Genomic DNA, 57232 nt, shown 5'->3' with positions numbered 1-57232 from the left:
CGGGGAGCGGGCGCCTGCCGCGTGGGCGTGGCGCGACCGGTTCGGCGCCCGCGTGGACGAGGGGATCGTGTCCGGTTCGGTGCACGCCTCGTACCTGCATGTGCACCCGGCAGGGCACCCGGAGGCCGTCGCGAGGTTCGCCGACGCGGCGAGGGCGTGGCGGGCATCACAGGGTACACGGGTGAAATCGGGTGACGGCGAGGTCGCCGGATAGGATCGGCGCCATGATGCGGCCCGTGAACCCCTACCCCGTCGGCCTCGACCTCGAGGGCCGGCGCGTCGTGGTGATCGGCGGCGGCTCCGTGGCGCAGCGGCGCATCCCCGTCCTGCTCGACTCCGGCGCGGTGGTGCACCTCATCAGCCCCGGGATCACCCCGACGCTGCAGGGGCTCGTCGACACCGGGCGCATCCGGTGGGACGCCCGCGAGTACCGGACCGGGGACCTCGAGGGGGCCTGGTACGTCGTGGCCGCCACCAAGGACTCCCTGGTCAACGCGCGCGTCGCCGCGGAGGCCGAGCAGCACCGAACCTTCTGCGTGCGCTCCGACGCCGTGACCTCCGGGTCCGCGGTGACCCCTGCCGTGGTGCGCCGGGACGAGATGCTGGTGGCGGTGCTCACCGGCGACCGCGCCCGCACCGTCGAGGCCCGGGACGTGGTTGCCCGTGCCCTGGCCGACGCCGGCGCCGAGGTGCCCGGGTACGACGAGACCCTCCGCGGGTCCGTGGCGCTCGTCGGGGGTGGGCCGGGCGCCGACGACCTGCTCACCATCCGCGGCCGCCGGCTGCTCTCCAAAGCCGACGTGGTGGTGGCCGACCGGCTCGCCCCGCAGCGGCCGCTGTCCGAACTCAGGCCGGACGTCGAGATCGTCGACGCCGCCAAGATCCCGTACGGGCGCGCGATGGCGCAGGAGGCGATCAACGAGGTCCTGGTGGACCGGGCGCGGCAGGGCAAGTTCGTCGTCCGCCTCAAGGGCGGCGACTCGTTCCTCTACGGGCGTGGATACGAGGAGGCGATCGCGTGCGCGGAGGCCGGTATCCCGTGCACCGTCGTCCCCGGCGTGACGAGCGCGTTCTCCGTCCCCGCTCTGGCCGGGATCCCCGTCACCCACCGAGGGATGAACCACGAGGTCACAGTGGTCTCCGGACACGTCCCGCCGGGCCATCCCGACTCGCTCGTGAACTGGGACGCGCTGGCGCGTCTGCGTGGGACGATCGTCGTGCTCATGGGGGTCAGGAACACCCCCGCGATCGCCGCGGCGCTGGTGGCGGCCGGACGCGCCGGCGAGACCCCGGCCGCGGTGATCGTCGACGGCAGCCTCGACGGCCAGGCGAGCCATCGCTGCACCCTGGCGACCCTGGCCGGGACGCTGGAGGAGCACGACGTACGGCCGCCGGCGATCGTCGTGATCGGCGAGGTCGCGGGCTTGCCGGACGCGCTCACGCACGACTGAGTCCTGCTCCGTCCGCGCGCTCCCGCCCGCCCCGGCAACAGCGATGATTGCCACCAACAGCGTTCATGCACGCTGTTGCCCGCGATCATCGCTGTTGGAGCGGGGGTGGGGCGGGGGAGCGCGGCGATCAGGTGCCCGCCCGGCGCCGCGGGACGAGGAACGTGTCCGCGAACGTCGCCGGTTGCTGGTGGCGCAGGCGCGAGGTGTGATCCTTCATGAGGAACCTCGGCGAGCAGACGTTCCGAATCGCCGCGAGTTCGACCTCGACGCCGGGGAGCTCCTCCGCCAGACGCTCCGCGATCGCCAGGCCCTCCCGGTACCAGGCCGCGGGGGCGACGCCGTCGGTCCAGACCGGCACACCGTAGCCTCCCCCCGCGAGTCCGAGGCCGGCGCCGTCGTCGTCCGCGCCGCTCCAGTAGGACGAGAACCCGCGCCGCCAGTCGTCGTTCCACCTCAGGATCCGGGCCTCGAGGTCGGCGGAGAGACCGAGGCTGCGTGGGGTGGAGAAGTCCATGAACCCGTCCCGGAGGCGGGGCGGCTGGTAGTAGGGGAGGCGGCCCGCCCAGAGGCCCCAGGTGACGCCGTACTCGGGCATGAGTCGTAGCCGCGGCGTCTCGTCCGGGTCGGGCTCGTTGCCGGGCATCCGCCAGCCGGTCTCCCGCTCGTAAGCCCCGCGGAGCGGGTGGACGTAGTCGAGTTGCTCGGCGGCGAGTTCGCACAGCACGTACTGCTCCGCGGTGCAGAACACGGCGCTGCCGGGCAGGTGCGCCTCGAGTCGGTCGGCGAGCGCGTGACCGCGGTCGATCCAGGCCATCTCGTCGACGCCGTCGCGCCACACCGGTTGATCCACCGGGCGGTCGCCGAGGTGGAGGAAGGTGTCCTTCCACTCGGCGATCCACGCCTCGATCTCGTCGGCCAGTCCCTGCGGGACGTCCAGGTCGGCGGCGACGCCCTGGTCGTACCCGGGGTGGCCGACCGGGAAGAAGGAGTGATGCCCGAAGAGGTAGGGGCGGTAGTCGAGTTTCGGTGACAGGCAGAGCCGTGGTCGCTCCGCCAGCCCGGGCTCCTCCTGGAGGCGCCACGCGGCGCGGCTGCCGTGGGAGGGCAGGACCCGCGGCGCGACGGGGACTGTGCCCGGGGAGTCGGTCACGGCTCCGTGACCATGGTGAGCACCGTGTCCGACGTGCGCTCGAGAGTGTGCCCAGCCCGGCGTGCCACGCGCAGCAACGCGGCGACGTCGCCCATCTCCGCGCGCGAGGTCGCCAGCGTCCGGGCGAGCAGGCCCTTGTGGTGCTTGGAGAAGTGCGAAACGACCTTGCGGGAGCCGTCGGGGTACTCGGTGACGACGTCGACGGTGATCGCCCCCGGCACCGGACCCAACTGGTGGTAGCCACCCGAGCGCAGATCCACGACCAGCTCGTCGGCCCACCCGGCGGTTGCGGCGGTGAGCGCGGGTCGCCACGTGGAGCGCAGCGTCCCGAGTCCGGGCAGCTGCGTGCCTGCGGAGAGCCGGTAGTGGGGGATGGGGTCGGCAGCCGCGAGTAGGCCGAACAGCGCCGAACCGATCCACAGGCGGGACCGGGCGCGCTCCCGGGCGGCCGGCGTGAACGAGCCGGCGTCGAGCGCGTCGTACAGGACACCGGTGTAGCGGGTCAGGGCAGGAGCGGTCGGGGTGGACCACAGGTGCGCGTCGAGCGTGACCTCCTCGGCGAGCTTCGCGCTGAGCCCCAATGCGTCGCGGGCGCCGTCGGGATCGTCGGCACACATCCCGACCAGCGCGTCTGCCACGGTCCGGCGGGTGTCGGTGAGCTCGGGCAGCGAGAGCGCGGTCAGAGCGAGCGGGCCCCCGTCGCCGCCGACGGATTTGGTCTCGGAGGGGGACAGGAGGATGCGCACTCGGTCCAGGCTACCGAGCGACCACCGGCACTCAGGGGCCGACCGGGAGTGCGGCTAGGCTGGTCAACCGTGATCACCCGTCTGAGCCACCTGTTCCTGCGCACGCTCCGCGACGACCCGGCTGACGCCGAGGTGCTGAGCCACAAGCTGCTCGTCCGCGCCGGCTACGTCCGCCGCGTGGCCCCGGGCGTCTACTCGTGGTTGCCGCTGGGCCTGCGCACGTTGCGCCGCATCGAGCAGGTGGTGCGTGAGGAGATGAACGCCGCCGGCTTCCAGGAGATCAGCCTGCCCGCGCTGCTGCCCCGCGAGCCGTACGAGACCACCAACCGGTGGACCGAGTACGGTCCCGCCCTGTTCCGTCTCAAGGACCGCAAGGGCAACGACATGATGCTCGGGCCCACCCACGAGGAGCTGTTCACGCTCACCGTGCAGGGCGAGTACTCGTCGTACAAGGATCTGCCGGTCACGCTGTACCAGATCCAGACCAAATATCGCGACGAGGAGCGCCCCCGCGCCGGCATCCTCCGCGGCCGCGAGTTCGTCATGAAGGACTCGTACTCCTTCGACATCGACGACGCCGGGCTCGAGCGCTCCTACCGGGCCCACCGCGAGGCCTACCAGCGGATCTTCGACCGCCTCGGCATCGAGTACGTGATCTGTGCGGCCACCTCCGGCGCGATGGGCGGATCGGCCTCCGAGGAGTTCCTCGCCGTCTCCGCCGCCGGCGAGGACACCTTCGTCCGCTCGACGGACGGCGAGTACGCGGCCAACGTCGAGGCCGTCACGACCCCGGCCCCGCCCGCGCGTCCGGTCGAGGGACTACCGGAGGCGATAGTCCACGACACCCCGGACGCTCCGACGATCGAGACGCTGGTCGACTGGGCCAACGGCGCCGACCTCGGCCGCCAGGTCACGGCCGCCGACACGCTCAAGAACGTCATGCTCAAGGTCCGCGAGCCCGGCGGTGAGTGGACCCTGCTGGGAGTCGGGTTACCCGGCGACCGCGAGGTGGACATGAAACGCGTCGAAGCCGCGCTCGAACCCGCCGAGGTCGCCGTGCTCGAGGAGGCGGACTTCGAGGCCAACCCGTTCCTGGTCAAGGGATACATCGGACCGGGCGCGCTGCTCGAGAACGAGGTCCGCTACCTCGTCGACCCGCGCGTCGTGGAGGGCACGGCGTGGATCACCGGAGCGGATGCGCCGAACAAGCACGTCGTGGACCTGGTCTGCGGCCGGGACTTCACGCCCGACGGCACGATCGAGGCCGCCGAGGTCCGCGAGGGCGATGAGGCGCCGGGTGGCCACGGCACACTCACGCTGGCCCGCGGCATCGAGATCGGCCACATCTTCCAACTCGGCCGCAAGTACACCGACGCGTTCGGCTTCGACGTCCTCGGTGAGAACGGCAAACCCGCCCGCGTGACCATGGGCTCCTACGGCATCGGCGTCTCCCGCCTCGTCGCGGTCCTGGCCGAGCAGTTCGCGGACGACAAGGGCCTCGTGTGGCCCGCCGAGGCGGCGCCGGCCGACGTCCACGTGGTGATCGCCAACAAGGACGAGGCCGCCATCGCGGGTGCCGGAACCCTGGTCGAGGCGTTCGACGCCGCCGGGCTCGAGGTGCTCTTCGACGATCGCAAAGCAAGTCCCGGCGTGAAGTTCAAGGACGCCGAACTCATCGGTGTGCCGTGGGTCGTGGTCGTGGGCCGCGGCTGGTCCGAGGGCACGGTCGAGCTCCGCCAGCGGCGCACCGGCGAGGTCACACAGGTGCCCGTCGAGGGCGCGGCCGACGAGATCATCCGCCTGGTGCGCGCCGCGCACTGACCGCGGGCCTGCGGCCGGTCCGCGCGCCGGTCTCAGTCGCGGGGGAAGCCCGGCAGGTCCTCGAAGGGGGCGCCGGGGACGAGGGTGCGCCACCGTGCGAGCTGGACGGCGGCGGCGGTGAGCGCGTCCACGCAGAAGCTCCGCCGCTCGCGGGTGTCCGCGGCCGCGATCTCGGCGCGCCAGGCCTCGCAGCAGTCCGACTCGAGGCGGATCGCCAGCTGGACGGGGTCGGTCGGGGTGTCGGGGGCGGTGGTGTAGCCGACGGGCGCGGCGGCGGCCTCGGTCCACAACTCCTCGGCGGCGTCCCGGCGCGCGCGGTGCGCGGTGAGCTCCCGCCGTGCGGCGGCGCGGATCGAGGCGTCGGCGCGCGAGAGGACGAGACCGTAGCCGTAGACGGCGGCGTCCTCCGCGGCGAGTCCCTGCGGTGTGCTCACGCGAGCACCACCTCCACGGCGGCGACGCAGGCGGCGGACACCGCGGCCGCGAGCTCGGCCCGGTAGCCCGTGGCGGAGGCGGCGACCTCCGCCGCGCGCCGGGCATCGGCGCGCATCCGCTCGCGGACCTCGCCGATCGGCGGGCAGACGGCGGCGGGCCCGGCGTCTCCGGAACCGGCGTTCCCGGCCTGCTCGTCGACCGCCGCACCGTCGTCGGTGCCGGACTCGTCGTCATCCCCCGGGGGGTCCACGCGGCGGATCTCCGCGCTCAGGCGCTCCGAGTGGACGCGGCGCACCTCGCCGATCCGCCGGAGCCTGCCGACGTCGCCGCCGTGGGAGGCGTCGGCGGCCGCGAGCTCGCGCGCGTCGCGGTCGGCGGCTTTGGCCAGGTGGAGTAGTGGGTCGGGCTCGCGCTCGGGCTCGGGGAGCGTGCACCCGCCGGCGGCGACCAGCCCGGCGACGCCCGCGGTCACGGCGACGAAGTGACGGCGGGACAGCGACGGGCCGTGGGCGGTCACAGGGGAGGACGAGGGCACCCCGTCATCCTGCCAGGGGGGCGGGCCCCGGGCCCGGAGGCGGTACAGTGATTCGGCCCGACCGCGACCCGGATCGGCCCTGCCGGCCGCGCGCCGGCCCCCGCCAGCCCCCAGACCAGGAGCGCCGTGATCGTCCCCGAGCCCGACAGGGCCCACATCCGCGAGGCAGCTGCACGCCGCGGCCTCGACCTCGAAGATCTCCGGGAGGACTCCCGGTCCGCCACATGGCGGGTCACCGTCGTGGTCGATGGCGACGGCGGCACCTCCCTGGACGACCTCACCGCCCTGTCCGGCGACCTCGACCCGCTCGCGGAGTCCTGGGGCGGCCCGGACCGGCCGGTCACCCTCGAGGTGACGAGCCGCGGCGTGGACGCGCCGCTCACCGCGCCGCGCCACTGGCGACGGGCCCGCGGACGCCTCGTCGCCCTCACCTACGCCGAAGGCGCGCAGGGACCCGCCACCGCCCGGGTCGGCGACGTCGACGAGGAGGCCGGCGTCGTCCGGCTGGTGTCCCGCGTCGGACGTGGCCTGCGGGCCGACTCGGTAGCGTTGGGGCAGGTGGACCACGCCGTCATCACGGTCGAGTTCCGGCCGGCCCCCGAGGACGAGGTCGCCCTGCTGACCGACCCGGACGGCGCCGGGCGTGGCGCGCAAGAAGGAGAAGACCGGTGAACATCGACATGGCGGCGCTCAACATGCTCTCGCAGGAGCGGGAGATCCCCCTCGACGACCTCGTCGAGACCCTCGAGAACGCCCTGCTCACCGCCTACAAGCGGGTAGACGGCGCTCACCGCGTGGCGCGGATCGCCCTGGACCGCAAGGCCGGCACCGTGGCGGTGATGGCCGCCGAGCTCGACGACGACGGCAACCGCATCGGCGAGTTCGACGCCACCCCCGACGACTTCGGGCGGGTGGCCGCCGCGACCGCGCGCCAGATCATCCTCCAGCGCCTGCGCGAGGCCGAGACCGAGCGCGTCTACGGCGACCTCGTCGCCCACGAGGGCGAGGTCGTCAGCGGCGTCGTCCAGTCCGACGCCCGGGCCAACGCGCGCGGCGTCGTGGTGGTCCACATCGGCCCCGAGAACGGCGGCACCGAGGGCACCCTCGCGCCCGCCGAGCAGGTCCCGGGGGAGAGCTACGAGCACGGCGAGCGGATCAAGTGCTACGTCGTGGCCGTCCACAAGGGGCCCCGCGGGGCGTCGGTCTCGCTCTCACGCACCCACCCCGATCTCGTCCGCGGTCTGTTCGCCCTCGAGGTGCCCGAGATCGGCGACGGCTCCGTGCGCATCGCCGCGATCGCCCGCGAGGCCGGACACCGCACGAAGATCGCCGTGGAATCCACGGTCTCCGGGCTCAACGCCAAGGGCGCCTGCATCGGCCCCAACGGTGCCCGGGTCCGGGCCGTGATGGCCGAGCTCGGCGGCGAGAAGATCGACATCGTGGACTACGACGACGATCCCACCGTCTTCGTGGGCAACGCCCTCTCGCCCGCCAAGGTGATCTCCGTGACGGTGGCCGACGAGCAGCTCCGGGCGGCCCGCGTGGTGGTGCCGGACTACCAGCTCTCGCTCGCCATCGGGAAGGAGGGCCAGAACGCACGCCTGGCGCACCGTCTGACACAGTGGCGGATCGACATCCACAGCGACGCCGAGTAGGGGGCGCGGCCCCGTTGAGCCCACGCGGTCGGGCGCGCCGTTCGTAACGACACGTCTCGACCTGTAGACTGGCGAGTTGTCACAGTGACTTCACGTCCACCCGCACTCCGGGAGGGGCGGCGAGAAACCGAGGCGGCCAGTTGCCGGGACACCGAGACCAGCAGACGGACGCCACGGACGGCGCGGGACCCATCCGGACCTGCGTTGGCTGTCGCCGCCGGGATTCCGATTCCCGGCTCCTCAGGATCGTCCACGATCCAGGGGCGGCGGCACTCGTGCCCGACCCCCGCCGGCGCGCGAACGGGCGAGGAGCCTGGGTGCACCGCGACGAGCGGTGCATCACGACCGCACTCGACCGCAGGGCCTTGACCAGGTCACTACGGATCGCCGGGGCCGTGTCACAGGACGCGGTCGCGGAGGTGCTCGGGGCACTACGCCTCGAGCGGGAGAACAAGGAACGGACCAGCAACGATGAGCACACCGTGAAGCTCGAGCGATGAACGTCCATCGGTATTAGACCGAGGTCGTGCGGCCAGCCCTGCCGTCCGGCCTCGCAGTGAGGAGAGCAGTGGCAGGCAAGCCCCGGGTACACGAACTGGCCAAAGAGTTCGGTATCACCAGTAAAGAACTTCTGACGAAGCTCCGCGATCAGGGGGAGTTCGTCAAGTCCGCGTCGTCGACGCTCGAGGCGCCGGTCGTCCGGCGGCTCCGTGAGGCGCACGCGCCCGCGGCCGGAGCGTCCGACGCGGCCCCAGCGGCCAAGAAAGCCGCCCCCTCCGCGCCCAAGCCCGGCGGTGCCCGGCCCGGCGCGGACCCGCGCAAGGCGACCCCGCCGTCGGCGGCGCCCACGCCCGGCCCCAAGCCGTCGGCCCCCGCCGCGGGCACGCCCACCCCGGGCCCGAAGCCAGCGGCGCCGGCCCCCAAGCCGTCGCCCGGCAAGCCGACGCCCGGCCCTACGCCGGCGACCCCGGCCGCGGCCGCGCGTCCTACGCCCGGGCCGCGTCCGGCGGGCCCCAAGCCGGGCCCCAGGGTCCCGCGCGTGGGGAACAACCCCTACTCGAGCGGCACGACCCCGGCCCCGCGTCCGCAGGGCGGCCCCCGCCCGGGACCGGGCCAGGCCGGCCCGCGCCCGGGTGGCGGTCGTCCCGCGCCCGGTCAGGGCGGACCCCGCCCCGGCGGCGGCCGTCCCGCCCCGGGTCAGGGCGGCCCCCGCCCCAGCCCCGGCAACATGCCGCCGCGCCCTAACCCCGGTCAGATGCCGGGCCAGGTCGCGCGTCCCGCGGGCGGTCGCGGCCGCCCCGGAGGCGGCCCCGGCGGACGTCCCGGTGGCGGTGGCTTCCGCCCCGGCGGTGGAGGGCCCCCGGGAGGCGGTGGCTTCCGCGGACGTCCCGGTGGCGGCGGCCGTGGCCGCGGCGGTGCCGCGGGCGCATTCGGCCGTCCCGGTGGCGCGCCCCGTAAGGGTCGCAAGTCGAAGCGGCAGAAGCGCCAGGAATACGACTCGATGCGGGCGCCCGAGGTCGGCGGCGTCCGGCTCCCGGACGGCCGCGGGCAGACCCTGCGGCTGGCCCAGGGCGCCTCGCTGAGCGACTTCGCGGACAAGATCGACGTCAACCCGGCCCAGCTCGTCCAGGCGCTGTTCAACCTGGGCGAGATGGTCACGGCCACGCAGTCCGTCTCGGAGGAGACGCTGCAGCTTCTCGGCGAGGAGATGGGTTTCAAGATCCAGGTCGTGAGCCCGGAGGACGAGGACCGCGAGCTGCTCGAGTCGTTCGACCTGTCGTTCGGTGAGGACGAGGGCGGCGAGGAAGACCTCGAGCGCCGTCCGGCCGTCGTCACCGTCATGGGTCACGTCGACCACGGCAAGACCCGCCTGCTCGACAGCATCCGGTCGGCGAAGGTCGGTGAGGGCGAGGCCGGCGGCATCACCCAGCACATCGGCGCCTACCAGGTCACGACCGAGGTCGACGGCTCCGACCGCACGATCACCTTCATCGACACCCCGGGCCACGAGGCGTTCACCGCCATGCGTGCGCGCGGCGCCAAGTCGACGGACATCGCGATCATCGTGGTGGCGGCGGACGACGGCGTGATGCCGCAGACGGTCGAGGCGATCAACCACGCGCAGGCGGCCGAGGTGCCGATCGTCGTGGCGGTCAACAAGATCGACAAGGAGGGCGCGCAGCCCGACAAGATCCGCGGCCAGATGACCGAGTACGGACTCGTGCCGGAGGAGTACGGCGGCGACACCATGTTCGTCGACATCTCCGCCAAGCAGAACCTCAACATCGACAGCCTGCTCGAGGCGGTCGTCCTCACCGCGGACGCGGCGCTCGACCTGCGGGCGAACCCGGACATGGACGCCCAGGGCGTGGCCATCGAGGCGCACCTCGACCGCGGTCGCGGTCCGGTCGCCACGGTGCTCGTCCAGCGCGGCACCCTGCGGGTCGGCGACTCGATCGTCGCGGGCGACGCCTACGGACGCGTCCGCCGCATGATCGACGAGCACGGCGACGACGTCGAGGAGGCGACCCCGTCGCGTCCGGTCCAGGTCATCGGCCTGACCAGCGTCTGTGGCGCCGGCGACACGCTCATGGTGGTCGAGGAGGACCGCACGGCCCGGCAGATCGCCGACCGGCGCAACGCGCGCAAGCGCAACGCGCTGGCGGCCAAGTCGCGCCGTCGGATCAGCCTCGAGGACCTGGACTCGCACCTCAAGGAGACGAGTCAGCTCAACCTCATCATCAAGGGCGACAACGCCGGTACGGTCGAGGCCCTCGAAGAGGCCCTCATGGGCATCGAGGTCGACGACGAGGTGCAACTGCGCGTCATCGACCGCGGTGTCGGTGCCGTCACCGAGACCAACGTCAACCTGGCCGCCGCGTCGGACGCCATCATCATCGGCTTCAACGTGCGCTCCGAGGGCAAGTCCACGGAGCTCGCTAACCGCGAGGGCGTCGAGATCCGCTACTACTCGATCATCTACCAGGCGATCGAGGAGATCGAGGCGGCGCTCAAGGGCATGCTCAAGCCGATCTACGAGGAGAAGCAGCTCGGCCAGGCGGAGATCCGCCAGCTGTTCCGCTCCTCCAAGGTGGGCACGATCGCCGGCTGCATGGTGATCGACGGCATCGTCCGGCGCAACGCCAAGGCGCGCCTCATCCGCGACGGCAGCGTCGTGGCCGAGGAGATGACCATCTCCTCGCTGCGTCGCGAGAAGGACGACGCCACCGAGGTCCGCGAGGGCTTCGAGTGTGGTCTCACCGTGACGTACGCCGACATCAAGGTCGGGGACGTCATCGAGGCCTACGAGCTCGTCGAGAAGCCGCGCGACTGACGTCGCGCGCGACCCGTGGGGGCAGGTTCCGTGGTGCACGGGCCTGCCCCCACGGCATGCTGTGAACCGAGCGGTCGTCTGCCGACCGCACCACGTCAAGGAGGATGGCCATGAGCGACAGGGGACGTGCCGGACGGCTCGGAAAGCGGATCGGGGAGATCGTCGCGACGGCGATCGAGCACGAGATCAAGGACCCGCGACTGGAGTTCGTGACCATCACCGACTCCCGCATCACCCCCGACCTCCGTCTTGCGACGCTGTACTACACGGTCCGGGGGGTCACGCTCGACGACGAACCCGACCTGGACGCCGCGGCCGACGCGCTCGCCACGGCACGCGGGCGGCTGCGCACCATGGTCGGCAAGCAGACCGGGGTCAAGTTCACCCCCGAACTGACCTTCGTCCTGGACTCGGTGCCGGATGCGGCCCGTCACATGGAGGAGCTCCTCGCCAAGGCGCGTGCCCAGGACGAGGAGGTCCGCCGTGTCGCCGAGGGCGCCCGCCCCGCCGGTGACGAGGACCCGTACCGCCGGGACGAGCGGGAGGGCCCCACGGAGGACGACGACCGGTGACGACCCGGGTCGATGCGGCCGGGGCGGCCGCGGTGCTGGCCCGCCACCGCGAGGTGACGGTGCTGTGCCACGTCCGCCCCGACGCCGACGCGCTCGGCAGTGCCACGGGGCTGACCCGCGCCCTCCGAGCGGCCGGCGCCGTGGTCCACCCCTCGTTCGACCCCGGCGAGGTGCCGGCCGGTCTCCGGGCGATCCCCGGGACCGGGGACGTGCGCCCGCTGGCCGACGTGCCGGCGCACAAGGGACTGGTGGTGGTGCTCGACTGCGCCAGCGAGGACCGTGTCGGGGACTGGGGGCGACTGGCCGCCGAGGCCGACGAGATCCTCGTCGTCGACCACCACCGCTCCAACCCCGGGTTCGGCACCCATCTCCTGCTCGACCCGGGGGCGGCGTCCACGGCGACCCTCGTCACCGAGATCCTCGACGCGGGCGGGTACCCCCTCGACCCCGAGACCGCCACCAGCCTCTACGCCGGTCTCGTCACCGACACCGGATCGTTCCGCTGGGGCGGTCCGGCGGCCCACGACACCGCCCGCCGCCTTCTCGCCGCCGGCGCCGAGACCAGCGTCCTGGGCTTCGAACTCCTCGACGCCCACCCCTTCGACTGGCTCGCCGTCCTCGGCGGCCTGCTCGCTGCGGCGCGGCTCGAGCCCGACGCCGCCGGCGGACGGGGCGTCGTGTGGCTCGAGGTCCCGCATCGGATCGCGGGCACCGCGCCGCAGGAGGATGTCGAGTCGCTCGTCTCCCACCTGAGGGGTGTCCGCGAGGCCGCAGTCGCGGTCCTGCTCAAGGAGTACCGGCCCGGCGAGTGGTCGGTCTCCCTGCGGTCCCGCGACGGCGACACCGTCGATGTGGCGGCCGTGGCCGGGGCGCTCGGCGGCGGCGGGCACCCTGCGGCCGCCGGCTGCACGGTGGGGGGCGACGCGCCGGGCATCGTGGCGAGGATCCGTGAGCACCTCGCCTGAGCGCGCGGCCGCGCGGCACTCCGATCCGGGCCCCGTCCCGCCCGACGTGGGGATCCGGGCGCTCGGGCGGCGCCTGTGGTCGATCGCGCTGCCCGTTCTTCCCGTCCTCGCGGCCGAGCCCCTGTACTTGCTCATCGACGGGATCGTCGTGGGGCGGCTCGGGCCGGAGGACCTCGCCGCGCTCGGGGTCGGCGCGCTCGTGCTGCTGGTCCTGGGGACCCAGATGAACTTCTTGTCCTATGGCACCACCGCCCGGGCGGCGCGCCTGCACGGCGCGGGCCGTCGGGCGGACGCGGTCGCCGAGGGGGTCCAGGCCACGTGGATCGCCCTGGTGGTGGGCGCGGTCGTGGTGGCCGCGGTCCTCGCCGGTCTCGGGCCGCTGACCCGGGCGCTGGCCGCGGACGCCGAGGTCGCCGCGCACGCCACCGACTGGCTGCGCGTGGCGGTGTGGGGCATCCCCTGCATCCTCGTGGCCTCCGCCGGGCACGGCTGGATGCGGGGCGTCCAGCGGCTGCGGACCCCGCTCGTGCTGGTCGCGCTCGGCGTGGGGGTATCCACCGTGGGCTGCGTCGTGCTGGTCCCCGGGCTCGGGCCGGCCCCCGCACTCGGCCTGGTGGGTAGCGCCTGGGCAAACCTCGCCGGACAACTGCTCATGGCAGGCGGGTTCGTCGCCGCCCTGGTCGGCGAGCACCGTGGCGCGTTCGGGCCCCGCCGCGACGTCATCGTGAGTCAGCTGCGCATGGGGCTGGACCTGGTGATCCGCACGGCGTCGTTCCAGGTGACCTTCGCTGTGGCCACCACGGCCGCGGCCGCCGCCGGCGTCACCTCGCTGGCCGCCCACCACCTCGCCCAGCAGCTCTGGGCGCTGTACTCACTGGTCCTGGACTCGGTGGCCATCGCCGCCCAGTCGCTCGTCGGGGCCGCGCTCGGGGCGGGGCTGGCCACGCACGGGCGGGCGCTCGCGAGGGCCGTGGTGGCGTGGTCCCTCGGCCTCGGCGCCGTGCTCGCCGTGGTCACGGCCGGCTTGCGCGGGCCGCTGGCCCACCTGCTCGCCGGTGACGACGAAGTGGCCGGCCGACTCGCGGTGGCGCTCGTGGGCATGGCCCTCGTGGTGATCCCGGCCGCCGTCGTCTTTGGCCTCGACGGCGTCCTGCTCGGCGCCGGGGATGCCGCCTACCTGCGCACGACCACCGTGGTGGCCGCGCTCGTCGGCTTCCTGCCCGTGCTCGTGGCCACCCGGCACTTCGGCTGGGGACTCGCCGGGATCTGGTGGGGGATGGGCGTGTTCGTGGCCCTGCGTCTCGTGGCCGTGGTCCTGCGCGCCCGCGGCGACCGCTGGCTCGTGCTGGGGGCCGACACGCCCGCCAGTGCCCGCGCGGAGGCGGACCGGTGACCGCGGCGCCCGCCCTGCGCGCGGTGTCCGACCTGCACGTCGGCCACCGTGGAAACGGCGACGTCCTGGACCAGATCACCCCGGGGCATCCCGACGACTGGCTCGTCGTGGCCGGCGACGTGGGGGAGCGGGTCGAGCACGTCGTGGGCGCTCTCGCGCGTCTGCGCGAGCGGTTCGCGCGCGTCATCTGGGTGCCGGGCAACCACGAGTTGTGGATCGGCCGGGACGAGGCAGGGACCACGTCCACGGAGAAGTACGCGCTCCTGGTCGACGAGTGCCGCGCGATCGACGTGGACACCCCGGAGGACCCGTACCCGCTGTGGCGGGGCGCCGGAGGGCCTGCGTGGGTCGTGCCGATGTTCCTGCTCTACGACTACTCCTGGACCCCCGTACGCGGCCAGCCGCGCGCAGAGGCGCTGGCGGCCGCGCGCACCCGCCGTGTCGTGGCCTCCGACGAGTTCCTCATCGACCCGGGGCCGCACCGGGACGCCGCGGCGTGGTGCCACGAGCGGTTGCTGGCCACCACCACCCGACTCGCCGCCCTGGACCCCGCCCACCCGACGGTGCTCGTCAACCACTGGCCCCTGCTGCGCCGGCCCACCGCGGTGCTGCACCACCCCGACTTCGCGATGTGGTGCGGGACCGAGCAGACCGCCGACTGGCACCGCCGGTACCGCGCCGCCGCCTGTGTATACGGCCACCTGCATATCCCGCGCACGACCGTGTACGACGGGGTCCGTTTCGACGAGGTCTCCCTCGGCTATCCGCGCGAGTGGGGCCGACGGGGCAGGCCCGAGCCGCTGGCCCGGCAGATCCTCCCCGCGCCGGAGACGCCGCAGGTGCGGTGGATCCGGGGCGGGGACGGACTTCCGCGGATCGCGGCGCCCGGCGAGGACGGGCCCGATATGGAGGAGGACCGGTGATCAGGGACGTCCTACCCGACGACGTGGTGGCCGTGACCTTTGACGAGGTGGGCCTGTCCGACGCCGAGGCACTCGCCGCCCTCCACCCGGTGGAGGCCGACCAGATCGGCGGTGCCGTGGAGAGCCGACGCATCGAATTCGCCGCCGCCCGCGCCTGCGCCCGCGAGGCGATGCACCGGCTCGGCCTCCCCGCCGCGCCGGTCGTGCGGGGCGGGCGCGGGATGCCCGTCTGGCCCGCCGGGGTGGTGGGCACGCTCACCCACACCAACGGACTGCGCGCGGCGGCGCTGGCGCGAGCGGACGCCGTCCGGTCGCTCGGGGTCGACGTCGAGCCGCACGGGCCGCTGCCCGAGGGGGTACTCGACGCCGTCGCCCGCCCCGAGGAGTCGGCCTGGGTCCGCGCGGCACTGGCGGAGGAGCCGGACGTGCGGTGGGACCGCATCCTGTTCACGGCCAAGGAGGCCACCTACAAGGCGTGGTTCCCGCTCACGCGGCGGTGGCTGGGCTTCGCCGACGCCCGCATCACCCTCGTTCCCACGCGGGTGGCAGACGGCGCAGCCGAGGGCGAGCTGCGGTCCCGGATCCTCATCGACCCCCATGCCGTCGACGGCGGGCCCGACCTCCTCGACCTCCGCGGCCGCTGGGCGGTCCGCGACGGCTATGTGGTCTCGGCGATCGTGCTCCGCCCCGCCCGGGTCGATAGCGTGGAGCCGTGAGCCGCCGCGACCCCTCCCGCCCCGCACCCGAGCCCGGCCTCGTCGTCGTCGACAAACCCGGGGGGATGAGCAGCCACGACGTGGTGGCCCGGCTCCGCCGGTTCTTCGGTACCCGCAAGGTCGGCCACGCCGGCACCCTCGACCCCATGGCCACGGGCGTCCTCGTGGTGGGCATCGAGCGCGCCACCAAGCTCCTCGGCCTGCTCGCCCTGGAGACCAAGTCCTACGAGGCCACGATCCGCCTGGGCGAGACCACGTCTACCGACGACGCCGAGGGGGAGACCACCGGGCGGGTCGACGCCGCGGGGGTGACGGATGAGGCGATCGACGCGGGGTTGGCCGCCCTCACCGGCGAGATCAGCCAGGTTCCGTCCGCGGTGAGCGCGATCAAGGTCCACGGCCGGCGGGCGTACGAGCGGGTGCGCGCGGGCGAGGAGGTCGAGTTGCGCGCCCGCCCCGTCACCGTCACCCGGTTCGAGGTCCTGGCCCGGCGCCGGTCCGGAGAGACGGTCGACCTCGACGTCGTCGTGGACTGCTCCACCGGCACCTACATCCGCGCCCTCGCGCGGGACCTCGGCGCCGGGCTCGGCGTGGGAGGACATCTCACCGCCCTGCGCCGCACCGCCGTCGGACCGTTCGGGCTGGACCTCGCCCGGACCCTGGAGGAGCTCGAGGCGGAGCCGAGGCTGTCGCTGGACCTGGACGCCGCCGCGCTCGCCTCGTTCCCCCGGCGGGACATCGACGCCCTCGAGGCCGAGGGACTGCGGCACGGCCGGTGGCTGGAGGCACGGGGGGACGCCGGGGTGGTCGCCGCGGTGGGGCCGGACGGCCGGGTGGCGGCCCTCGTCTCCGAGTCCGGGCGCCGGGCCTCCCCGGTGGTGGTCATGCGACCGGCCGGGCTGTGACCGCCGGGCGTAAGGTGGTCGCCGTGCAATTGTGGCGTTCGTTCGACGAGATCGTGATCCCCGGAGGCGGGACCTCCGTCGCCCTCGGGGTGTTCGACGGTCTCCACCGGGGGCACCGCGACCTGGTCTCCCACGCCGTGGAGACCGGCAAGGCGCTCGGCGCGAGCCCCGTCCTGGTGACCTTCGACCCCCACCCCGTGGAGGTCGTCCGGCCCGGCACGCACCCGCTCCTGCTCACCACCCCGGAGCGGCGCGCCGAGCTCGCCGTCGAGATGGGTATCGAGGCTGTCTTCGCCCTGCCGTTCGACACCGAGATGGCCGCCTGGGAGCCCGAGGAGTTCGTGGACCGCGTCCTCGTCGAAGGGCTCGGCTGCCGGGCCGTCACGGTGGGCACCAACTTCACCTTCGGCCGCCGCGCCGCGGGCACCCCCGAGACCATGCGCCGGCTCTGCGCCGAGCGGGGGATCGCGTGCGAGGTGATCGACCTCCTGCACTCGGGAGGGGAGACGGTCTCGTCGTCGCGGATCCGGCGGCTGCTCTCGGAGGCCGACGTCTCCGGGGCCGCGGAGATCCTCGGCCGCCCCCACCGGGTGGCGGGGGTAGTCGTCCACGGAGCCGGCCGCGGCGGCCGCGACCTCGGCTATCCGACCGCCAACCTGGACCTTCCGGAATACACGGCCGTCCCCGCGGACGGGGTGTACGCGGGGTGGTTCACGGTCCTGGACCACGAGCCCGTGGACGGCACTATCGTCCCGGGACGCGCCTACCAGGCCGCGATCTCCGTAGGTACCAACCCGACCTTCGGCGACGCGGCCCGCAGCGTCGAGGCCTTCGTCCTGGACGAGTCAGCCGACCTCTACGGCCGGCTCGCCGCCGTCGATTTCGTGGACCACGTGCGCGCCATGGAGAAGTTCTCCTCCGTCGACGAGCTGCTCGTGGCCATGGCCCGCGACGTCGACCGGACCCGCGCCGTCCTCGGTGCTGACGCTCGCTGATTAGGACGGCGGGGGAACCGGCTGGTAGCGTTACCCCTCGGCCCTCCTGCGGTCCGCGGCGGCGGGGCCACACATTTTCGCGGACTGGAATAACCAGGAGTATCCCCATGTCGCTGACCAGCGAAGAGAAGAAGGCCGTCCTCTCGGAGTACGGCCTCCACGAGACCGACACCGGCTCGCCCGAGGCGCAGGTCGCGCTGCTCACCAAGCGCATCTCGCAGCTCACGGAGCACCTCAAGACCCACCAGCACGACCACCACTCGCGCCGCGGCCTGCTCCTGCTGGTCGGCCGCCGCCGTCGCCTGCTCAAGTACGTCGCCAAGACGGACATCGAGCGCTACCGCTCGCTCATCGAGCGCCTCGGCCTGCGCCGCTGAACCGCGCCGCACCCGCACTCCTCGTCGGTCCCCGCCCTCCCCGGAGGTCGGGGACCGACCCATTTCCCGGCCCGCCGTGGGGCCGGCTCGCCCACGCGTCGGAGAACGACCGGCGCGTCGGGATGCGTTCGGCGACCGTTCCCCCTGGTAGCCTTAGCGACGGCCGGTGCCCGAGCACCGGGTGGCCTCGACAGGTCCGATTGGCGGTCCTCGGTAGTGGCTGTCGGAACCCGACGCCCCCCGCGAGAGCGGGGGAGGCGGGCCCCGACCGCTTCGATCGAAGACCGAGGTCGGCCCGGGAGGACCCGGGGCGCGGCGCCGGCGGCCCCGGCGGGACGAGCCCGCCGCGCGGCCCCACGCCACCGACACGACAGGAACTTCATGTCTGACATCACGGCCGTCGAGGTCGAGGACGGCGTCTTCGAGACCGTCGCGACCATCGACAACGGCGACTTCGGTCGCCGCGAGATCCGCTTCGAGACCGGACGCCTCGCCAAGCAGGCCGCCGGCTCGGTCGTCGCCTACCTCGACGACGAGACGATGATGCTGTCGGCCACCACCGCCGGCAAGCACCCCAAAGACCACTTCGACTTCTTCCCGCTCACGATCGACGTCGAGGAGCGGATGTACGCCGCGGGGCGCATCCCGGGCTCGTTCTTCCGGCGTGAGGGGCGCCCCAGCACGGACGCCATCCTCACCTGCCGGCTCATCGACCGTCCGCTGCGCCCGACGTTCGTGGACGGGCTCCGCAACGAGGTCCAGGTCGTCGTCACCGTCATGAGCCTCGACCCCAAGGATCTCTACGACGTCGTGGCGATCAACGCCGCCTCGGCCTCCACCCAGCTCTCCGGTCTGCCGTTCTCCGGACCGGTCGGCGGCGTCCGCGTCGCGCTCATCCCGACCTCCGCGAATCCCGCGGGGCAGTGGGTCGCGTTCCCGACCGTCGAGCAGCTCTCCGACGCCGTGTTCGACATGGTCGTCGCGGGCCGTGTCGTGGGGTCCGGTGCCGACTCCGACGTCGCGATCATGATGGTCGAAGCCGAGGCGACCGACACGGTCATCGAGAAGGTCGCCGGCGGCGCGCAGGCGCCGACCGAGGACGTGGTGGCCCAGGGCCTCGAGGCCGCCAAGCCGTTCATCGCCGAACTGTGTGCCGCCCAGCAGGCGCTGGCCGCCGCCGGCTCCTCCGAGCCGCGCGAGTTCCCGCTCTTCCCGCCGTACCAGGACGACGTCTACGCGGCCGTGTCCGAGGTCGCCGAGGCCAAACTCGGCGAGATCATGTCGATCGCCGACAAGCAGGAGCGCGAGAACGCGACGGACGGGCTCAAGGGCGAGGTGCTCGATCAGCTGGCCGAGCGTTTCGAGGGCCGCGAGGGCGAGATCGGGGGCGCGTACAAGTCGCTCACCAAGAAGATCGTCCGCCGTCGTATCCTCACCGACCACTTCCGCATCGACGGCCGCGGTGTCCGCGACATCCGCGCGCTGTCCGCCGAGGTCGAGGTGATCCCGCGCGCCCACGGCTCCGCCCTGTTCGAGCGTGGCGAGACCCAGATCATGGGCGTCACCACCCTCGACATGGTCAAGATGGCGCAGCAGGTCGACTCGCTCGGCCCGGAAACCAGCAAGCGCTACATGCACCACTACAACTTCCCGCCGTACTCCACCGGCGAGACCGGCCGCGTGGGCTCGCCCAAGCGCCGCGAGATCGGCCACGGCGCGCTCGCCGAGCGCGCCCTGATGCCGGTGCTGCCGAGCGTCGAGGAGTTCCCGTATGCGATCCGTCAGGTCTCCGAGGCCCTCGGCTCCAACGGTTCCACCTCGATGGGCTCCGTGTGCGCCTCGACCCTCTCGCTGCTCAACGCCGGCGTGCCGCTCAAGGCGCCGGTCGCGGGTATCGCGATGGGTCTGGTGTCCGACGAGGTCGACGGCGAGACCCGCTACGTGGCGCTCACCGACATCCTCGGCGCCGAGGACGCCTTCGGCGACATGGACTTCAAGGTCGCCGGCACGGGCATGTTCGTCACGGCCCTGCAGCTGGACACCAAGCTCGACGGCATCCCCTCGGAGGTGCTCGCCGCCGCGCTGACCCAGGCCCGCGAGGCGCGGCTGACCATCCTCGACGTCATGGCCGAGGCCATCGACGAGCCTGACGAGCTCAGCCCCTACGCCCCGCGCGTCATCGCCATCAAGGTCCCCGTGGACAAGATCGGCGAGGTGATCGGGCCCAAGGGCAAGATGATCAACTCGATCACCGAGGAGACCGGCGCGAACGTCTCGATCGAGGACGACGGCACCGTGTACATCGGTGCCACGGACGGCGAGTCCGCGCAGGCCGCGATCGACAAGATCAACGCCATCGCCAACCCGCAGCTGCCCAAGGTGGGAGAGCGCTTCCTCGGCACGATCGTCAAGACCGCCCCGTTCGGCGCGTTCGTCTCGCTGCTCCCGGGCCGCGACGGACTCGTCCACATCTCCAAGCTCGGCAACGGCAAGCGTGTCGGCAAGGTGGAGGACGTGGTCAACGTCGGCGACAAGATCCAGGTGGAGATCGCCGACATCGACAACCGCGGCAAGATCAGCCTCGTCCCCGTGGCCGAGGACACCGTGGACGCCACGGACGCCACGGCGGACGACGCCGGCTCCGAGAACTGACCTCACACGCCCGAGACGAGGCACGCATCCCGAGCGCGGGGTGCGTGCCTCGTCGTATGGAGGAGGAGCACAAGGTGGGTACGACGATCAGGGTGGACCGGTCGATCCCCGGGATCCGGGTGGTGACCGAGGACCTGCCGTGGTGCCACACAGCGGCGGTCGGGGTGTGGCTGGCCGCCGGGTCGGCGGACGAGGGTCCCGCCGAGCACGGCGCCGCCCACTTCCTCGAGCACGTCTTGTTCAAGCGGACCACGTCGGCGTCCGGCAGGGAGATCTCCGAGCGGATCGACCTGCTGGGCGGCGACCTCAACGCCTACACCGGTCGCGAACACACCTGCTATCACGTCCACGTGCCGGCGGAGGGGCTGGCGACGGCCGTGGACCTGCTCGTGGACGTGGTGGCCAACGGCTCGTGCACGCCGGACGACGTGGAGGTCGAGCGGGACGTGGTGCTGGACGAGTTGGCCGGGCGTGCCGACGACCCCGAGGACCTCGCGTGCGAGCTCGTCACCGCCGAAGTGCTGGGTGACGACCCGCTCGGGCGGTCGATCATCGGGACCGAGGAGTCGGTGGGGGAGCTCGACGCCGACACCCTGCGCACGTTCCACCGCCGGGTGCTCCGGGCGGGCGAGGTGGTGGTGGCCGCGGCGGGCCGGGTCGATCACGACGCCCTGGTCCGGTGGATCGCCGACGGGCCGCTCCCGGCGGTGGTGGCGGAGGGTCCGACGTCGCGGGTGGTCCGCACCGACGGAGGCTGGGCGGCGGCGCCCCGGCTCGCGGGGGAGGACGACGACTCCGAGCAGGTGCTCTTCGCGCTGGCCCGGCGGACCCCCGCCCGCGACCACGCGGACCGCGCCGCTGCCCAGGTCGCTACCGCCGTGCTGGGCGGCGGGCTGAGCTCTCGGCTCTTCCAGCGCGTCCGGGAGGAACTGGGCCTGGCGTACACGGTCTATGCCGCCCTGGACCAGTTCCGGGCGACGGGCCTTGTCACCGTGGTTGCGGGTAGCCCGGTGGAGCGGGCGGGCGCACTGGGCGGGGCGCTGACGGAGGTGATGAGGGGGATGGTGAGCGAGCCTCCGACCTCCGACGAGGTCACGCGGGCCGTCGGGCACCTCACCGGGTCGATCCGGCTGGGACTGGACGATCCGATGTCGCGGATGACCCGGATCGGCCGCCACCTGCTCGACCGCGACACGGTCGTGCCGGTCGAGGACTCGGTGGCCCGCCTGACGGCGGTGACGCGCGACGACGTGGTGGGGTACTGGGCACGGGAGTCGGCGCCGTGGTGCCTGGCGGCCGTGGGGCCCGGCATGCCGGGCGGGGGCGGCGCGGCGGGACTCCTCGACGGGGTGTGTGGATAGGCTTGACGGGACGCGAGGACGGCCGGAGGAGACGATGACGGTGACGAAGGTGGGCGTGCTGGGCGCGCGCGGCAAGGTTGGCACGGCGATCTGCGAGGCGGTCCGGGAGGCCGAGGACCTCGAGCTGGTGGCCGAGGTGGACCAGGGCGACCCGATCGGGTCGCTGACGGAGGCCGGCGCGCAGGTGGTCGTGGACTTCACCCATCCCGACGTGGTGATGGACAACCTCGAGTACTGCGTCTCCCACGGCATCCACGCGGTGGTGGGCACCACCGGGTTCACCGAGGAGCGGCTCGACACGCTGCGTGGTTGGTTGGACGCCAACCCCGGCACCGGCGTGCTCGTCGCCCCCAACTTCGCGATCGGCGCCATCCTCATGATGCGGTTCGCCGCCCAGGCGGCGAAGTTCTTCCCCTCGGCGGAGATCGTCGAGCTGCACCACCCGAACAAGGCCGACGCCCCGTCCGGCACAGCCCAGCGCACCGCCGAGATGATGGGTGCCGCCCGCGCCGAGGCGGGGCTGCCGCCGGCCCCCGACGCCACCTCCCAGGAGCTCGAGGGGGCGCGGGGCGCCGACGTGGACGGCGTCCGCGTCCACTCGGTCCGCCTCACCGGGCTCGTCGCCCACCAGGAGGTGCTGCTCGGTACCCAGGGGGAGACCCTGACGATCCGGCACGATTCGCTGGACCGCTCGTCCTTCGCCCCCGGCGTCCTTCTCGGCGTCCGGTCGATCGTCGACGCGCCCGGCCTCACCGTGGGTCTCGACACCTTCATGGACCTGTAGGACGGGCCGAACAGTGGACCGGATCATCAAGCCGCTCGTCATGGGCGTCACCACCCTCGCCCTGGTCGTGGCGTTCGGCTACCTGCTCAACCTCGGGTGGTCGCTGGCCACGGCCACGGAGAACGTCGCCGTGCGGGGCCTGGGTGTGGGACTGATCCTGCTCACCCTGGTCGGGGTGTGGGCCACCTGGGCGATCGTGCGCAACGGCCTCGAGCTGCAGCGGATCTCGGCCGCCGCCGCCGCGGAGGGGGTCGAGCTGGATGTCTCCGGACTGGACCGGATGCCCTCGGGACGCCTCGACCGCGACGCCGCGGACGCCCTGTTCGACGAGGTGAGCGCCGAGTACCAGGGTGCTCCCGAGGACTGGCGCACCACCTACCGCCTCGCGCGAGCGTACGACCACGCCGGCGACCGCGTGCGGGCCCGGGAGGTCATGCGCGAGGCGATCCGGCTCCGCGAGCGGGAGTCGTCGGTGCGCTCGGAGGGGGCACGATGAGCCACGTCCTGCTGGTCCACCACGCGCCGTCACCGCGGCTCCGCCGGATCCTCGAGGCCCTCGAGAAGGGGCTGGCGCACCCCGAGCTGGCGGGGATCGGGGTGGAGTCGGTGCCCGCGCTGGCGGCCACCGACGACCACGTCCTGCGCGCCGACGGCTACGTCCTGCTCACGCCGGCGAACTTCGGCTACATGTCCGGCGCGCTCAAGCACTTCTTCGACCGGACCTACTACACGTGTGAGGGGGCGGTCGCGGGACGGCCATACGCGCTGTGCGTGCACGGCGACAACGACACGACCGGTGCCGTCTCCTCCGTCGAAAGGATCACCACCGGCTGGGGATTGGTCGCCGTGGCCCCCGCGGTGGAGCTCGCGGGGGAGACCGACCCAGACACCCTGGAGGCCGCGGCGGACGCCGCCGCGACCGTGGCCGCCCACCTGCTCGCCTGACGCCGGCGGCACCACGCACACGAGGAGTACGCACATGTCCGAGCTCGTCCGGCGGCAGGTCCGCATGGTCGCGCACACGCAGTTCACCCCGCCGCAGGAGATCGACTGGGAGACCGACGCCGAGGGCGGCTCGGCGCTCGCCGAGTTCGCCGGCCGCGCCTGCTACCAGAGTTGGGACAAGCCCAACCCGAGGACGGCGACCAACGCCGGGTACCTCCGGCACATCCTCGAGGTGGGCCACCTGTCGGTGTTCGAACACGCCAGCGTGAGTTTCTACATCACGGGCATCTCCCGCTCCTGCACCCACGAGCTCATCCGACACCGGCACTTCTCCTACAGTCAGCTGTCCCAGCGGTTCGTCCCCGAGCACGACTCCAAGGTCGTGCCGCCGCCGGCCATCGCGGACGACCCCGAGCTGGTCGAGATCTTCCGGCGCGCGACGGACGCCTCGCGCGACGCTTACGCGGAGATGCTCACCCGACTCGAGGAGCGGTTCGCGGACGTGCCCAACCCGATGCTGCGCCGCAAACAGGCCCGCCAGGCCGCCCGCTCCGTGCTGCCCAACGCCACGGAAACCCGGATCGTGGTGACCGGCAACTACCGGTCCTGGCGGCACTTCATCGGCATGCGGGCCACCGAGCACGCGGACACGGAGATCCGGGGCCTGGCGATCGACGTGCTCCGCCACCTCCGGGAGGCCGCACCGGCGGTGTTCGCCGACTTCGAGATCGCGACCCTGGAGGACGGCTCGGAGATCGCCGTGAGTCCCTATGTCCTCGAGGGCTGAGCCGGACGGTCGGCGGGGTGGGCTCGGGGTTCGGCGGCCCTGGGGGTACCCTGGGAGACCATGACACACGTGACCTCGGGGGGCCCGGCGCCGACCGCCGATGCCGATCCCCGGCGCGGCGGCCCCTTCGGCAGCGTCATCACGGCGATGATCACCCCCTTCGGGCGGGACGGCCACCTGGACCTGCGCGCCGTGGCCAGGGTCGCGGAGCACCTCGTGGACTCCGGCTGCGACGGGCTCGTGGTGTCGGGAACCACGGGCGAGTCGCCCACCACCACGGATGCGGAGAAGATCGCGGTCCTGGACACCGTCCTGGCCACCGTGGGCGACCGCGCGACGATCGTCGCCGGTGTCGGGACGTACGACACCGCGCACTCGGTCTACAACGCGCGCCAGGCGGCCGCATCCGGGGCGCACGGCATGCTCGTCGTCACCCCCTACTACTCCAAGCCCACCCAGGCGGGCCTCGACGCGCACTTCCGGGCTGTGGCCGACGCCACCGATCGCCCGGTGATGCTCTACGACATCCCGCCCAGGTCAGTGGTGCCGATCCAGGCCGACACCCTCATCGGGTTGGCCGAGCACCCCAACATCGTGGCCGTCAAGGACGCCAAGGGCGACTTCCACGACGCGCTCACCGTCATGACCCACTGTGACCTCGCCTACTACTCGGGCGATGACCAGCTCAACCTCCCGTGGCTCGCCGTGGGCGCGTGCGGCTTCGTCAGCGTGATCGGCCACGTGGCCGCCCCGCGCCTCGTCGAACTCCGCCGCGCCTACCTCGCGGGCGACAACGAGACCGCACGACGCATCAACCTGGGACTCCTCCCGCTGTTCGACGCCCAGAGGGCGCTCGGTGGCGTGTCGATGTCCAAGGCCGCACTGGAACTTCTCGGGATCCCGGCCGGAGTGCCGCGTCTCCCGCAACTACCCCCTACCACCGAGCAGCGGGACGCGCTGGCGTCGCTGCTCCACAGAGCAGGAGTCACCACATGACCGACACCCCCACCGGTTCCCGCGGACGCGGCCGCCCCCGCAGGGCGGCCGGACGGCCGAGCGGCGAGCCCGCCGCCGTCCCCGCGACGCCGGAGTTCACCGAGCCGGCCGCGGCCTCCGCGGCCACCGAGAAGCCCGGGTCCGAGGGCGGCTCCCGCGGACGCGGCTCATCCGGCTCGCGCGGCGGCGGGTCCTCCGCCTCCGGCGGGAAGTCCGGTACCTGGTCCGCCAAGGCCTCCGGCGACGGTAACGGCGACGGAGGCCAGGGTCGTAAGGGCTCCGGCACCGGCGGCCAGGGGGCGTCGCAGGGCGGCGGCCGGGGCCGCGGCGGACGTGGTCGCGGCCGCGGTCGTGGCGACTCGTCGACGGCCGACATCGGCGGCTTCGTCACGATGCAGGGCGCGGACATGACGGTCCGGCTGCCCAGCCCGCCCAAGGCGCGCAAGGGCGCCATGCGCATCGTCGCGCTCGGCGGCATCTCCGAGATCGGCCGCAACATGACCGTGTTCGAGTACAACTCGAAGCTGCTCATCGTGGACTGCGGCGTCCTCTTCCCGAGCTCCACCGAGCCCGGTGTCGACCTCATCCTCCCCGACTTCGGGCACATCGAGGACCGCTTGGAGGATGTCGAGGCGCTCGTGCTCACGCACGGACACGAGGACCACATCGGCGCCATCCCGTTCCTGCTCAAGCTCCGGCCGGACATCCCGATCGTCGGCTCCAAGTTCACCCTCGCCCTGGTGGCGGCCAAGTGCCGCGAGCACCGCATCAAGCCGGTGTTCCACGAGGTCGACGAGGCCAGCGTCTCCTCGTTCGGGGCGTTCGAGGTCCGCTACTACGACGTCAACCACTCGATCCCCGAGTGCCTCGGCGTGGTGATCACCGCCGGGGGCAACTCGGTGATGATGACCGGCGACATCAAGCTCGATCAGCTGCCCACCGACAAGCGGCCCACCGACCTGCCCAAGATGTCGCGCTTCGGCGACGAGGGCATCGACCTGCTGTTGGTTGACTCCACCAACGCCACGACACCCGGGATCAGCCCGTCGGAGGCCGGCGTGCTGCCCGCGCTCGAGCGGCTCATCGGCGACGCGCGCAAGCTCGTCGTGGTGGCCTGCTTCGCCTCGAACGTCTACCGCGTCCAGTCCGCCATCGACGCCGCTGCCGCCGCCGGCCGCAAGGTGGCGCTCAACGGCCGCTCGATGCTCCGCAACATGGAGATCGCGCTGGAGATGGGCCTGCTCTCCGACCCGTCGAACGTCATCGTCGACATGGACTCGGCCGCCAAGCTGCCGGCCGAGAAGCTCGTCGTGGTGACCACCGGCACGCAGGGAGAGTCGATGGCCGGCCTGTCGCGGATGGCGCGGCGCGAGCACCGGCAGGTCAACCTCTCCGAGGGCGACACCGTGATCTTCTCCTCGTCGCTCGTCCCGGGCAACGAGGAGGCCGTCTTCGGCGTGATGAACAGCCTGTCGCAGATGGGCGTCCACGTGATCACCGGGCGCGACGCCGACGTCCACGTCTCCGGGCACGGTTACTCCGGCGAGCTGCTGTTCATCTACAACGCCGTCCGGCCCAAGAACGCCATGCCGGTGCACGGCGAGTGGCGCCATCTGCGCGCCAACAAAGCGCTCGCGATCGCCACCGGCGTGCCGGAGAGCAACGTGGTGCTGGCGCAGAACGGCGTGGTGGTGGAGCTGGTCGACGGCAAGGCGTCCGTCGTGGGCCAGATCCCGGTCGGCAACCTCTACGTGGACGGACTGTCCACCGGCGACGTCGGCGACACCGTGCTCGCGGACCGCACCGTCCTCGGCGAGGACGGGTTCATCGTGGCCACCGTCGTGGTCGACCCGCGCACCGGCCGCCCGGTGAGCAGGCCGCAGATCATCGGCAAGGGCTTCACCGACGAGCCGGGCGCGCTCGCCCCCGTCGTGGACCTCGTCGAGAACGCCCTCTGGGACCTCGCGGGCGAGGGTGAGACCGACCCGTACCGCCTGGCTCAGGCGGTGCGCCGCACGGTCGGCCGCTGGGTGGCCGACAAGTGGCGCCGCAAGCCGATGATCGTGCCCACGGTCATCACCTCGGACACGGGCGAGGGCTGAGCCCCGTGGGTGCCGATCGCCCGACGCTGGCCCGCCGCGAACGCAGCGCACTGGTGCGCTCGTTGCGAGCTGCGGGTCCGGACGCGCCCACCCTGTGCGAGGGCTGGACCACCCGGGACCTCGCCGCGCACCTCGTGGTGCGGGAGGGGCGGCCCGACGCGGCGGCCGGCGTGCTCGTCCCGGCCCTTGCGCCCCGGCTCGAGGAGTTACGGCTCCGCGAGGCCGACCGGGACTGGGACGAGTTGCTCGACCGGATCGACGGCGGCGCCCCCTGGTATTCGCCGTTTCGTTACGCCGACCAGGTGGCCAACGCCGCGGAGTACCTCGTGCACCACGAGGACGTCCTGCGCGCGCGAGAGGTGTGGAGTGAGCGGGAGTTCGGCGCGGAGGACCTCGACCGCATCTGGTCCCTGGCGACCACCGTCGCACGGACCGTCTTGCGCCGCGTTCCCGCCAGGATCGAGCTGACCACCCCGCCGGGGGTACGGCTCGAGCGTGGCCGCGCGGTCACCGCCGGAGCGGCCGTCGCGCCGGTCGTGAGCGTGACCGCCGCGCCGGTCGAGATGCTGCTCTGGGCGTTTGGCCGCGACCCGGTGCACGTGGACGTCTCCGGCCCCGAGGACGGTATCGAGGCGGTGCTGGCGGTGTCCCGGGGGATCTGAGCACACGGCACGCCTGTGGCTGCTGTTACCAATGGGATCGTCAGGGGCTAGAGTGACACCCATGGCATCCAGCTCGAGCACGCGATCGACCCGTGCCCCCGGTGGACGACGTCCGGCCGCGAAATCCGGCGCGCAGCGGAGCGCGAGGGCTGCGTCGGCCTCGTCGTCGCCGCGCCGCGGCTCTGTGGTGTCCACGCCGCGGGCCGGCACGCGCGGAGTGGCCCGCGGCGGCGACACTCGCCGCACCGTCGCTCCCGAGCGCACGTCCGGAGCGTTCGGCGCCGTCGGGCGTGGCCTGCGCGGGGGGTGGTCGGCGGTGGCCAAGGGTGTCGGCCACGGGGTCCGTGGCCTCGGGGGAGGGGGCGACGACGAGCGCGAACTCCCGCCGCACCGCCGGGACGGTCTCGGGCTGGTCCTGCTGGGCGTCGCGATCCTGATGGCGGGCGCCGTGTGGTTCGGCGCCGCCGGTCCGGTCGGCGACTGGCTCGACACCGGGGTCCGCACCGTCGTCGGCACGCCGGGTGCGGTGCTGCCGCTCCTGCTCGCAGGCTGGGGTGTGCTCGTCATGGCGCGCGAGCCTCGCCCCGACGTCCACTCCCGCTGGCTCGTGGGCACGACCGTGACCTCGCTGGGGGTGCTCGGCCTGTGGCACCTCGGCGCCGGGTCGCCCGCCGACCCCGCGGGCATCCGCGCGGGAGCGGGCGTCCTGGGCCGCGTCATCGGCGGGGGCCTGGAGGCCGCCGTCTCGGTCTTCGTCGCCGTGCCGCTGCTCGTGCTCCTCGTCGTGTTCGGCGTCCTCGTCATCGTTGGCCGCCCCGCGCGGGAGATCCCGGGCCTCGTCCGCGGGTTCTTCGGCTGGGACGGCTCGGGCGACCTCGTCTACGAGGGGGACGACGACTGGGAGGACCCCGACGCCACCACCGCGTACCCGCTCGACGAGCTGGACGCGCCCACCGAGGAGGCCCCCCGCCCGGCGCGGCGGTCGAACCGGCGTCGCGTCGCCGCGTGGTCGGATACTCCCACCACCGGCGAGACGGTGGAGATGCCGCCCGCGCCAGTGCCGGAGCCCGCACCGGAGGTCGACACCACCAGCGAGGCGCCCGCTCCGCGGCGGCCCCGTCGGGCCGGGTCCGCCGCGGCGGCGGACACCAAGGCCACGCCCGACGCGGGGACCACCGAGTCGAGCGAGGTTCCGCAGACCAACAAACCGAGCACGCACACGGCCGCAGACGCCGAAGCCGAGCGCATGGACTCGCAGAAGCAGCTGCTCAGCGGGATCGACTACACGCTCCCGCCGGTGAGCCTGCTCAAGGCCGGCGACCCGCCCAAGGCGCGCAGCGAATCCAACGACCAGATGATCGAGGCCATCCAGGGCGTTCTCGAGCAGTTCAAGATCGACGCCGCCGTCACCGGGTTCACCCGCGGGCCGACGGTCACTCGGTACGAGGTCGAGCTGGGGCCGGGCGTCAAGGTCGAGAAGATCACCGCCCTGCACCGCAACATCGCCTACGCGGTGGCCACGGACAACGTACGGCTCCTCGCGCCCATCCCCGGCAAGTCCGCGGTGGGCATCGAGGTGCCCAACCACGACCGCGAGATGGTCCGCCTGGCCGACGTCCTCACCGACCCCGGGACCGCGGCCAAGCACAACCCGATGCTCATCGGCCTCGGCAAGGACATCGAGGGCGACTTCGTCACCGCCGACCTGGCCAAGATGCCGCACCTGCTCGTGGCCGGCTCGACCGGCTCGGGCAAGTCGAGCTTCGTCAACTCCATGCTCGTCTCGCTGCTCACCCGGGCCACCCCGGACGAGGTGCGGCTCATCCTGGTGGACCCCAAGATGGTGGAGCTCACGCCGTACGAGGGCATCCCGCACCTCATCACCCCCATCATCACGCAGCCCAAGAAGGCGGCGGCAGCGCTGGCGTGGCTCGTCGAGGAGATGGAGCAGCGCTACCAGGACATGAAGTCAACGCGCGTGCGGCACATCACCGACTTCAACGAGCGCGTCAAGTCGGGCGAGATCACCACCCCGCCCGGCAGCGAGCGCGAGTACCGCCCGTACCCGTACATCGTGGCCGTGGTGGACGAGCTCGCGGACCTCATGATGACGGCCCCGCGCGACATCGAGGACGCGATCGTCCGCATCACCCAGAAGGCTCGCGCGGCGGGCATCCACCTGGTGCTCGCGACCCAGCGGCCGTCGGTCGACGTCGTGACCGGTCTCATCAAGACCAACGTGCCGTCGCGGTTGGCCTTCGCCACCTCGTCGCTCACGGACTCCCGGGTCATCCTCGACCAACCCGGCGCCGAGAAGCTCATCGGCATGGGCGACGGGCTCTTCATCCCCATGGGCGCCTCGCGGCCCATCCGCATGCAGGGTGCCTTCATCACCGACGAGGAGATCCACGAGGTCGTGGACTTTGCCAAGAACCAGGCGGAGCCCGACTACGACGAGTCGGTGACCTCGGCCAAGGAGGGCGACAAGAAGGAGATCGACGGCGACATCGGCGACGACCTCGATGACCTGCTGGCCGCCGTCGAACTGGTCGTGTCCAGTCAGTTCGGCTCGACCTCGATGTTGCAGCGCAAGCTGCGCGTGGGCTTCGCCAAGGCCGGTCGGCTCATGGACCTCATGGAGACCCGCGACATCGTCGGCCCCTCCGAGGGGTCCAAGGCACGCGAGGTGCTGGTCAAGCCCGAGGAGCTCGCCTCGGTGCTGTGGATGATCAAGGGCGGGGAGCCGCCGGCGGACGCGGCCGACGGCGCCGCCGCCGCGACCGACGACCTGGACCCGGCGCCCGTCGGATGAGTGGGACGGCGGGCCGTCAGGTCAACAGGCCGTAGACCGGCATCCACTCCCGGACGGTGATGTCCGACACCAGTCCGCGCAGACAGTGGGGGTCCTCATCGACCAGCGCACGCGCGGCGTCCGTGTCGGGTGCCGACACGAGCAGCAGGGCGCCGCTGCCGTCGACGAAGGGCCCGACCGACCGGATGGCACCCCGATACACCTGGGAGGACAGCCACTCTCGGTGGGCGGGCTTGTTGGCCTCGCGTTCCTCGGTCTGCGCGGGCTCGTAGGTGTAGGTGACGGCGAAGAACGGCATCGGCGGCGGGCTCCCTCGGTCTCGGGTGGGACGTGCGGGTCCAGGGTATGACGACGGCCGTGGCTAAGGTGTGGGGGTGACCGCTTCCCCCGCCGACGAGGGTCGACCCTCCGCCGAGGTCCCCGTCCTCAACGTCGCCAACGTCCTCACCGTGCTGCGGATCGTGCTGGTCCCGGTGTTCCTCGTGATCTTCTTCGTGGCCGGCGCCCAGGACCCGTGGTGGCGGCTGGGGGCGTTCGTCGCCTTCGTCGTCGCCATGGGCACCGACTACATCGACGGCTACCTCGCCCGCCGGCTCGGGCTGGTCACCGACTTCGGCAAGATCGCTGACCCCATCGCCGACAAGGCGCTGATGGCGGCGGCGATGATCTCCCTGTCCGTCATCGGCGAGCTGTACTGGTGGGTCACCGTCGTCGTGCTCGTCCGTGAGGTCGGCATCACCCTGTGGCGCCTGTTCGGGGTGGATCACGTCGTGGCGGCCAGTCCCGGGGGGAAACTCAAGACAGTGACGCAGTCGGTCGGTGTGGGCATGCTCATCCTGCCACTGCCGCACTGGTTCTGGCCGATCGAGTGGATCGTGGTGGGTATCGCGGTGGTGCTCACCGTGTACACGGGTATCGACTACCTCCTGAAGGCGCGGCGGGCGGCTCGGAGCGCGGCGTGAGCGCGCGGGAGACGGAATTCGTCGCCCGACTGTCCGCCCGCGGCCTCACCGTGGCCACCGCTGAGTCGCTCACCGCCGGCCTGCTCGCGTCGCGGATCGCCGCGGTGCCCGGGGCCTCCGCCGTCCTGCGCGGCGGGCTCGTCGTCTACGCCACCGACCTCAAGCACACCCTGGCCGGTGTCCCCGACGAGGTGCTCGCGCGGCACGGCGCGGTCTCCCGCGAGACCGCTGCGGCGCTGGCGGACGGGGCGCGGTCGCGGTGCGGTGCCGACGTGGGGATCGGGCTGACCGGCGTGGCCGGCCCCGACCTCCAGGAGGGACACCCGGCGGGGACCGTCTACGTGGGGGTCTCCGGGCCGGACGGGCACGCGGAGGTCCTCGCGCCGGCGCTGCGGGGGAATCGCGCGCGGATCCGTGAGGCCGCGTGCGAGGTGGCCATCGACCGGCTGCTCGAGATCCTCGGGAACGAAACCGGCGCGTGAGGCGTTGTACCCCGTGATGCCGAACATCCAGATGACCACGCTGCCCCGACCGGACGACCGGCCCGGGCGTCCGCTGCTCCGGGAGGCCCTGGGGACGGTCCTCCGCGGGCTGCGCGGGGAGACCGGCCGCACCCTCCGGGACGTCGCCGATGTCGCCCGGGTCAGCCCCGGCTACCTCTCCGAGATCGAACGCGGCCGCAAGGAGGCCTCGAGCGAGCTCCTGGCCGCGGTGTCCGACGCCCTCGACGTGTCGCTGGGTGAGATACTCATCCGCGCCGCACTCGAGGTCTCCCCGCCCGGGACGGTCGCCGAGCCGGTGCTCGCGGCCTGAACCGCACGTCACCAGACCCACCAGGACGTCGGTGGTCGTATACCGACCCCGTTCGGTACCGTGGTACCGACCCGTCGTCCGAATCGGCAGAAGGACACAACGCAGCGATGGCCAATCCGTTCGTCAAGGCATGGCGCTACCTCATGGCGCTGTTCGATTCGAAGATCGACGAGAACGCCGATCCGAAGGTGCAGATCCAGCAGGCGATCGCGGACGCGCAGCGTCAGCACCAGCAGCTCTCGCAGCAGGCGGCAGCGGTCATCGGCAACCAGCGCCAGCTGGAGATGAAGCTCAACCGTCAGCTCGCCGAGATCGAGAAGCTGCAGGGCTCCACGCGCCAGGCCCTGCAGATGTCCGACCAGGCCCGCCAGAACGGTGACGCGCAGAAGGCGACCGAGTACGAGAACGCCGCGGAGGCCTTTGCCGCGCAGCTCGTCACCGCCGAGCAGAGCGTCGAGGACCTCAAGGGGCTGCACGACCAGTCGCTGCAGGCCGCCGCGCAGGCCAAGAAGGCCGTCGAGCAGAACGCCATGGTGCTCCAGCAGAAGGTGGCGGAGCGCACCAAGCTGCTCAGCCAGCTCGAGCAGGCCAAGATGCAGGAGCAGGTCAGCGCGTCCCTGCAGTCCATGTCGGAGATGTCGGCCGGGGGCAACACCCCGAACCTGGACCAGGTCCGCGAGAAGATCGAGCGCCGCTACGCCAACGCGCTCGGCTCCGCTGAGCTCGCCCAGAACTCTGTGCAGGGGCGCATGCTCGAGGTCGAGCAGGCCTCCACCCAACTCGCCGGCCACAGCCGCCTCGAGCAGATCCGGGCGTCCATGAGGGCCGAGGGCGGGCAGCTCGAGCAGGGCTCCGGCGCCACCGGGCAGCTCTCGGCGGGCCAGTCGGCCCCGGCCACGCCGCCGCAGCAGCAGGCGCAGTCCGAACAGCAGTAGTGATCGCATAGGCCCCGGGCCGTCGGCGTCCGCGCCGGCGGCCCGCCGTCGTCTCCGGGGAGGGGGAACAGGGGTGACGTTGACCGAGTTCCGGGAACGGACCGGGGAGGTGTTCGGGTCGCTGCGGGCCGACCACCTCGTCCGGACCCACCACCTGTCCGCGTGTGGCGGTCGGACCGCCGCGGAGGCGATCGACGCCGGCGAATCCGTGAAACGGGTGTGGCTCGCACTGTGCGAGGAGTTCGACGTCCCCGAGGTGGATCGATAGCGATCCCGGGCGCCCGCACCGCGGCGTGTCGCACCATCTCGAACATCCGTTCGTCTACACTCGGGACCCGTGACCGCGCGGATCCCTCTCCACAGGGCCCCGTCCCTCCACAGGGCGGGGCCGTCGGGGGATCGCGCGGCGGTTCGTGTCGTACCCGACCCGTAGCGTCCGGACCGAGAAGGCAGACAGAGACCCGCCGGTGGGGCACCGGGGTCGTAGACGAACGGAGAGCAGCTGATGGCAGGTAAGGCCGTGGCAGGTAAGAGCAAGGACAAGACGCAGGGCCGCGAGCAGGCGCTCGAGCTCGCCCTCGCGCAGATCGACAAGGCCTTCGGGAAGGGCTCGGTCATGCGACTGGGCGACGACACGCGTCCGCCGGTCAAGGTCATCCCGTCGGGCGCGCTGTCGCTCGACGTGGCGCTCGGCGTGGGCGGGTTCCCCCGCGGTCGCGTCGTGGAGGTCTATGGGCCGGAGTCCTCCGGTAAGACCACCGTCGCGCTCCACGCCGTCGCCAACGCGCAGGCCGCCGGCGGGATCGCCGCGTTCATCGACGCCGAGCACGCGCTGGATCCGGAGTACGCGCGTCGGCTCGGGGTGGACACGGACAACCTCATCGTCTCGCAGCCGGACACCGGCGAGCAGGCCCTGGAGATCGCGGACATGCTGGTCAAGTCGGGGTCGATCGACATCATCGTCATCGACTCCGTCGCCGCGCTCGTGCCCCGCGCGGAGATCGAGGGCGAGATGGGCGACAGCCACGTGGGCCTGCAGGCCCGGCTCATGAGCCAGGCACTGCGCAAGATGACCGGCGCGCTCCACAACTCCGGGACCACCGCGATCTTCATCAACCAGCTCCGCGAGAAGATCGGCGTGATGTTCGGTTCGCCGGAGACCACGACCGGCGGCAAGGCGCTCAAGTTCTACGCGTCGGTACGGCTGGACGTGCGCCGGATCGAGACGCTCAAGGACGGCGCCGACGCGGTGGGCAACCGCACCAAGGTCAAGGTGGTCAAGAACAAGGTCGCGCCGCCGTTCAAGATCGCGGAGTTCGACATCCTCTACGGCGAGGGCATCAGCCGGGAGGGCTCGCTCATCGACATGGGCGTGGAGAACGGCTTCATCAAGAAGTCCGGCTCGTGGTTCACCTACGGCACCGACCAGCTCGGACAGGGGAAGGAGAACGCCCGCCGGTACCTCAAGGAGAACCCTGACGTGCGGGACGAGATCGAGCGCAAGATCCTCGACAAGCTCAACATCGGCGCCGGCGCCGAGATCGCGGAGATCGAGGCGGACGCCGACGCGCCGATCGACGTCGTGCCCGTCGACTTCTGATGCCGGCGGCGGGACCGCGGCGGCCCATCGACCTGGAGGCGCTCCGAGCCGCGGTCGCCGCGGTGGATTCCCGCGGCTCGGCCACGGCCGACCTCCCCCCGCTGAGCCCGGACGCCCACGAGGCGGCCAAGGCGGCGCTGCGGCTGCTCCGGCACCGGCCCCGGAGCGAGCACGAGCTACGCGAGCGGTTGGCGGCCAGGGAATACGAGTCCGCGACGATCGATGAGGCGGTCGACCGCATCCGGGCCTGGGGGCTGGTGGACGACGCCGACTTCGCCGCCGAGTGGGTCCGGGGCCGACGCCGCCGCCGGGGGCGCTCCCGCGGCGCGCTCCAACGCGAGCTGCGGGAGAAGGGAGTCGCCGAGGTCCACATCGCCGGCGCGGTGGCGGGGATCGCCGACGACGAGGAACGGGACCACGCAGCGGAGCTCGTCCGCTCCCGACTCGCTCGTCGGCCGGGCACCGGCGGCGCGGCGCGCGACCGGCTCGGCGAGCGCCGGAGGCTCGTCGCGTTCCTCGCCCGGCGCGGTTACCCGACCGGGCTGGCGATGTCCGTGGTGGACGCCGAGCTCGCCGCCGCAGGCTGGTGAGGGCCGGGGGCGGGGGCCCAGCGGCGATTACCCCCAGGTGCGGTCCTTCAGTACCCTGGCCTGCGTGGATTCTCTCGTGACGGACCAGGAGACGGCGGAGGTCGACACCCGCTCAGCGGAGGTCGTCGGCCGCACGTACCAGGTGCGCACCTTTGGGTGCCAGATGAACGTCCACGACTCGGAACGCCTGTCCGGGGTGCTCGACGCCGCCGGGTACGTTCCCTTCGTGGGAGAGGCCGACGTGTCCGCCGGCCGGCTGCCCGACCTCGTGGTCTTCAACACCTGCGCCGTCCGCGAGAACGCGGACAACCGCCTCTACGGCACCCTCGGCCACCTGCGGCCGTGGAAGGACGCCAACCCGCGGTTGCAGATCGCGGTGGGTGGCTGCCTTGCGCAGAAGGACAAGGACGCGGTCGTCGGCCGGGCGCCGTGGGTCGACGTCGTGTTCGGCACCCACAACCTCGGCCACCTGCCCGCCCTCCTCGAGCGGTCGCGGCACAACAGTCGGGCCGAGGTGGAGATCGCCGAGTCGCTCCAGCACTTCCCCTCGACGCTGCCCGCCACCCGCGAGTCCTCGTACGCGGGCTGGGTGTCGGTCTCCGTGGGGTGCAATAACACCTGCACGTTCTGCATCGTCCCGTCGCTGCGCGGCAAGGAAGTGGACCGGCGCCCCGGCGAGGTCCTGGCCGAAATGCGCGCGCTGGCCGACGAGGGTGTGCTCGAGGTGACGCTCCTGGGACAGAATGTCAACGCCTACGGCCGGTCGTTCCACGACCCCGGCGAGCCCTCCGACAAGGGGGCCTTCGCCAAGCTGCTCCGCGCGGCCGGGACGATCGAGGGCATCGAGCGGATCCGGTTCACCTCTCCGCATCCGGCCGAGTTCACGGACGACGTCATCGAAGCTATGGCCGAGACCGCGGCCGTGTGCCCGCAGCTCCACATGCCGCTGCAGTCCGGTTCGGACCGGATCCTGCGCGCTATGCGCCGCTCGTACCGGTCGGAGCGCTTCCTCGGGATCCTCGACCGCGTCCGCGCGGCGATGCCGCACGCCGCCATCACCACCGACATCATCGTGGGCTTCCCCGGGGAGACCGAGGAGGACTTCCAGGCGACCCTCGACGTTGTCGAGAAGGCGCGCTTCACGAGCGCGTTCACGTTTCAGTACTCGCCGCGACCGGGCACGCCCGCGGCCACCATGGAGAACCAGATTCCCAAGTCGGTCGTGCAGGAGCGCTACGAGCGCCTCATCGCCCTCCAGGAGCGGATCACGCTCGAGGAGAACCGGGCACAGGTGGGGCGTGAGGTCGAGCTCCTCGTCACCGCGGATGAGGGCCGAAAGGACGCGGCCAACGCGCGCATGACCGGACGTGCCCGCGACGGAAGGCTCGTGCACTTCGCGCCCACCGGCGCCGATGCCGGCCGCATCCGTCCCGGCGACGTGGTGACGACCATCGTCACGGCCGCCGCCCCCCACCACCTGCTCGCCGATGACGGGATCCTCACCCATCGCGCCACCCGTGCCGGGGACCGTCACGAGGCGGGGGAGAAACCCGAGACGCCGCCGATCGGCGTCGGTCTCGGTCTTCCGACGATCCGCCGTGGCGAGACCACGCAGAACACGGAGAAGGGATGCCCAGCGTGACCCCCAGTGACGATCGGCCCGACCCCATCGAGGGGATCCTCGACGTGACGCGGGCCGCCGAGTCCGAAGCCCGCGCGAAGGACCGGATCCTCGGCCGCACTCTCGTGATCGGGCGGGCCTACCTCGCGTCGGCCGTGCTCGTGGTGCTCCTGGCCGCGGCGCTGCTCCTGCCGCACAGCGATGGGGTGAAGGGCGTGGACGTCCTGTTCTTCACCGACGCCGCGAGCGCGCAGCAGACCTCGCTTCCCTCACACGTGTTCGTGCTCGTCTACTCCGTGGGCACGATTCTGTTCGGGGCACTGATGATTCTCACGCAGAAGTGGTGGGCCGCGGGGATCGCGTGGAGCGCGAGCTTCATCGCGGCCGTCTACGGAGTGCTGGCGATCTGGCTGCGCCAGTCGGGCCGCGGGCCGAATCCGGACTTCGAGGGCTTCGGTGCCCCCGGCATCGGCATGTATGTCAGCGAGATCCTCGTCCTGGCCCTCATCGCCACGCTCGGCGGCGTGCTGTGGGCGCGCACCCCGGAGCAGCGTGAGCTCGAGGCCAACACGCGCGGGGGCGGCGACTGACCAGCCCCACGGGCGGGACCGCGGGCGGGGAGCGCGTTCAGCGCGTGTCGACCGCGTTCTCGGCTGCCTCGGCCCACTCCCGCCACTGGGCGGCCTGGGCCCGCGCCTTCTCCGCCTCCTGGGCTCTACCGGCGGCGTCGGCCTTCTCGGCCTGGTCCTCGAAGTCGCGGACCCGGTCCCAGAATTGACCGGCCCGTGCCTTGGCCTCGGGGTCGGTGCGGCGCCACTCGGTATCGGCCGCCTCGGCGACCGACTTCTCGATCGCGCGGATGCGCCCCTCGAGCTCGCCGATCCGGTTCCGGGGGACCTTGCCGATGTCCTCCCACCGCGACTGGAGTTCGCGGAGCGTGGTACGGGCCGCCGCGAGGTCAGCCCCGGGGTCGATGCGCCCCTCGTACTCGGCCAGGAGTGCCTCCTTGGCGGTGGCGTTGGCCTCGAACTCGGCGTCCCGCTCGGCGGCCGCCGCATGGCGGGCGTCGAAGAAGGTGTCCTGGGCCGCCTTGAACCGCTTCCACAGGGCGTCGTCGGCCTCGCGCGGCGCGCGCCCGGCGGCCTTCCACTCGTCCATGAGCTTGCGGTAGGCGGTCGCGGTCTCGTTCCAGTCTGTGGATCCGGACATCGCCTCGGCGCGCTCGACCAGCTCCTCCTTGACCTTCTTGGACGAGGCCCGGTTGCGGTCGAGTTCGGCGAAGTGGGACCCGCGACGGCGGTTGAACGCCTCCCGGGCGCGGGAGAATCGCTTCCACAACACGTCGTCGGTTTTGCGGTCGATCCCGCGGATCGTCTTCCACTCCTCGAGGATGTCCCGCAGGCGGTCACCGGCGGCCTTCCACTGCGTGGACGACTCACCGATCTCCTCGGCCTCGGCGGCGAGCGCTTCCTTGCGGGCGATCGCGGCGGCCCGTTGGTCGTCCTTGCGTCGACGGGCGTCGGCCTCGACGGTGTGGGAGCGCTCGACGACGCCGGTGAGCTGGGTGGACAGCGAGTCGAGGTCGCCCACGACGGCGGCGGTGGGGAGCTGCTCGAGGAGGGACTCGGCGGAGGCGCGGGTCTTCCGGGCGTCCTGGGGGTGGGTGTCGAGCCGAGTCTCGAGCAGGCCCACCTCGGCGGCGAGGTCGTCGAAGCGGGTGCCGAAGTGGGCCAGTCCCTCTTCAGGGGAGCCGGCCTGCCATGAACCGACCTGCCGCTCGCCGTCGGCGGTGCGGACGAAGACGGCGCCGGTTTCGTCCACCCGGCCCCAGGCGGAGGGGTCCGATGCGGGGAGCGCGTGCGGCTCGACCACGGGAGCCGGGCGCGGTGCCACCTTGCGGGCCAGCGCCGCGGGGGAGGGCGCGCCCGGGCGGGGGCCCGGCTTGGGAGCGGAACCGGCCGTCTGAGTGTCGCCGGGGGTCGGGGCTGCCTGGTCGCTCATCTCGTCATCGTCTCCTTCTGCCACGTGCCGCGGCACCGTCGCCGGCGTCCCGCCGGTCGTCGCCTCGCCGACACCTTCCGGGCCGGACATTCCCCTAGTGTGTACCAACCGCAGGTCTGGTGTCGGCGGTTCACGGCCCGAGTACCGGCGGGACGCTGCCGCGGGGGTCAGTAGTGTTCCAGGGTGTGACCACCCCCGTCGTCCTCGTCCCCGGCGCCCCCGTGCTCGTCCCCGAGCTGGCGGGGGCGGCCGCGGTGGACGTCGGCGAGGGTGTCAGTGCCGCGACGGAGCTTCTCGTCTCGGCGGCGCGGGACGCCACGACCGTGACGGTCCTCGGCGTCGATCCGGCCGGACGGACCGTCGGTGACGCGCGGGCGAGCCTTGTGCGGTGGGGAGCACGGGTCGTGGTGGGACGGTGCGGCGCTCCGGTCGCGGCCGACGGCGACGTCCCGGACGCGGCGCTCATCGCGTGGTGGTTCCTCGACCGGGCCGGGATCGACCTCCCGCGGCGTTTCGTCCCTGTCGACGGCAACCCGCCCGCTGCGGACGCCGGTGCCCTGCTCGTGGTGGTCGCGGACGGTCCCGCCTCGCTCACGCCGCGGGCGCCGGTGCCCGAGGACCCGCGGGGGGTCGCGCTCGACGCAGACCTCGCGTCGTGGCTGCGGGACGGCGGCGCCCTGCCCGACCCCGGGCCCGGCGTGGCCGGGGAGATCGGGTGGTGGAGCTGGCCGGCCTGGCGCGCGTTGGCCGGGGTCGTGGGCAACGCGCCCGCCGCCGGAGCCGTCTCGTTCGCCCCGTTCGGGGTCGGTTACCACGCCGCACGCTGGCCTGGCTCGTCGTCGGGCGGTGCCCCGTGACCGGCCGGGCACCGATCGCGGTGGTGGGCCCCACCGGCACCGGGAAGTCCGAGCTCGCCCTGGACCTGGCCGAGAGGCTCGGCGGCGAGGTGGTGAACTGCGACGCCATGCAGCAGTACCGCGGCATGGACATCGGCACGGCCAAGCTCACGCCTGCCGAACGCCGCGGGATTCCCCATCACCGGCTCGACGTGCTGGACGTCACGGAGACGGCGAGTGTCGCCGACTACCGGCGGGAGGCCGAGCGGGAGATCGCGGAGATCAGAGATCGCGGCCACGTGCCGATCCTCTGCGGGGGCTCGATGATGTATGTGCAGGCCCTTGTGGACGGCTGGGAGATCCCCGACACCGACCCGGAGGTACGCGCCCGGTACGAGCGGCGGCTCGAGGAGATCGGGGTGCGGGCCCTGCACGACGAGCTCGCCAGGATCGACCCGGCCGCGGCGCAGACCATCCTGCCCACCGACCCGCGGCGAACCGTTCGCGCGCTCGAGGTGGTGGAGCTGACGGGCAGGCCGTTCTCCGCGTCGCGCCCGACGATCGGCGAGCCACGGTGGGGCACCCGGATGCTCGGCGTCCGGTGCGTGTTGCCCGAGCTCGACGAGCGCCTCGTGGCCCGGACGGCGAAGATGTTCGAGCGGGGGCTCGTCGAGGAGATCCGGGGGCTGGTCGCGGTGGGGCTGCGCGAGGGGGTGACGGCCCGCCGGGCGATCGGCTACGCCCAGGTACTCGAGGAGATGGACGACGGCCTGGGGATCGGCGACGACGGCCTGGCCCGGGCTGTGGAGCGGACCGTGATCGGGACCCGCCGGTATGTCCGCCGGCAACGCTCGTGGTTCGGGCGCGACCACCGGATCGCGTGGGTGGACACGGACGCCGGGGCCGTCGCCTCCGGAGGGCCCGTCGTGGAGCGCGCCCTCGACCTGCTGGGGGAGTCGCCGTGACGGCGTCGGGCGGGTCGCGGGGTCGGGTCCAGTCGGTGGACCGTGCCTTCGCGATTCTCGACGCCCTCACCCGTCGCGGCGGCCGCTCGACGCTGGGGCAGATCGTCGCCGACACCGGCCTGGCCGCGGCCACCGTCCACCGGCTCTGCGCGACGCTCGCCGAGTCCGGGCACCTGCGTCGTGACGCCGGGCGGGACTACCTTCTCGGGCCGCGGCTGCAGCGGGTGGGCGACACGGCGGCCCGCGCGACCGCGTCGTGGGCGGAGCCGATGCTCGCAGCCGTCGTGGCCGGGACAGGTGAGACCGCGAATCTCGCGGTCCGGGAGGGCGACGGGGTGGTGTACCTCGCGCAGGTGCCCTCGCCCCACTCGATGCGGATGTTCACCGAGGTGGGCCGCCGGGTCGAGGTCCACTGCACGGCGGTGGGCAAGGCGCTGGTCGCCGGGCTCGATGACGACGAGGTCCGCGCCATGCTCCGGAGGGCCGGGATGCGGCGCTACACCGACGCGACGCTCGTCGAGCCGGAGTCGCTCCTGGCGGAGCTCGCCCGGGTCCGCCGGGCCGGCTACGCCACGGACGAGTCAGAGCAGGAGGAGGGCGTGCGCTGCGTGGCCATCGCCGTCGGCGAGGGGGACGCCGCGTTCGCGATCTCCGCGTCCGGTCCGGAGGCACGGTTCACGCCAGACCGGCGCGACGCTGCCGTCGACGTCCTCCGCTCGGCCGTCGCCGGCCTCGGGATGTCGCCGGGATAGACGGACCCCGCCCCCGGCTCCTCTACGTATGTAGCTGAGCCGGGGGCGGGGTGGCGCGGCGCGGGGCCGGGGGTCAGAGGCCGTGGGCCTGCTTGAACTCCCGGCGGCGGCGGTGCAGGATCGGCTCGGTGTAGCCGGCCGGCTGCGTGGTGCCCTCGAGCACGAGCTCACGGGCGGCCTGCCACGCGATCGACTCGGTGACGCTCGGCGCCATATTGATGTAGAGCGAGTCGCCGGCGTTCTGCTCGTCGACGATCGCGGCCATCCGGGTGAGCGAGTCCTCGACGAACTCCTCGGTGACGACGCCGTGGCGGATCCAGTTTGCCAGCATCTGCGAGGAGATCCGCAGGGTGGCCCGGTCCTCCATGAGGTCCACGTCGTGGATGTCCGGCACCTTGGAACAGCCGACGCCCTGCTCGACCCAGCGCACCACGTAGCCGAGGATCGTCTGGCAGGAGTTGTCGACCTCCTCCTTCTTCTCCTCCTCTGTCCAGCCCGAGACCATGTTGGCCGGGGCGAGCGGGATGGTGAGGATCTCGTCGACCGTCGCGCGGGGGCCAGCGGCGAGCAGCTCCTCCTGTCGCGCGGCCACGTCCACCCGGTGGTAGTGGGTGGCGTGCAGGGTCGCTCCCGTCGGGGAGGGCACCCACGCGGTGTTGGCGCCCGCGCGGGGCTGGCCGATCTTCTCGGCGAGCATGTCGGCCATGAGCTCGGTCTTGGCCCACATGCCCTTGCCGATCTGGGCGCGGCCGCGCAGGCCCAGGGCCAGGCCGGTGTCCACGTTCCAGTCCTCATACGAGGTCATCCACTGCGCGGACTTCATGTCCGCCTTGCGGATCATGGGCCCGGCCTCCATGGAGGTGTGGATCTCGTCGCCGGTGCGGTCGAGGAAACCGGTGTTGATAAAGACGACGCGCTCGCGGGCCTCCGCGATGCATGCGGCGAGGTTGACGGTGGTGCGCCGCTCCTCGTCCATGATGCCCATCTTAAGCGTGTTGGTCGGCAGTCCGAGGAGCTTCTCCACGCGACCGAACAGCTCGGTGGTGAAGGCCACCTCCTCCGGGCCGTGCTGCTTGGGCTTGACGATGTAGATCGAGCCCGTGCGGCTGTTACGGCGCTCGTTCTCCTCGGCCATGCCCTGCAGCGCACACAGAGAGGTGACGATCCCGTCGAGGATGCCCTCGGGTAGCTCCTCGCCTTCGGCGTCGAGCACGGCGGGGTTCGTCATGAGGTGACCCACGTTGCGGACGAACAGCAGCGAGCGGCCGTGCAGGCGCACCTCGCCGGAGCCGTCGGGGGCGGTGAAGACCCGGTCGTCGTTGAGCGCGCGGGTGATGGTCTTGCCGCCCTTGGACAGCTCCTCGGTGAGGTCACCCCGGTTGAGGCCGAGCCAGTTGTGGTAGCCGAGGACCTTGTCGCGGGCGTCGACCGCCGCGACGGAGTCCTCGAAGTCCATGATCGTGGTGACCGCGGACTCGAGCACCACGTCCTTGACGCCCGCGGCATCGGTAGAGCCGATGGGGGAGTCGGGGTCGATCTGGATGTCGATGTGCAGGCCGTTGTTACGGAGCAGGACGTTGGTCGGTGCGGCGGCGTCACCGAGCAGGCCGACGAGCTGGGCCGGGTCCTTGAGCCCGACGGTCTCCCCACGGCCCAGGGTCACCTGCAGCGCGCCGTCGACCACCGCGTAGCCGGTGGCGTCCGCGTGCGAGGCCGACTCGAGCGGCGCGGCCTCGTCGAGGAACTCACGGGCCCAGGCGATCACCTTGTCGCCGCGCACCTTGTTGTACGAGTCGCCCTTCGCGGCGCCACCCTCCTCGCTGATGGCGTCCGTCCCGTAGAGCGCGTCGTACAGCGAGCCCCAGCGGGCGTTGGCGGCGTTGAGGGCGAACCGCGCGTTGAGGATCGGCACCACGAGCTGCGGGCCGGCAATGACCGCGATCTCGTCGTCGACGTTCTCGGTGGTGGCGGTGACGCCCTCGGGCTGCGGGAGCAGGTAGCCGATCCCGGTGAGGAACTCCTTGTACGCGGCGGCGTCCACCGGGCCGGGGTTGGCGCGGTGCCACTCGTCGATCTGCTGCTGCAGGCTGTCGCGCTTGGCGAGCAGCTCCCGGTTGCGGGGGGCGAGATCGGCGAAGATCTCCGCTGTGCCGGCCCAGAAGGCGTCCTGGTCGATCCCGGTGCCGGGAAGGGCCTCGGTGTTGACGAACTCGTACAGGACCTCGTCCACCTGGATTCCGCCGACGGTGATGCGCTCGGTCATCGATGCTCTCCTGACATAGGGGACCGTTGTCTCTCCTGACTGTAGTGCGCGACGACCCGCGCTTCACCTGCCGATTCCGCATCGCGGAACGCTGCGGGTGTCTTCGTTACCATCGGAGGTCATGACCACCGACCAGCTGGCCGTCGACCGGGCGGGCCTGCCCTTCCTCAAGGGACACGGAACGCTCAACGACTTCGTGATCCTGCCCGACGACGACGCGGCCGTGGACCTGGACGCCGACCTCGTGCGCGTCCTGTGTGACCGGCGGGCGGGGATCGGTGCCGACGGTGTGCTGCGGATCGCCACCGGCGGTGCGCTCGTCGCCCGGGGCGTGCTCGACGTGCTGCCCGACGGCGTGGGCCCCGCGGACTGGTTCATGGACTACCGCAACGCGGACGGTTCGATCGCCGAGATGTGCGGCAACGGGGTCCGGGTGTTCGCCCACGCCCTCGTGGCCACGGGGAGGGCCCCGGCCGGCGTGGTCCCGGTCGGTACGCGCTCGGGTCCGCGACCGGCGGAGGTGCTCACCCACACGGGCGACGACGCCGTCGTGCGTGTCGACATGGGGCGCCCCGGCCTGCTCGGGGTCTCGACAGCCGAGTTCGGGGGTCGTTCGTTCGCCGGCGTTGCCGTCGATATGGGAAACCCTCATCTGGCCTGCGTCGTCCCGGGACTGGACGCCGCGGCGCTCGCCGCGCTCCCGGTGCACGAGTCGCCCCGGTTTGACACCGACTTCTTCCCCGAGGGGGTCAATGTGGAGGTCGCCACGCCGCTGGAGGCCGGGCGTGTCTCGATGCGCGTCCACGAGCGGGGGGCGGGGGAGACGCAGTCCTGCGGGACGGGCATCGTCGCCACGGCGGTGGCGGCGCTCGCCGATGTCGGCCGGGACTCGGGGGAGGTGACCGTGGTCGTCCCCGGCGGCGAGGTCGAGGTGGCTCTCACCGGCGACGGCTCCAGGCTCACCGGACCTTCGCGACTGGTCGCCGAGGGCACGTTCTACCGGTGGTCGGGGACCCGTGGTCCCGGACCTGTGAGAAGATCGAGGGGAATGACTACAGACAACGGCAAGACCCCCGCCCGCTCCCGATTCCTCGACGATCCTTCGACGGGTGAGCTCCTGCTCGAGGAACGGTCCTCTCTGCGGCGCGTCGCCGGGCTGTCCACCGAGCTCCAGGACGTCATCGACGCCGAGTACCGCCAGCTGCGACTCGAACGCGTGGTGCTCGTGGGAGTGTGGACAGAGGGCTCTGCAGCGCGCGCCGAGGCGGCGATGGTCGAGCTGGCCCAGCTCGCCGAGACCGCCGGATCCGAGGTGTGCGAGGCGCTGATCCAGCGGCGCGACAAGCCGGACCCGTCCACCTACATCGGCTCGGGCAAGACCAGCGAACTCAAGGACGTCATCGCGGCGACGGGCGCGGACACCGTGATCTGCGACGGTGAGCTGACCCCCGGCCAGCTCATCGCCCTGGAAAAGGCGGTCAACGTCAAGGTGATCGACCGGACCGCACTCATCCTGGACATCTTCGCGCAGCATGCCACGAGCCGCGAGGGCAAGGCGCAGGTCTCCCTGGCCCAGATGGAGTACATGCTGCCCCGGCTGCGCGGCTGGGGTGAGGCGCTGTCTCGGCAGGCCGGCGGACGGGCCGGCAGCAACGGCGGCGTGGGCCTGCGCGGTCCGGGTGAGACCAAGATCGAAACCGACCGGCGGCGCATCCGCGAGCGGATGGCGCGGCTGCGCCGCGAGATCAAGGGCATGAAGCAGGCCCGCGACACCAAGCGGCACCGTCGACGCGCGACGCCGGTGCCCTCGATCGCGATCGCCGGCTACACCAACGCGGGAAAATCCAGCCTGCTCAACCGGGTCACAGGTGCGGGCGTCCTGGTGCAGAACGCCCTGTTCGCGACCCTCGACCCCACCACGCGGCGGGCGGAGCTGCCCGACGGCCGCATGGTGGTGTTCACCGACACAGTGGGGTTCGTGCGGCACCTACCCACCCAGCTAGTCGAAGCGTTCCGGTCCACACTCGAGGAAGTCGTGGACTCCGAGTTGCTGCTCCACGTGGTGGACGGATCCGACCCCTTCCCCCTCAAGCAGATCGAGGCCGTCCGCATGGTCGTCAACGACGTGGTAGCCGAGCAGAACGCCGAACACCCGCGGGAACTCGTGGTGATCAACAAGATCGACACCGCCGATCCCGTTGTGCTCACCGAGCTACACCACGCCCTTCCCGAGGCGGTCTTCGTCTCGGCTGTGACGGGCGAGGGCATCGACGAATTGCTGACGCGGATCATGGAGATCATCGCCGAGGGCGACGTCGAGGTGGCCCTGGTCGTGCCGTATCAGCGCGGCGACGTCGTCTCCCGGGTACACGCGGAGGGTGCGGTGGTCCACGAGGAGTACACCGAGTCCGGCACCCGGATCGTGGTGCGGCTTCCCGCCTCCATCGCAGGCGAGTTGTCGGAGTTCGCCGAGGGCGCCACACACGACGGCGCCGACTGACCGGCGGACGGTGCCGGCGGCGCCGGGGTGAAACGGGTCAGAGCTTGCGGAACACCGTGACCACCTTGCCGAGCACCGTCGCGTGCTCGCCCGGGATGGGGCTGAACGACTCGTTCCGCGGCAGGAGCCAGACGCCGGTCGAGTCCTTCTTGAAGACCTTGACGGTCGCCTCGCCGTCGATGAGGGCGGCCACGATCTCCCCGTTGTCCGCCACGTTCTGGCGGCGTACCACCACGTAGTCGCCGTCGCAGATGGCCGCGTCGATCATGGACTCACCGACCACGCGGAGCATGAAGAGCTCCCCCGACCCCACCAGATCCGAGGGGAGCGGGAGGACCTCCTCCACGGCCTGCTCGGCGAGGATCGGGCCGCCGGCGGCGATCCGACCGAGGACCGGGACGTACACGGGCTCGACGGAGCCGCTGGGCCGGGCCGCCTCCGGTGCCGCGGGACGGCGGCCGCGGGACCGCTGCCCGGGAACCCCGTGGACGTCGACCGCCCGGGGCTTGTGCGGATCGCGGGTGAGGAAGCCCTTCTTCTCGAGAGTGCGCAGCTGGTGGGCGACGGACGAGGTCGACTGGAGACCCACGGCGTCCCCGATCTCCCGGATGCTCGGCGGGTAACCACGGTTGCGCACCGTGTCGTGGATGTGGAGGAGGACGCTCTTCTGGCGCGGCGTCAGTGCCTCGAAGTCCGGCTTGGCCATGTCGGCAGTCCCTTCAGCGAATGCGTGTTCGACGGCGAATCGACTTCTACCCTAGCGCGTGACGGTCGGGTGCGCCACACACCTGTTCGAGAAAGTTGCGCTCCGCGGGATGACTCTGTCGGACCCGCGTGCTACAACTCTAGACGAGTTCGAAATCGAACAGATGTGCCATGAGTGTGCGAACAGTGTTCGTACAACATATCGAGTAGGGAGCCGTCATGACCGTCCTGGAACTGCCTCCGTCAGTCTCTCCCGTGCGCTGGACCGGGGTCTGCGCCGCAGATCACCGGGTGGATCGCCGCCTCGCGGCCCCCCGAATCCCCGCCGCCGCGAGTGCGCGTACCGCAAACCGTCCGGCGTCTTCGGTGCGGGTGCTGGGCGCCGCACCGACCGTGTCGGGTGCGCGACCGGCTGCCCGGACCCGACCCGCCGGATCGCGGTCGTCGGCGGGGGCCGGGGTGCGGGCGTGCCGACCGTCGCGGGTGGCGCCCGCCGCGGTCGTGGACGACGTCCCCGCGTGGGTCCTCGTCGCCTGCGGTGTGATCGTGGGACTGCTCATGGTGCTCGCGCTGGCGTTCATCGGCGGCCCCGCCTACGCGTGATCGGTGTCCGGGCCTCCTAGAATGGTCGTGGGGTGGCCGACCGCCGCCCCCGCGCCAGGTCCCGTGCTCCCGGGAGGGTGCGCGCGGACCCGGTCGAAGAAGGGCGGTGTGGGGATGTACTGCCCGACGTGTCACCACGAGGATCTGCGGGTGATCGACTCGCGGTCCGCCGATGACGGGCAGGCCATCCGCAGGCGCCGGGAGTGCTCGCACTGCGGTCGACGGTTCACGACCCTCGAGACCCCGCTGCTGTCGGTGCTCAAGCGTAACGGTGTGACCGAGCCGTTCAGTCGGGAAAAGGTCGTGCAGGGCGTGCGACGGGCATGCCAGGGTCGTGACGTGGACGAGGACGCGTTGCGGCGCCTCGCCCAGCAGGTGGAGGACACCGTTAGGTCCGGGGGTGCGTCGGAGGTCCCGGCGCACGAGATCGGGCTCGCGATCCTCGGTCCCCTCCAGGATCTCGACGAGGTGGCCTACCTGCGGTTCGCCTCCGTCTACAAACAGTTCAGCTCCGCAGCGGATTTCGAGCGCGAGATCATCGCGCTCCGCGAGCGCCGCGAACGGGTGGCGTCCGGGTAGGCCGCCACCTCAGCGCCCGGCCCGGGACGCCAGGGCGGCGGAGATCGCCCGGTCGATGCGCTCGGCCGAGACCGGCCTTGCGGTCCCCAACGACTGGGCGAAGAGCCCCACCCGGTACTCGGCCAGCATCCAGCGCAGGTCCCGGATCGTCCGCGCGGTCCCCGGCCGGCCACGCAGGGTCGCGACGGCGGTGCCGACGGCCTCCTCCGACTCCGCGATGCGGCGGGAGAGTTCCGCGTGCCGGGCCGGTGACGCCTCCGCCATATCCAGCCGCATCCGGACCGCCCGGACGTGCCGTTCCAACCCTGCGAGCGCGTCGGCGGGGTGCCGGGCGAGAAAACCCTTGCCCACGAGAAAGTCCACCGACGGGGCGACCGCGGCCCGCACCTCCGGGGTCGCGGACTCGAGTCGGGCCGCGACCGCCTGCGCCTCCACCAGCGCCGGCAGGGCGGCGGTGATCGCGGCGGCCACCGCGGCGGGAACCTCGGCGCGAGCAGTGGCCTCGAGCTCGGCGAACTCGGCTGCCCTTAGGACGGGCGCGCCCCGGCGGCGGGCGATGATCCGGCCGAGTGCCGCCAGCGCGGCGTCCTCGACGAGTGCCTCGATCCCGCCGTGCGGATACTGGGTGAGCGCGAGCCGCTCCTCGACGGCCCGTCCCCGTGTGACCGAGGTCGGCGAGACCAGGCCGCGTGAGAGCAGGGCGAGCACCGCGGCGGCCTGCGCCCGGCGACGCTCCTCCTCGGTTGCGCACGCGATCCGGTGGATGCCGTCCGGGCGGACCTGCAGCGCAGGGTAGACGGTGACCTCCACACCGTCGACGGTTCCCGTGACGGACTCGGCGAGGTCCCCGACGGTGCCCGCCGTCCAGGCGCGGTGTGGTCCGTCGTCCGGCACGAGGCGGGCGTTGAGGGTGGCGCGGACCCGGTCCACGAGCTCGGAGCGGAGCGCGGCGAGGTCGGTCCCGGCTGCGACGACGTCCTCGCCATCGACCACCTCGAACCGCATCCGGAGATGGCCGGGCAGCTGGTCCGGCCGGAAGTCCCGGGGCTCGACGGTCGTGCCGATCCTGGCGGAGAGGGCGGCGGCGAGGGCGACCGGCAGGGGAGCGGACCGGGGTGTGAGGTCGCCGGCGAGAAGCGCCGCGTACTCGGCGGGCGGCGAGCAGAGCCTGCGGAGGTACTTGGGCAGGGTTCGTAGCATCTCGGTGTACAGGTCCTCGCGGACACCGGGCACCAGCCATTCGAAACCCGCGGTGGTGACCGTCGCGAGCTGCGGCAGTGGGATCCGCACGGTGATGCCGTCGGCGTCGACGCCCGGATCGAAGGCGTAACGGAGCTCGAAGGTGCGCTCGCCCTGCCTCCAGGACGGTGGGAATCCGGCGGCGTCGGGCGCTGCCTCCGCCGTGCGGAGGTCCTCGGGGCGCAGGCGCAGCGCGTCGGGGTCGCGGTGACCCTTTTTCTTCCACCACGCGTCGAGGTGCCTGCCGGAGGTGACGTCGTCGGGGAGCCGGCCGAGGTAGAAGGCGACCAGGGCTTCGTCGTCGATCACCAGGTCCCGGCGCCGGCTCCGCGTCTCGAGCTCGCGGGCCTCGGCCACCGCCTCGGCGTTCTCGGCGAGCACGGGTATCCGGGAAGCCCAGCGCCCCTCGACGATCCCGTGGCGTACGAGCATCTCCCTCGCGAGGGGGGCGTCGACGCGGGACAGCAGGATGCGGCGTGCCTCGACCACGGTGAGCCCCAGGAGCAGGACCTTCTCGTAGGCCATCGCGGCGCCCCGCGTGTCCGACCAGTGCGGCTCCGAGTACTGCGTGCGGACCAGGTGGCCGCCCACCTGCTCGAGCCACGCCGGATCGATCCGGGCGACGTCGCGGGCCCACAGGCGGGAGGTCTCGACGAGCTCGGCGGCCATCACCCAGCGCGGTGGCTTGCGCGCGAGGTCGGAGCCGGGGAACACCTGGAACCGGATCCCGCGGGTGCCGCGGAACTCGCGGGACTCCTCGTCGCGCATGCCGACGTTGGTGATGAGCCCGGTGAGGATCGCCTTGTGGAGGTCGTCCTCGGGGGCGTGCCCGGAGGCGGGGTGCCAGCCGTGCTCGCGGCACACTCGGGTGAGCTGGGCGGTGAGGTCCTGCCACTCGCGGATCCGGAGCCAGTGCAGGTATTCCGTGCGGCACATCTTCCGGAACGCGCTACCGGAGAGCTCACGGCGCTGCTCGGTGAGGTAACGCCAGAGATTGAGGTAGCCGAGGAAGTCCGAGCTCTTGTCGGCGAAGCGCCGGTGCATTTGGTCGGCCTTGTCGCGTTCCTCGGCCGGCCGCTCGCGCACGTCCTGCACGGTGAGGGCGGACACCACCACCAGGAGGTCGCCCAGCGATCCGTTGCGGTGCCCTTCGACCACCATGCGCGCCAGGCGCGGGTCGAGGGGGAGGGCGGCCATGTCGCGTCCGACGCGGGTCAGTCGCGGGCGCGCGTCGTCGTCCACCCGGATCGCCCCGAGTTCGGTGAGCAGGGTGGTGCCGTCGCGCACGGCCTTGCGGTCGGGCGGTTCCACGAAGGGGAACTCGTCGACCGCGCCGAGGTCGAGGTCGGCCATTGCGAGGATCACCGAGGCGAGGTTGGTGCGCAGGATCTCGGGGTCGGTGAACTCCGGCCGTGACTCGAAGTCCTCCTCGGAGTACAGGCGGATGCAGATGCCGTCCGCCACGCGCCCGCACCGGCCCGAGCGCTGGGCGGCGGAGGCCTGGGAGACGGGCTCGATGGGCAGGCGCTGGACCTTGGTGCGGGTGGAGTAGCGGGAGATGCGCGCGAGGCCGGTGTCCACGACGTAGCGGATGCCGGGGACGGTCACCGACGTCTCGGCGATGTTGGTGGACAGCACGACCCGGCGCCTACTGTGCGTCCGGAACGCCCGCTGCTGCTCGGCGGTGCTCAGGCGGGCGAACAGGGGGAAGATCTCGGTGTCGCGGAGGCGGCGGCTGCGCAGGACCTCGTCGGCGTCGCGGATTTCCCGCTCGCCGGAGAGGAAGACGAGCACGTCGCCGTCACCCTCGTCGAGCAGTTCGGTGACGGCGTCGGCGAGCGCGTCGAGCGGGTCGAGGTCCACCACGCGGTCGCCGTGCTCGACCTGCAGTGGGCGGTAGCGGATCTCGACGGGGTAGGTGCGCCCGGAGACCTCGATGACCGGCGCGGGCCGGCCGCCGGCGTCGGCGAAGTGCCGGGCGAACCTGTCGGGGTCGATGGTGGCCGAGGTGATGATCACCTTGAGATCGGGCCGCCGCGGGAGGATCTGCTTGAGGTAGCCGAGCAGGAAGTCGATGTTGAGGCTGCGCTCGTGGGCCTCGTCGATGATGATCGTGTCGTAGGCGCGCAGCAGCCGGTCCCGACGGATCTCTGCCAGGAGCACCCCGTCGGTCATGAGCTTGACCGCGGTGTCGGGCCCGGTGCGGTCGTCGAAGCGCACGGCGGAGCCGACGAGCCCGCCGATTTCCACGCCGAGCTCGTGAGCGATCCGGTCGGCGACGGTGCGGGCGGCCAGGCGCCGGGGCTGGGTGTGCCCGATCATCCCGCGTACCCCACGTCCCAGTTCGAGGCAGATCTTGGGGATCTGCGTGGTCTTGCCGGAGCCGGTCTCGCCGGCGATCACCACCACCTGGTGCTCGCGGATCGCGTCGGCGATCTCGTCCTTGCGCGCCGAGACCGGGAGCTGGGCGGGGTAGTCGGGGGTGGGGACCGACGCCGCGCGGCGCCGGAGCCTCTCGGCCGCCTCGTCGACGCGGGCCCCGAGCTCGTCGAGCTGCTCGGACCCGGCCCGGCGGATCCGCGACCGCAGGCGGTGGGCGTCGAGGGAGCCCACGTCGTCGAGGCGCTCGAGGAGGCGGTGACGGGCCCGGCGCAGCTCGGGCGTGGGCGCGGGGGAACTCGGCATGATGCCCGTCAGGATATCGACCGACGGGGCGCGGTCACTCCCCGGTCGCCGCGCCCCGGGCCTGGATGCGCGCATAGCGCGAGTGCAGCCGCTCCCGGATCTCGTCCGGCTCGTAGGCGCGCCGGCGCCGCTCGTCGCGCGCGATGAGCACGCCGGACGCCGCCACCCCCACGACGCCCGCCGCACCGAGCATCTTGAGCCACTGCCGTCCACGGGGAGCCATGCCGCCAGGGTAGGCCCCCGGATCCGGCGGCGCTGGCAGGATCGACTCATGAGCGTGAGCGTCGACACCGTGCCCCTGGCAGCGGCCGTCCACCGGACCCGTACCGGCGACCTGTGGATCTTCCGCGGCCGCACCGCCGCGGACCGGCTCATCCAGACACTCACCAACGCCCCCGTCAACCACGTGGGCGTGGCGGTGGTGCTCGACGACATGCCGCCACTGATGTGGCACGCCGAGATGGGCAGGGCGCTGCCGGATGTGTGGACCGGCCGCCACCAGCGCGGCGTCCAGCTCCACGTGCTCGAGGACGCGGTGCGGCAGTGGACCGGCCCATACGGGCAGCGGGCCTGGTTCCGGCAGATCTCGCCCGAGGTGGGGCCGGAGCAGGAGGACGCGCTGCTCGCGACCATCGCGCGACTTGACGGGGTCTCGTTCCCGTCGGCGGGGCGGGTGCTCGGCCGCTGGGCGCGGGGCAGGTGGACGGCCCGGGGCGTCGGGGCGCGGCCCGGAGGATCGGGGGAGGGGGTCGGCGGTGACGACGACGAGGCCCGCGGCCTCGGCGAGCGGTTGCGGACGCTGGTCGGTCGTTCGCGCCGTCGACGGTCGGCTCCGGGCGCCGGGATGCGGATGGAGGCCGCCTACTGCGCCGAGGTCGTGGGGGTGACCCTCGAGGAGATGGGGGTGCTCCTGCCCGCGGGCAGCGCCAGTTGGTACGACCCGGGTCGGTTCTGGAGCGGGGACGACCTGCCGCTCGCCCCCGGGTGGTCGTACGGCCGGGAAATCGCCGTGACAGTGGCGCGGGAAGGCGCGGCCGGGGGCCGCTGAGCGGTTAGCCGCCGAGGATCGTCTCGCGGAGACCGGCCTCGGCGTCCTCGGACGCCACCACGAGCAGCTCGTCGCCCGCCTCGAACGGGACGTCCGGCTCGGGCACGATCACGCGCCCGCCGCGGAGGATCGCCACGAGCACGGCGTCACGGGGGAACTCCACCCGGGAGACGGGTCGTCCCGCGAGCGGGGTCTGGTCGGGGAGGGTCACGCCGACGATGTTCGCCTCGCCGCGGCGCAGGGTGAGCAGGCGCACGACGTCACCCACGGAGACTGCCTCCTCGACGAGCGAGACGAGGAGACGGGGCGTGGAGACCGCCACGTCGACGCCCCAGCTCTCGTCGAACAGCCACTCGTTGCGGGGGTCGTTGACGCGCGCCACCACGCGGGGGACGGCGAACTCGGTCTTGGCGAGCAGACTCACCACGAGATTCGCCTTGTCGTCGCCGGTCGCCGCCACCACCACGTCGAAGTCCGCGAGCCCCAGCTCCTCGAGGTGGCTGAGTTCGCACGCGTCGCACGTGATCCAGTCGGCGCCGGGGACCTTGTCGTGGTCGAGGACGTCTCCACGCTTGTCGAGGAGCGTCACCCGGTGGTCGTTGAGCAGCAATTCGCGGGCGATCGACCGACCGACCGCGCCGGCGCCGGCCACGGCCACCCGCATCGTCGCCGAGCGGACCGGTCCGGGGCGCGGGGCGCGGGCGAGCAGGCCCCGCCCGTCGGCGTAGTCCGGGACGCCGCGGTCGTCGGAGAGGGGGAGGTCAGTCATCGGTCGGTCCTGTCGCGAACGCGGTGTCGAGATCGTCGAGCGCGGAGGAGGGGAGGGAGAGGTGGAGCAGGTCGTCGGCCTGGACCAGGGTCCGCGCGTCGGGTACCCGGCACTCGCCGAACCGGGTCACCGCCACCACGCGACCCCCGGCGCGGGTGCCCAGCTCGTCGACGCGGGCGCCCACCCAGACGTCGGGTGCGTCGAGGGCCACCACCGAGACCGAGCCGGTCTCGTCCCGCCACACGACGGGGCCGGAGCCGCCGGTGAGGAAGTGGACGAAGCGGCGCGTGGCCCACGGGACGGTGGCGATGGTGGGGATCCCCAGGCGCTCGTAGACCTCGGCGCGCCCGGCGTCGTAGATACGGGCGATCACCCGCTCGACCCCGAACCGCTCGCGGGCCACGCGCGCCGCGATGATGTTGGAGTTGTCGCCCGAGGACACGGCGGCGAACGCGTCCGCCCCGGCGACCCCGGCCTCCTCGAGGACGCGCTGGTCGAAGCCCACGCCCGTGATCGTCCGGCCCCGGAAGGCGTCGGGGAGCCGGACGAAGGCGGACGCCTGGCGGTCGATCACCACGACCTCGTGACCCGCCTCGTCGAGCTCGGTGGCCAGGGCGGCCCCGACCCTGCCGCAGCCCATGATGATGACCCTCATCGCGAGTCCCGCTCCTCACGGTCCGCGGGGTGCGGACCCGTCGGTTCACGCTACCCCGGTGGCGACCGCTGTTCCCGCGGCACTCCGGGTCCTACGATGTGTCGGTGTCCAGGATCTCCAAGGTCTCGTTGGGAACCAAGCGGCTGCTGCTCGGCCGCCCGTTCCGCAGCGACACCGTCGGCCACGCGACGCTGCGCAAGCGGATCGCGCTCCCCGTGTTCGCCTCCGACGCCCTGTCGTCGGTGGCGTACGCGCCCGAGGAGATCTTCCTCGTCCTCTCGCTGGCGGGCCTGTCCGCCCTGGCGTTCACCCCGTGGGTCGGCCTCGCTGTCGCCGTCGTCATGGTGGTCGTCATCGCCAGCTACCGGCAGAACGTCCACGCCTACCCGTCGGGTGGCGGCGACTACGAGGTGGCGACCGTCAATCTCGGCCCCAACGCCGGCCTCGGGGTGGGGGCGGCGCTGCTCATCGACTACGTCCTCACGGTGGCGGTGTCCATCTCCGCGGCGGCGGCCAACATCGGCTCGGCCGTCCCGTTCGTCAACACCCACAAGGTGCTCTTCGCGGTGGCCGCGATCGTGCTCATCACCGCCGTCAACCTGCGCGGGGTCAAGGAGTCCGGCGCGGCCTTCGCGGTGCCGGTCTACGCCTTCATGGCCGCGATGGCGGTACTCGTGGCGTGGGGCCTGTTCCAGGTCGACGTCCTCGGGCGCGACCTGCGGGCCGAGTCGGCGGGTTTCGAGCTCGTCTCTTCCGAGGGCGGGGCGGTGACGGGCCTGGCGCTGGCCTTCATCGTGGCCAAGTCGTTCGCCTCGGGCTGCGCGGCCCTCACCGGCGTCGAGGCGATCTCCAATGGGGTCCCGGCGTTCCGCAAGCCGAAGTCCCGGAACGCCGCCACCACGCTGACGCTGCTCGGGGCGATCGCCGTGACCTTCCTGGTGGGCCTCATCGCGCTGGCGATCCAGCTCGGGGTGCAGATCGCGGAGGACCCGGAGACCCAGCTCGTGGGTGCTCCGGAGGGCTACCACCAGAAGACGATGATCGCCCAGCTCGCGGAGCCGGTGTTCGCCGGCCTCCCGGTGGCCTTCTACGTGATCATGGTGGTCACGGCCGTCATCCTCGTGCTGGCGGCCAACACCGCGTTCAACGGGTTCCCGATGCTGGCCTCCGTGCTGGCCCGCGACGCCTACCTGCCGCGCCAGCTCGCCACCCGCGGCGACCGGCTCGCGTTCTCCAACGGGATCGTGCTGCTCGCTGTGGCGGCGATCGTCCTCGTGGTGATGTTCGAGGCCAGGGTGACGGTCCTCATCCAGCTCTACATCGTGGGCGTGTTCGTGGCGTTCACCCTGAGCCAGCTCGGGATGATCCGGCACTGGACCCGGCGCCTCGAGGACGAGCAGATCCCGGCGGTGCGGCGGCGGATGAGGCGCTCGCGGGTGATCAACGCGATCGGGCTCGGCCTCACGGCGACGGTCCTCGTGATCGTCATGATCACCAAGTTCTTCGCCGGCGCCTACATCGCGGTGCTCGCCATGCTCGCGGTGTTCGTGGTGATGAAACTCATCCACCGGCACTACGCAACGGTGTCGCGCGAGCTCGACGAGTCCTCCTGGGAGGTCGTCCTGCCGAGCCGCACCCACTGCGTGGTGCTCGTCTCCCGGCTCCATCTACCCACGCTCCGGGCGCTCGCCTACGCCCGCGCCACGCGGCCGGACTCCATCGAGGCGATCACGGTGAACATAGACACCGCCGAGACGCGGGCGCTGGTGCGCCAATGGGAGCGGCGGAGGATCTCGGTGCCGCTCAAGGTGGTGGAGTCGCCGTATCGGGAGATCAACCGTCCGGTCGTGGACTACGTCAGGCGGCTGCGGGAGGCCGCGCCGCGGGACGTGGTGGCGGTGTACATCCCCGAGTACGTAGTGGGGCACTGGTGGGAGCAGGTGCTGCACAACCAGAGCGCGCTGCGCCTCAAGACGCGCCTGCTCTACGAGCCGGGCGTCATGGTCACGAGCGTGCCGTGGCAGCTCTCGTCCTCGG

53 protein-coding genes and 1 pseudogene (2 of these 54 cut by a window edge) are annotated in these 57232 nt (G+C 72.4%); 42 read left to right on the top strand and 12 right to left on the bottom strand.

Annotation, left to right across the window (positions count from 1 at the left end; all coding sequences use genetic code 11):
* Together ACH0BZ_RS03690 and cobA are read left to right on the top strand one after the other, a co-directional pair.
* Nucleotides 1-214, top strand: partial view of a cobyrinate a,c-diamide synthase gene (locus ACH0BZ_RS03690; RefSeq protein ID WP_406896607.1) — the end only. 1316 nt of this gene lie to the left of the window's left edge; only the last 214 of its 1530 coding nucleotides appear in the window; its start codon lies beyond the left edge, outside the window; the stop codon is at nucleotides 212-214.
* Nucleotides 215-224: 10 nt separating this feature from the next.
* Nucleotides 225-1451: a uroporphyrinogen-III C-methyltransferase gene (cobA, locus tag ACH0BZ_RS03685; protein WP_406896606.1), complete on the top strand. Its 1227-nt coding sequence runs from the start codon at nucleotides 225-227 to the stop codon at nucleotides 1449-1451.
* Between the two features lie 127 nt (nucleotides 1452-1578).
* Here the strand turns inward: cobA and ACH0BZ_RS03680 are convergent, their stop codons facing one another.
* Together ACH0BZ_RS03680 and ACH0BZ_RS03675 are read right to left on the bottom strand one after the other, a co-directional pair.
* The gene (locus tag ACH0BZ_RS03680; protein ID WP_406896605.1) at nucleotides 1579-2601 is read right to left on the bottom strand and encodes a hypothetical protein; all 1023 of its coding nucleotides are present in this window, start codon (nucleotides 2599-2601) and stop codon (nucleotides 1579-1581) included.
* Nucleotides 2598-3347, bottom strand: a complete 750-nt coding sequence (locus tag ACH0BZ_RS03675; protein ID WP_406896604.1) for a YaaA family protein — start codon at nucleotides 3345-3347, stop codon at nucleotides 2598-2600. Before ACH0BZ_RS03675 ends, ACH0BZ_RS03680 begins: the two co-directional genes overlap by 4 nt.
* Nucleotides 3348-3416: 69 nt before the next feature.
* Between ACH0BZ_RS03675 and ACH0BZ_RS03670 the strand changes: the two genes are divergently transcribed.
* On the top strand, nucleotides 3417-5168 hold the full coding sequence (locus ACH0BZ_RS03670; RefSeq protein ID WP_406896603.1) for a proline--tRNA ligase: 1752 nt from the start codon (nucleotides 3417-3419) through the stop codon (nucleotides 5166-5168).
* A 32-nt stretch (nucleotides 5169-5200) separates the two neighbouring features.
* Here ACH0BZ_RS03670 and ACH0BZ_RS03665 read toward each other — a convergent pair whose 3' ends face one another.
* Nucleotides 5201-5602 carry a DUF4439 domain-containing protein gene (locus tag ACH0BZ_RS03665; protein ID WP_406896602.1) on the bottom strand — a complete coding sequence of 134 codons (402 nt, stop codon included), beginning with the start codon at nucleotides 5600-5602 and terminating at the stop codon, nucleotides 5201-5203.
* Complete coding sequence (locus tag ACH0BZ_RS03660; protein WP_406896601.1) at nucleotides 5599-6138, bottom strand: hypothetical protein; 540 nt, start codon at nucleotides 6136-6138, stop codon at nucleotides 5599-5601. Before ACH0BZ_RS03660 ends, ACH0BZ_RS03665 begins: the two co-directional genes overlap by 4 nt.
* Nucleotides 6139-6264: 126 nt before the next feature.
* On the opposite strand from ACH0BZ_RS03660, the gene rimP reads away from it, so the two are divergent.
* The 22 genes from rimP (at nucleotide 6265) to ACH0BZ_RS03550 (ending at nucleotide 31074) form a co-directional block, all read left to right on the top strand.
* On the top strand, nucleotides 6265-6810 hold the full coding sequence (gene rimP, locus ACH0BZ_RS03655; protein WP_406896600.1) for a ribosome maturation factor RimP: 546 nt from the start codon (nucleotides 6265-6267) through the stop codon (nucleotides 6808-6810).
* Nucleotides 6807-7793 carry a transcription termination factor NusA gene (gene nusA / locus ACH0BZ_RS03650; protein ID WP_406896599.1) on the top strand — a complete coding sequence of 329 codons (987 nt, stop codon included), beginning with the start codon at nucleotides 6807-6809 and terminating at the stop codon, nucleotides 7791-7793. The genes rimP and nusA overlap by 4 nt, the downstream gene beginning before the upstream one ends.
* A 140-nt stretch (nucleotides 7794-7933) precedes the next feature.
* Nucleotides 7934-8293, top strand: a complete 360-nt coding sequence (locus ACH0BZ_RS03645) for a YlxR family protein (protein ID WP_406896598.1) — start codon at nucleotides 7934-7936, stop codon at nucleotides 8291-8293.
* A 68-nt stretch (nucleotides 8294-8361) separates the two neighbouring features.
* A complete protein-coding gene (gene infB, locus ACH0BZ_RS03640; RefSeq protein ID WP_406896597.1) occupies nucleotides 8362-11127 on the top strand; it encodes a translation initiation factor IF-2 in 2766 nt (921 codons plus the stop codon).
* A gap of 110 nt (nucleotides 11128-11237) precedes the next feature.
* Nucleotides 11238-11699, top strand: a complete 462-nt coding sequence (gene rbfA, locus ACH0BZ_RS03635) for a 30S ribosome-binding factor RbfA (protein WP_406896596.1) — start codon at nucleotides 11238-11240, stop codon at nucleotides 11697-11699.
* Entirely contained in the window at nucleotides 11696-12664 is a 969-nt protein-coding gene (locus ACH0BZ_RS03630; protein WP_406896595.1) for a DHH family phosphoesterase, read from the top strand. Before rbfA ends, ACH0BZ_RS03630 begins: the two co-directional genes overlap by 4 nt.
* Nucleotides 12648-14057: an MATE family efflux transporter gene (locus ACH0BZ_RS03625; protein WP_406896594.1), complete on the top strand. Its 1410-nt coding sequence runs from the start codon at nucleotides 12648-12650 to the stop codon at nucleotides 14055-14057. The genes ACH0BZ_RS03630 and ACH0BZ_RS03625 overlap by 17 nt, the downstream gene beginning before the upstream one ends.
* Nucleotides 14054-14980 carry a metallophosphoesterase family protein gene (locus ACH0BZ_RS03620; RefSeq protein WP_406896593.1) on the top strand — a complete coding sequence of 309 codons (927 nt, stop codon included), beginning with the start codon at nucleotides 14054-14056 and terminating at the stop codon, nucleotides 14978-14980. Before ACH0BZ_RS03625 ends, ACH0BZ_RS03620 begins: the two co-directional genes overlap by 4 nt.
* Complete coding sequence (locus tag ACH0BZ_RS03615; protein ID WP_406896592.1) at nucleotides 14977-15696, top strand: 4'-phosphopantetheinyl transferase; 720 nt, start codon at nucleotides 14977-14979, stop codon at nucleotides 15694-15696. Before ACH0BZ_RS03620 ends, ACH0BZ_RS03615 begins: the two co-directional genes overlap by 4 nt.
* Nucleotides 15693-16601 (top strand): tRNA pseudouridine(55) synthase TruB, encoded by a 909-nt coding sequence (gene truB, locus ACH0BZ_RS03610; protein ID WP_406896591.1) that lies wholly within the window; start codon nucleotides 15693-15695, stop codon nucleotides 16599-16601. The genes ACH0BZ_RS03615 and truB overlap by 4 nt, the downstream gene beginning before the upstream one ends.
* Before the next feature lie 23 nt (nucleotides 16602-16624).
* Nucleotides 16625-17596, top strand: coding sequence for a bifunctional riboflavin kinase/FAD synthetase (locus tag ACH0BZ_RS03605; protein WP_406896590.1), 972 nt, complete (start codon nucleotides 16625-16627; stop codon nucleotides 17594-17596).
* Between the two features lie 107 nt (nucleotides 17597-17703).
* Complete coding sequence (rpsO, locus tag ACH0BZ_RS03600; RefSeq protein ID WP_406896589.1) at nucleotides 17704-17973, top strand: 30S ribosomal protein S15; 270 nt, start codon at nucleotides 17704-17706, stop codon at nucleotides 17971-17973.
* Nucleotides 17974-18354: 381 nt separating this feature from the next.
* Nucleotides 18355-20625, top strand: coding sequence for a polyribonucleotide nucleotidyltransferase (locus tag ACH0BZ_RS03595; RefSeq protein WP_406896588.1), 2271 nt, complete (start codon nucleotides 18355-18357; stop codon nucleotides 20623-20625).
* A 74-nt stretch (nucleotides 20626-20699) separates the two neighbouring features.
* On the top strand, nucleotides 20700-21986 hold the full coding sequence (locus tag ACH0BZ_RS03590) for a M16 family metallopeptidase (RefSeq protein WP_406896587.1): 1287 nt from the start codon (nucleotides 20700-20702) through the stop codon (nucleotides 21984-21986).
* Nucleotides 21987-22020: 34 nt separating this feature from the next.
* Nucleotides 22021-22770: a 4-hydroxy-tetrahydrodipicolinate reductase gene (dapB, locus tag ACH0BZ_RS03585; RefSeq protein ID WP_406896586.1), complete on the top strand. Its 750-nt coding sequence runs from the start codon at nucleotides 22021-22023 to the stop codon at nucleotides 22768-22770.
* A gap of 13 nt (nucleotides 22771-22783) precedes the next feature.
* Nucleotides 22784-23266, top strand: a complete 483-nt coding sequence (locus tag ACH0BZ_RS03580; RefSeq protein WP_406896585.1) for a hypothetical protein — start codon at nucleotides 22784-22786, stop codon at nucleotides 23264-23266.
* Nucleotides 23263-23715 carry a flavodoxin family protein gene (locus ACH0BZ_RS03575; RefSeq protein WP_406896584.1) on the top strand — a complete coding sequence of 151 codons (453 nt, stop codon included), beginning with the start codon at nucleotides 23263-23265 and terminating at the stop codon, nucleotides 23713-23715. The genes ACH0BZ_RS03580 and ACH0BZ_RS03575 overlap by 4 nt, the downstream gene beginning before the upstream one ends.
* Before the next feature lie 34 nt (nucleotides 23716-23749).
* The gene (thyX, locus tag ACH0BZ_RS03570; protein WP_406896583.1) at nucleotides 23750-24502 is read left to right on the top strand and encodes an FAD-dependent thymidylate synthase; all 753 of its coding nucleotides are present in this window, start codon (nucleotides 23750-23752) and stop codon (nucleotides 24500-24502) included.
* A 60-nt stretch (nucleotides 24503-24562) separates the two neighbouring features.
* Entirely contained in the window at nucleotides 24563-25498 is a 936-nt protein-coding gene (dapA, locus tag ACH0BZ_RS03565; RefSeq protein ID WP_406896582.1) for a 4-hydroxy-tetrahydrodipicolinate synthase, read from the top strand.
* Nucleotides 25495-27600, top strand: a complete 2106-nt coding sequence (locus ACH0BZ_RS03560) for a ribonuclease J (protein WP_406896581.1) — start codon at nucleotides 25495-25497, stop codon at nucleotides 27598-27600. The genes dapA and ACH0BZ_RS03560 overlap by 4 nt, the downstream gene beginning before the upstream one ends.
* Before the next feature lie 5 nt (nucleotides 27601-27605).
* Nucleotides 27606-28262, top strand: coding sequence for a TIGR03085 family metal-binding protein (locus ACH0BZ_RS03555; RefSeq protein WP_406896580.1), 657 nt, complete (start codon nucleotides 27606-27608; stop codon nucleotides 28260-28262).
* Between the two features lie 61 nt (nucleotides 28263-28323).
* Nucleotides 28324-31074, top strand: a complete 2751-nt coding sequence (locus ACH0BZ_RS03550; RefSeq protein ID WP_406896579.1) for a DNA translocase FtsK — start codon at nucleotides 28324-28326, stop codon at nucleotides 31072-31074.
* 16 nt (nucleotides 31075-31090) lie between these two features.
* Here ACH0BZ_RS03550 and ACH0BZ_RS03545 read toward each other — a convergent pair whose 3' ends face one another.
* The gene (locus ACH0BZ_RS03545; protein WP_406896578.1) at nucleotides 31091-31372 is read right to left on the bottom strand and encodes a YciI family protein; all 282 of its coding nucleotides are present in this window, start codon (nucleotides 31370-31372) and stop codon (nucleotides 31091-31093) included.
* A 76-nt stretch (nucleotides 31373-31448) separates the two neighbouring features.
* Here ACH0BZ_RS03545 and pgsA point away from each other — a divergent pair, with 76 nt between their 5' ends.
* The 9 genes from pgsA (at nucleotide 31449) to ACH0BZ_RS03500 (ending at nucleotide 38185) form a co-directional block, all read left to right on the top strand.
* Complete coding sequence (pgsA, locus tag ACH0BZ_RS03540; RefSeq protein WP_406896577.1) at nucleotides 31449-32036, top strand: CDP-diacylglycerol--glycerol-3-phosphate 3-phosphatidyltransferase; 588 nt, start codon at nucleotides 31449-31451, stop codon at nucleotides 32034-32036.
* Nucleotides 32033-32518, top strand: coding sequence for a nicotinamide-nucleotide amidohydrolase family protein (locus tag ACH0BZ_RS03535; RefSeq protein ID WP_406896576.1), 486 nt, complete (start codon nucleotides 32033-32035; stop codon nucleotides 32516-32518). Before pgsA ends, ACH0BZ_RS03535 begins: the two co-directional genes overlap by 4 nt.
* A gap of 16 nt (nucleotides 32519-32534) precedes the next feature.
* Nucleotides 32535-32849 carry a helix-turn-helix domain-containing protein gene (locus ACH0BZ_RS03530; RefSeq protein WP_406896787.1) on the top strand — a complete coding sequence of 105 codons (315 nt, stop codon included), beginning with the start codon at nucleotides 32535-32537 and terminating at the stop codon, nucleotides 32847-32849.
* Nucleotides 32850-32956: 107 nt separating this feature from the next.
* Nucleotides 32957-33784, top strand: a complete 828-nt coding sequence (locus ACH0BZ_RS03525) for a PspA/IM30 family protein (protein ID WP_406896575.1) — start codon at nucleotides 32957-32959, stop codon at nucleotides 33782-33784.
* 73 nt (nucleotides 33785-33857) lie between these two features.
* A complete protein-coding gene (locus tag ACH0BZ_RS03520) occupies nucleotides 33858-34052 on the top strand; it encodes a DUF3046 domain-containing protein (RefSeq protein ID WP_406896574.1) in 195 nt (64 codons plus the stop codon).
* A gap of 237 nt (nucleotides 34053-34289) precedes the next feature.
* Entirely contained in the window at nucleotides 34290-35384 is a 1095-nt protein-coding gene (recA, locus tag ACH0BZ_RS03515; protein WP_406896573.1) for a recombinase RecA, read from the top strand.
* Nucleotides 35384-35974: a regulatory protein RecX gene (locus tag ACH0BZ_RS03510; protein WP_406896572.1), complete on the top strand. Its 591-nt coding sequence runs from the start codon at nucleotides 35384-35386 to the stop codon at nucleotides 35972-35974. The genes recA and ACH0BZ_RS03510 overlap by 1 nt, the downstream gene beginning before the upstream one ends.
* Before the next feature lie 76 nt (nucleotides 35975-36050).
* The gene (miaB, locus tag ACH0BZ_RS03505; protein WP_406896786.1) at nucleotides 36051-37616 is read left to right on the top strand and encodes a tRNA (N6-isopentenyl adenosine(37)-C2)-methylthiotransferase MiaB; all 1566 of its coding nucleotides are present in this window, start codon (nucleotides 36051-36053) and stop codon (nucleotides 37614-37616) included.
* Nucleotides 37604-38185 carry a hypothetical protein gene (locus tag ACH0BZ_RS03500; RefSeq protein WP_406896571.1) on the top strand — a complete coding sequence of 194 codons (582 nt, stop codon included), beginning with the start codon at nucleotides 37604-37606 and terminating at the stop codon, nucleotides 38183-38185. The genes miaB and ACH0BZ_RS03500 overlap by 13 nt, the downstream gene beginning before the upstream one ends.
* 37 nt (nucleotides 38186-38222) lie before the next feature.
* On the opposite strand, the gene ACH0BZ_RS03495 is transcribed toward ACH0BZ_RS03500, so the two are convergent.
* The gene (locus ACH0BZ_RS03495; protein ID WP_406896570.1) at nucleotides 38223-39596 is read right to left on the bottom strand and encodes a DUF349 domain-containing protein; all 1374 of its coding nucleotides are present in this window, start codon (nucleotides 39594-39596) and stop codon (nucleotides 38223-38225) included.
* Between the two features lie 185 nt (nucleotides 39597-39781).
* On the opposite strand from ACH0BZ_RS03495, the gene ACH0BZ_RS03490 reads away from it, so the two are divergent.
* The 3 genes from ACH0BZ_RS03490 to ACH0BZ_RS03480 are packed head-to-tail and all read left to right on the top strand — an operon-like array spanning nucleotide 39782 to nucleotide 42149.
* Nucleotides 39782-40453 (top strand): hypothetical protein, encoded by a 672-nt coding sequence (locus ACH0BZ_RS03490; protein WP_406896568.1) that lies wholly within the window; start codon nucleotides 39782-39784, stop codon nucleotides 40451-40453.
* Nucleotides 40450-41397: a tRNA (adenosine(37)-N6)-dimethylallyltransferase MiaA gene (gene miaA, locus ACH0BZ_RS03485; RefSeq protein WP_406896567.1), complete on the top strand. Its 948-nt coding sequence runs from the start codon at nucleotides 40450-40452 to the stop codon at nucleotides 41395-41397. The genes ACH0BZ_RS03490 and miaA overlap by 4 nt, the downstream gene beginning before the upstream one ends.
* A complete protein-coding gene (locus tag ACH0BZ_RS03480) occupies nucleotides 41394-42149 on the top strand; it encodes an IclR family transcriptional regulator (protein ID WP_406896566.1) in 756 nt (251 codons plus the stop codon). Before miaA ends, ACH0BZ_RS03480 begins: the two co-directional genes overlap by 4 nt.
* Nucleotides 42150-42222: 73 nt before the next feature.
* Here the strand turns inward: ACH0BZ_RS03480 and ACH0BZ_RS03475 are convergent, their stop codons facing one another.
* Nucleotides 42223-44412 carry a malate synthase G gene (locus ACH0BZ_RS03475; RefSeq protein ID WP_406896565.1) on the bottom strand — a complete coding sequence of 730 codons (2190 nt, stop codon included), beginning with the start codon at nucleotides 44410-44412 and terminating at the stop codon, nucleotides 42223-42225.
* Nucleotides 44413-44533: 121 nt separating this feature from the next.
* Here ACH0BZ_RS03475 and dapF point away from each other — a divergent pair.
* Nucleotides 44534-45397 (top strand): annotated as a pseudogene (gene dapF, locus ACH0BZ_RS03470) (diaminopimelate epimerase); the annotation flags it as partial.
* Nucleotides 45398-45460: 63 nt separating this feature from the next.
* Nucleotides 45461-46912, top strand: coding sequence for a GTPase HflX (gene hflX / locus ACH0BZ_RS03465; RefSeq protein WP_406896785.1), 1452 nt, complete (start codon nucleotides 45461-45463; stop codon nucleotides 46910-46912).
* A 37-nt stretch (nucleotides 46913-46949) separates the two neighbouring features.
* Here the strand turns inward: hflX and lexA are convergent, their stop codons facing one another.
* Entirely contained in the window at nucleotides 46950-47618 is a 669-nt protein-coding gene (gene lexA / locus ACH0BZ_RS03460; RefSeq protein WP_406896564.1) for a transcriptional repressor LexA, read from the bottom strand.
* A 716-nt stretch (nucleotides 47619-48334) separates the two neighbouring features.
* Between lexA and nrdR the strand changes: the two genes are divergently transcribed.
* Nucleotides 48335-48799, top strand: a complete 465-nt coding sequence (nrdR, locus tag ACH0BZ_RS03455) for a transcriptional regulator NrdR (RefSeq protein WP_406896562.1) — start codon at nucleotides 48335-48337, stop codon at nucleotides 48797-48799.
* Nucleotides 48800-48808: 9 nt separating this feature from the next.
* Here the strand turns inward: nrdR and hrpA are convergent, their stop codons facing one another.
* Nucleotides 48809-52723, bottom strand: coding sequence for an ATP-dependent RNA helicase HrpA (gene hrpA / locus ACH0BZ_RS03450; protein WP_406896560.1), 3915 nt, complete (start codon nucleotides 52721-52723; stop codon nucleotides 48809-48811).
* A gap of 34 nt (nucleotides 52724-52757) precedes the next feature.
* Nucleotides 52758-52946, bottom strand: a complete 189-nt coding sequence (locus ACH0BZ_RS03445) for a hypothetical protein (protein ID WP_406896559.1) — start codon at nucleotides 52944-52946, stop codon at nucleotides 52758-52760.
* Between the two features lie 48 nt (nucleotides 52947-52994).
* Between ACH0BZ_RS03445 and ACH0BZ_RS03440 the strand changes: the two genes are divergently transcribed.
* Nucleotides 52995-53771: a hypothetical protein gene (locus ACH0BZ_RS03440; protein ID WP_406896557.1), complete on the top strand. Its 777-nt coding sequence runs from the start codon at nucleotides 52995-52997 to the stop codon at nucleotides 53769-53771.
* Nucleotides 53772-53775: 4 nt separating this feature from the next.
* Here the strand turns inward: ACH0BZ_RS03440 and ACH0BZ_RS03435 are convergent, their stop codons facing one another.
* Together ACH0BZ_RS03435 and ACH0BZ_RS03430 are read right to left on the bottom strand one after the other, a co-directional pair.
* The gene (locus ACH0BZ_RS03435) at nucleotides 53776-54435 is read right to left on the bottom strand and encodes a potassium channel family protein (RefSeq protein ID WP_406896784.1); all 660 of its coding nucleotides are present in this window, start codon (nucleotides 54433-54435) and stop codon (nucleotides 53776-53778) included.
* Nucleotides 54436-54532: 97 nt separating this feature from the next.
* Nucleotides 54533-55195, bottom strand: coding sequence for a potassium channel family protein (locus ACH0BZ_RS03430; RefSeq protein ID WP_406896556.1), 663 nt, complete (start codon nucleotides 55193-55195; stop codon nucleotides 54533-54535).
* Nucleotides 55196-55308: 113 nt separating this feature from the next.
* Here ACH0BZ_RS03430 and ACH0BZ_RS03425 point away from each other — a divergent pair, with 113 nt between their 5' ends.
* Nucleotides 55309-57232, top strand: the 5' portion of a protein-coding gene (locus tag ACH0BZ_RS03425; RefSeq protein ID WP_406896783.1) for an APC family permease. Its footprint extends 68 nt past the window's final position; the window shows 1924 of its 1992 coding nt (coding positions 1-1924); it begins with the start codon at nucleotides 55309-55311; its stop codon lies beyond the right edge, outside the window.

This window comes from Dietzia sp. 179-F 9C3 NHS (assembly GCF_045369825.1).
Lineage (GTDB): Bacteria > Actinomycetota > Actinomycetes > Mycobacteriales > Mycobacteriaceae > Dietzia.
This window is presented reverse-complemented; position numbering and strand designations above follow the sequence as displayed.

Coding starts and splice junctions, on each gene's coding strand:
- cobA (WP_406896606.1), top strand. CDS start 225: ATGATGCGGCCCGTGAACCCCTACCCCGTCGGCCTCGACCTCGAGGGC.
- rbfA (WP_406896596.1), top strand. CDS start 11,238: ATGAGCGACAGGGGACGTGCCGGACGGCTCGGAAAGCGGATCGGGGAG.
- rpsO (WP_406896589.1), top strand. CDS start 17,704: ATGTCGCTGACCAGCGAAGAGAAGAAGGCCGTCCTCTCGGAGTACGGC.
- ACH0BZ_RS03595 (WP_406896588.1), top strand. CDS start 18,355: ATGTCTGACATCACGGCCGTCGAGGTCGAGGACGGCGTCTTCGAGACC.
- dapB (WP_406896586.1), top strand. CDS start 22,021: ATGACGGTGACGAAGGTGGGCGTGCTGGGCGCGCGCGGCAAGGTTGGC.
- ACH0BZ_RS03575 (WP_406896584.1), top strand. CDS start 23,263: ATGAGCCACGTCCTGCTGGTCCACCACGCGCCGTCACCGCGGCTCCGC.
- thyX (WP_406896583.1), top strand. CDS start 23,750: ATGTCCGAGCTCGTCCGGCGGCAGGTCCGCATGGTCGCGCACACGCAG.
- dapA (WP_406896582.1), top strand. CDS start 24,563: ATGACACACGTGACCTCGGGGGGCCCGGCGCCGACCGCCGATGCCGAT.
- ACH0BZ_RS03560 (WP_406896581.1), top strand. CDS start 25,495: ATGACCGACACCCCCACCGGTTCCCGCGGACGCGGCCGCCCCCGCAGG.
- ACH0BZ_RS03550 (WP_406896579.1), top strand. CDS start 28,324: ATGGCATCCAGCTCGAGCACGCGATCGACCCGTGCCCCCGGTGGACGA.
- ACH0BZ_RS03545 (WP_406896578.1), bottom strand. CDS start 31,372: ATGCCGTTCTTCGCCGTCACCTACACCTACGAGCCCGCGCAGACCGAG.
- ACH0BZ_RS03530 (WP_406896787.1), top strand. CDS start 32,535: ATGCCGAACATCCAGATGACCACGCTGCCCCGACCGGACGACCGGCCC.
- ACH0BZ_RS03525 (WP_406896575.1), top strand. CDS start 32,957: ATGGCCAATCCGTTCGTCAAGGCATGGCGCTACCTCATGGCGCTGTTC.
- recA (WP_406896573.1), top strand. CDS start 34,290: ATGGCAGGTAAGGCCGTGGCAGGTAAGAGCAAGGACAAGACGCAGGGC.
- ACH0BZ_RS03510 (WP_406896572.1), top strand. CDS start 35,384: ATGCCGGCGGCGGGACCGCGGCGGCCCATCGACCTGGAGGCGCTCCGA.
- ACH0BZ_RS03500 (WP_406896571.1), top strand. CDS start 37,604: ATGCCCAGCGTGACCCCCAGTGACGATCGGCCCGACCCCATCGAGGGG.
- ACH0BZ_RS03495 (WP_406896570.1), bottom strand. CDS start 39,596: ATGAGCGACCAGGCAGCCCCGACCCCCGGCGACACTCAGACGGCCGGT.
- ACH0BZ_RS03475 (WP_406896565.1), bottom strand. CDS start 44,412: ATGACCGAGCGCATCACCGTCGGCGGAATCCAGGTGGACGAGGTCCTG.
- hflX (WP_406896785.1), top strand. CDS start 45,461: ATGACTACAGACAACGGCAAGACCCCCGCCCGCTCCCGATTCCTCGAC.
- lexA (WP_406896564.1), bottom strand. CDS start 47,618: ATGGCCAAGCCGGACTTCGAGGCACTGACGCCGCGCCAGAAGAGCGTC.
- nrdR (WP_406896562.1), top strand. CDS start 48,335: ATGTACTGCCCGACGTGTCACCACGAGGATCTGCGGGTGATCGACTCG.
- hrpA (WP_406896560.1), bottom strand. CDS start 52,723: ATGCCGAGTTCCCCCGCGCCCACGCCCGAGCTGCGCCGGGCCCGTCAC.
- ACH0BZ_RS03445 (WP_406896559.1), bottom strand. CDS start 52,946: ATGGCTCCCCGTGGACGGCAGTGGCTCAAGATGCTCGGTGCGGCGGGC.
- ACH0BZ_RS03440 (WP_406896557.1), top strand. CDS start 52,995: ATGAGCGTGAGCGTCGACACCGTGCCCCTGGCAGCGGCCGTCCACCGG.
- ACH0BZ_RS03435 (WP_406896784.1), bottom strand. CDS start 54,435: ATGCGGGTGGCCGTGGCCGGCGCCGGCGCGGTCGGTCGGTCGATCGCC.
- ACH0BZ_RS03430 (WP_406896556.1), bottom strand. CDS start 55,195: ATGAGGGTCATCATCATGGGCTGCGGCAGGGTCGGGGCCGCCCTGGCC.